The sequence below is a fragment of the Streptococcus sp. 27098_8_66 genome (genome assembly GCF_041431945.1).
Classification (GTDB): Bacteria; Bacillota; Bacilli; order Lactobacillales; family Streptococcaceae; genus Streptococcus; species Streptococcus dentalis.
In genome coordinates, this window is the sequence record NZ_JAPVYS010000004.1 from 115,344 (window position 1) to 173,014 (window position 57,671).

At 42.3% G+C, this 57,671-nt stretch carries 50 protein-coding genes and 1 pseudogene (1 of these 51 only partly in view); 33 read left to right on the plus strand and 18 right to left on the minus strand.

What is annotated here, in order from left to right; all coding sequences use genetic code 11:
• A protein-coding gene (locus O3642_RS04825) for a 6-phospho-beta-glucosidase (RefSeq protein ID WP_371605518.1) crosses the window boundary here: on the plus strand, positions 1-658 show its 3' end. 782 nt of this gene lie to the left of the window's left edge; 658 of the gene's 1,440 nt are visible here — the last part of the coding sequence; its start codon lies off the left edge, out of view; the stop codon is at positions 656-658.
• 114 nt (positions 659-772) lie between these two features.
• Here O3642_RS04825 and O3642_RS04830 read toward each other — a convergent pair whose 3' ends face one another.
• A complete protein-coding gene (locus O3642_RS04830) occupies positions 773-1,306 on the minus strand; it encodes a hypothetical protein (RefSeq protein WP_371605519.1) in 534 nt (177 codons plus the stop codon).
• Between the two features lie 203 nt (positions 1,307-1,509).
• Between O3642_RS04830 and O3642_RS04835 the strand changes: the two genes are divergently transcribed.
• Both O3642_RS04835 and O3642_RS04840 read left to right on the plus strand, forming a co-directional pair.
• Positions 1,510-2,199: a response regulator transcription factor gene (locus O3642_RS04835; RefSeq protein WP_371605520.1), complete on the plus strand. Its 690-nt coding sequence runs from the start codon at positions 1,510-1,512 to the stop codon at positions 2,197-2,199.
• On the plus strand, positions 2,199-3,086 hold the full coding sequence (locus tag O3642_RS04840) for a sensor histidine kinase (protein ID WP_371605521.1): 888 nt from the start codon (positions 2,199-2,201) through the stop codon (positions 3,084-3,086). The genes O3642_RS04835 and O3642_RS04840 overlap by 1 nt, the downstream gene beginning before the upstream one ends.
• A 20-nt stretch (positions 3,087-3,106) precedes the next feature.
• Here O3642_RS04840 and O3642_RS04845 read toward each other — a convergent pair whose 3' ends face one another.
• From O3642_RS04845 to pabB, 4 genes are all read right to left on the minus strand, one after another.
• The gene (locus O3642_RS04845; protein WP_371605522.1) at positions 3,107-3,859 is read right to left on the minus strand and encodes an ABC transporter permease; all 753 of its coding nucleotides are present in this window, start codon (positions 3,857-3,859) and stop codon (positions 3,107-3,109) included.
• Positions 3,860-3,919: 60 nt separating this feature from the next.
• On the minus strand, positions 3,920-4,828 hold the full coding sequence (locus tag O3642_RS04850; protein WP_371605523.1) for an ABC transporter ATP-binding protein: 909 nt from the start codon (positions 4,826-4,828) through the stop codon (positions 3,920-3,922).
• Between the two features lie 395 nt (positions 4,829-5,223).
• Positions 5,224-5,838, minus strand: a complete 615-nt coding sequence (locus O3642_RS04855) for an alpha/beta fold hydrolase (protein ID WP_371605524.1) — start codon at positions 5,836-5,838, stop codon at positions 5,224-5,226.
• Positions 5,838-7,565, minus strand: a complete 1,728-nt coding sequence (gene pabB / locus O3642_RS04860; protein ID WP_371605525.1) for an aminodeoxychorismate synthase component I — start codon at positions 7,563-7,565, stop codon at positions 5,838-5,840. Before pabB ends, O3642_RS04855 begins: the two co-directional genes overlap by 1 nt.
• A 118-nt stretch (positions 7,566-7,683) precedes the next feature.
• Between pabB and O3642_RS04865 the strand changes: the two genes are divergently transcribed.
• The 6 genes from O3642_RS04865 to O3642_RS04890 all read left to right on the plus strand — a co-directional run bounded on the left by O3642_RS04865 (position 7,684) and on the right by O3642_RS04890 (position 17,198).
• Complete coding sequence (locus O3642_RS04865) at positions 7,684-8,739, plus strand: acyltransferase family protein (protein ID WP_371605526.1); 1,056 nt, start codon at positions 7,684-7,686, stop codon at positions 8,737-8,739.
• A 302-nt stretch (positions 8,740-9,041) separates the two neighbouring features.
• A complete protein-coding gene (locus O3642_RS04870) occupies positions 9,042-13,874 on the plus strand; it encodes a Cna B-type domain-containing protein (protein ID WP_371605527.1) in 4,833 nt (1,610 codons plus the stop codon).
• A 331-nt stretch (positions 13,875-14,205) separates the two neighbouring features.
• A complete protein-coding gene (locus tag O3642_RS04875) occupies positions 14,206-14,808 on the plus strand; it encodes a hypothetical protein (RefSeq protein WP_021153833.1) in 603 nt (200 codons plus the stop codon).
• Positions 14,808-15,599: an energy-coupling factor transporter transmembrane component T gene (locus O3642_RS04880; RefSeq protein ID WP_171963570.1), complete on the plus strand. Its 792-nt coding sequence runs from the start codon at positions 14,808-14,810 to the stop codon at positions 15,597-15,599. The genes O3642_RS04875 and O3642_RS04880 overlap by 1 nt, the downstream gene beginning before the upstream one ends.
• Positions 15,575-16,411, plus strand: a complete 837-nt coding sequence (locus O3642_RS04885) for an ABC transporter ATP-binding protein (RefSeq protein WP_045759846.1) — start codon at positions 15,575-15,577, stop codon at positions 16,409-16,411. The genes O3642_RS04880 and O3642_RS04885 overlap by 25 nt, the downstream gene beginning before the upstream one ends.
• Entirely contained in the window at positions 16,398-17,198 is an 801-nt protein-coding gene (locus O3642_RS04890; RefSeq protein WP_014713856.1) for an energy-coupling factor ABC transporter ATP-binding protein, read from the plus strand. The genes O3642_RS04885 and O3642_RS04890 overlap by 14 nt, the downstream gene beginning before the upstream one ends.
• Before the next feature lie 224 nt (positions 17,199-17,422).
• Here O3642_RS04890 and O3642_RS04895 read toward each other — a convergent pair whose 3' ends face one another.
• Positions 17,423-17,584 carry a hypothetical protein gene (locus O3642_RS04895; protein ID WP_001062367.1) on the minus strand — a complete coding sequence of 54 codons (162 nt, stop codon included), beginning with the start codon at positions 17,582-17,584 and terminating at the stop codon, positions 17,423-17,425.
• Positions 17,585-17,808: 224 nt separating this feature from the next.
• On the opposite strand from O3642_RS04895, the gene O3642_RS04900 reads away from it, so the two are divergent.
• Positions 17,809-18,747: an AEC family transporter gene (locus tag O3642_RS04900; protein ID WP_371605528.1), complete on the plus strand. Its 939-nt coding sequence runs from the start codon at positions 17,809-17,811 to the stop codon at positions 18,745-18,747.
• Between the two features lie 48 nt (positions 18,748-18,795).
• Here O3642_RS04900 and O3642_RS04905 read toward each other — a convergent pair whose 3' ends face one another.
• Genes O3642_RS04905 through O3642_RS04915 form a run of 3 tightly spaced genes read right to left on the minus strand, consistent with a single transcriptional unit; the run spans position 18,796 to position 20,188 of the window.
• Entirely contained in the window at positions 18,796-19,128 is a 333-nt protein-coding gene (locus O3642_RS04905) for a glucuronide permease (RefSeq protein ID WP_371605529.1), read from the minus strand.
• A gap of 34 nt (positions 19,129-19,162) precedes the next feature.
• Positions 19,163-19,633 carry an HXXEE domain-containing protein gene (locus O3642_RS04910; RefSeq protein ID WP_371605530.1) on the minus strand — a complete coding sequence of 157 codons (471 nt, stop codon included), beginning with the start codon at positions 19,631-19,633 and terminating at the stop codon, positions 19,163-19,165.
• A 15-nt stretch (positions 19,634-19,648) separates the two neighbouring features.
• Positions 19,649-20,188 (minus strand): TetR/AcrR family transcriptional regulator, encoded by a 540-nt coding sequence (locus O3642_RS04915; RefSeq protein ID WP_371605531.1) that lies wholly within the window; start codon positions 20,186-20,188, stop codon positions 19,649-19,651.
• 132 nt (positions 20,189-20,320) lie between these two features.
• On the opposite strand from O3642_RS04915, the gene O3642_RS04920 reads away from it, so the two are divergent.
• From O3642_RS04920 to celB, 10 genes and pseudogenes are all read left to right on the plus strand, one after another.
• A complete protein-coding gene (locus O3642_RS04920) occupies positions 20,321-21,226 on the plus strand; it encodes a cation diffusion facilitator family transporter (RefSeq protein WP_371605532.1) in 906 nt (301 codons plus the stop codon).
• Between the two features lie 78 nt (positions 21,227-21,304).
• Positions 21,305-22,342 (plus strand): zinc-binding dehydrogenase, encoded by a 1,038-nt coding sequence (locus tag O3642_RS04925; RefSeq protein ID WP_371605533.1) that lies wholly within the window; start codon positions 21,305-21,307, stop codon positions 22,340-22,342.
• A gap of 354 nt (positions 22,343-22,696) precedes the next feature.
• Positions 22,697-22,918, plus strand: a pseudogene (locus tag O3642_RS04930) (PTS transporter subunit EIIB); the annotation flags it as partial.
• A 190-nt stretch (positions 22,919-23,108) separates the two neighbouring features.
• Positions 23,109-24,545 (plus strand): 6-phospho-beta-glucosidase, encoded by a 1,437-nt coding sequence (locus O3642_RS04935; protein ID WP_371605534.1) that lies wholly within the window; start codon positions 23,109-23,111, stop codon positions 24,543-24,545.
• 2 nt (positions 24,546-24,547) lie between these two features.
• Positions 24,548-24,787 carry a SemiSWEET transporter gene (locus O3642_RS04940; RefSeq protein ID WP_049474115.1) on the plus strand — a complete coding sequence of 80 codons (240 nt, stop codon included), beginning with the start codon at positions 24,548-24,550 and terminating at the stop codon, positions 24,785-24,787.
• A gap of 130 nt (positions 24,788-24,917) precedes the next feature.
• Positions 24,918-25,232 (plus strand): PTS cellobiose transporter subunit IIB, encoded by a 315-nt coding sequence (locus O3642_RS04945; RefSeq protein WP_049474114.1) that lies wholly within the window; start codon positions 24,918-24,920, stop codon positions 25,230-25,232.
• A gap of 151 nt (positions 25,233-25,383) precedes the next feature.
• The gene (locus O3642_RS04950) at positions 25,384-27,360 is read left to right on the plus strand and encodes a transcription antiterminator (RefSeq protein WP_371605535.1); all 1,977 of its coding nucleotides are present in this window, start codon (positions 25,384-25,386) and stop codon (positions 27,358-27,360) included.
• A gap of 9 nt (positions 27,361-27,369) precedes the next feature.
• Positions 27,370-27,684, plus strand: coding sequence for a PTS cellobiose transporter subunit IIA (locus tag O3642_RS04955; protein WP_049474113.1), 315 nt, complete (start codon positions 27,370-27,372; stop codon positions 27,682-27,684).
• Positions 27,685-27,712: 28 nt separating this feature from the next.
• A complete protein-coding gene (locus O3642_RS04960; RefSeq protein WP_049474112.1) occupies positions 27,713-28,219 on the plus strand; it encodes a hypothetical protein in 507 nt (168 codons plus the stop codon).
• Positions 28,220-28,304: 85 nt separating this feature from the next.
• A complete protein-coding gene (celB, locus tag O3642_RS04965) occupies positions 28,305-29,651 on the plus strand; it encodes a PTS cellobiose transporter subunit IIC (protein WP_049474111.1) in 1,347 nt (448 codons plus the stop codon).
• A gap of 290 nt (positions 29,652-29,941) precedes the next feature.
• On the opposite strand, the gene O3642_RS04970 is transcribed toward celB, so the two are convergent.
• The 3 genes from O3642_RS04970 to O3642_RS04980 form a co-directional block, all read right to left on the minus strand.
• A complete protein-coding gene (locus O3642_RS04970; protein WP_371605536.1) occupies positions 29,942-30,541 on the minus strand; it encodes a histidine phosphatase family protein in 600 nt (199 codons plus the stop codon).
• Positions 30,542-30,550: 9 nt separating this feature from the next.
• Entirely contained in the window at positions 30,551-31,390 is an 840-nt protein-coding gene (locus tag O3642_RS04975) for a Cof-type HAD-IIB family hydrolase (protein WP_049474109.1), read from the minus strand.
• 98 nt (positions 31,391-31,488) lie between these two features.
• Positions 31,489-32,370 carry an AraC family transcriptional regulator gene (locus O3642_RS04980; RefSeq protein ID WP_070662788.1) on the minus strand — a complete coding sequence of 294 codons (882 nt, stop codon included), beginning with the start codon at positions 32,368-32,370 and terminating at the stop codon, positions 31,489-31,491.
• 107 nt (positions 32,371-32,477) lie between these two features.
• On the opposite strand from O3642_RS04980, the gene O3642_RS04985 reads away from it, so the two are divergent.
• Positions 32,478-33,914, plus strand: a complete 1,437-nt coding sequence (locus O3642_RS04985) for a glycoside hydrolase family 1 protein (RefSeq protein ID WP_049474107.1) — start codon at positions 32,478-32,480, stop codon at positions 33,912-33,914.
• An 82-nt stretch (positions 33,915-33,996) separates the two neighbouring features.
• A complete protein-coding gene (locus O3642_RS04990) occupies positions 33,997-34,338 on the plus strand; it encodes an antibiotic biosynthesis monooxygenase family protein (protein ID WP_049474106.1) in 342 nt (113 codons plus the stop codon).
• A 69-nt stretch (positions 34,339-34,407) separates the two neighbouring features.
• On the opposite strand, the gene O3642_RS04995 is transcribed toward O3642_RS04990, so the two are convergent.
• The 4 genes from O3642_RS04995 to O3642_RS05010 form a co-directional block, all read right to left on the minus strand.
• On the minus strand, positions 34,408-37,122 hold the full coding sequence (locus O3642_RS04995) for a DEAD/DEAH box helicase family protein (RefSeq protein WP_371605537.1): 2,715 nt from the start codon (positions 37,120-37,122) through the stop codon (positions 34,408-34,410).
• Between the two features lie 155 nt (positions 37,123-37,277).
• On the minus strand, positions 37,278-38,702 hold the full coding sequence (locus tag O3642_RS05000) for a vWA domain-containing protein (protein WP_371605538.1): 1,425 nt from the start codon (positions 38,700-38,702) through the stop codon (positions 37,278-37,280).
• Between the two features lie 301 nt (positions 38,703-39,003).
• Positions 39,004-39,879 carry a LysR family transcriptional regulator gene (locus O3642_RS05005; RefSeq protein WP_023919063.1) on the minus strand — a complete coding sequence of 292 codons (876 nt, stop codon included), beginning with the start codon at positions 39,877-39,879 and terminating at the stop codon, positions 39,004-39,006.
• Positions 39,880-39,990: 111 nt separating this feature from the next.
• Complete coding sequence (locus tag O3642_RS05010) at positions 39,991-40,341, minus strand: helix-turn-helix domain-containing protein (protein ID WP_023919061.1); 351 nt, start codon at positions 40,339-40,341, stop codon at positions 39,991-39,993.
• A 393-nt stretch (positions 40,342-40,734) separates the two neighbouring features.
• Between O3642_RS05010 and O3642_RS05015 the strand changes: the two genes are divergently transcribed.
• On the plus strand, positions 40,735-42,360 hold the full coding sequence (locus tag O3642_RS05015; RefSeq protein ID WP_125826664.1) for a malolactic enzyme: 1,626 nt from the start codon (positions 40,735-40,737) through the stop codon (positions 42,358-42,360).
• An 83-nt stretch (positions 42,361-42,443) separates the two neighbouring features.
• Positions 42,444-43,391 carry an AEC family transporter gene (locus O3642_RS05020; protein WP_023919058.1) on the plus strand — a complete coding sequence of 316 codons (948 nt, stop codon included), beginning with the start codon at positions 42,444-42,446 and terminating at the stop codon, positions 43,389-43,391.
• A 90-nt stretch (positions 43,392-43,481) separates the two neighbouring features.
• On the opposite strand, the gene O3642_RS05025 is transcribed toward O3642_RS05020, so the two are convergent.
• Together O3642_RS05025 and O3642_RS05030 are read right to left on the minus strand one after the other, a co-directional pair.
• On the minus strand, positions 43,482-44,291 hold the full coding sequence (locus tag O3642_RS05025) for a Cof-type HAD-IIB family hydrolase (protein ID WP_129299419.1): 810 nt from the start codon (positions 44,289-44,291) through the stop codon (positions 43,482-43,484).
• A gap of 12 nt (positions 44,292-44,303) precedes the next feature.
• A complete protein-coding gene (locus O3642_RS05030; protein ID WP_070449325.1) occupies positions 44,304-45,047 on the minus strand; it encodes a DeoR/GlpR family DNA-binding transcription regulator in 744 nt (247 codons plus the stop codon).
• 177 nt (positions 45,048-45,224) lie between these two features.
• Between O3642_RS05030 and O3642_RS05035 the strand changes: the two genes are divergently transcribed.
• From O3642_RS05035 to metF, 9 genes are all read left to right on the plus strand, one after another.
• Positions 45,225-45,794, plus strand: a complete 570-nt coding sequence (locus O3642_RS05035) for a sugar O-acetyltransferase (RefSeq protein WP_049474101.1) — start codon at positions 45,225-45,227, stop codon at positions 45,792-45,794.
• Positions 45,791-46,555, plus strand: coding sequence for a nucleoside phosphorylase (locus tag O3642_RS05040; RefSeq protein ID WP_371605539.1), 765 nt, complete (start codon positions 45,791-45,793; stop codon positions 46,553-46,555). The genes O3642_RS05035 and O3642_RS05040 overlap by 4 nt, the downstream gene beginning before the upstream one ends.
• Before the next feature lie 31 nt (positions 46,556-46,586).
• Complete coding sequence (locus O3642_RS05045; RefSeq protein ID WP_070675299.1) at positions 46,587-47,969, plus strand: TrkH family potassium uptake protein; 1,383 nt, start codon at positions 46,587-46,589, stop codon at positions 47,967-47,969.
• Positions 47,970-47,978: 9 nt separating this feature from the next.
• Positions 47,979-48,644, plus strand: coding sequence for a TrkA family potassium uptake protein (locus tag O3642_RS05050; RefSeq protein ID WP_151190945.1), 666 nt, complete (start codon positions 47,979-47,981; stop codon positions 48,642-48,644).
• 122 nt (positions 48,645-48,766) lie between these two features.
• Positions 48,767-49,525 (plus strand): CPBP family intramembrane glutamic endopeptidase, encoded by a 759-nt coding sequence (locus tag O3642_RS05055; RefSeq protein WP_371605540.1) that lies wholly within the window; start codon positions 48,767-48,769, stop codon positions 49,523-49,525.
• Between the two features lie 147 nt (positions 49,526-49,672).
• Positions 49,673-51,904, plus strand: a complete 2,232-nt coding sequence (locus O3642_RS05060) for a TIM-barrel domain-containing protein (RefSeq protein ID WP_371605541.1) — start codon at positions 49,673-49,675, stop codon at positions 51,902-51,904.
• A 68-nt stretch (positions 51,905-51,972) separates the two neighbouring features.
• Positions 51,973-53,580 (plus strand): alpha-glucosidase, encoded by a 1,608-nt coding sequence (locus tag O3642_RS05065; protein WP_371605542.1) that lies wholly within the window; start codon positions 51,973-51,975, stop codon positions 53,578-53,580.
• Between the two features lie 742 nt (positions 53,581-54,322).
• A complete protein-coding gene (metE, locus tag O3642_RS05070; RefSeq protein WP_371605543.1) occupies positions 54,323-56,572 on the plus strand; it encodes a 5-methyltetrahydropteroyltriglutamate--homocysteine S-methyltransferase in 2,250 nt (749 codons plus the stop codon).
• Positions 56,573-56,685: 113 nt separating this feature from the next.
• A complete protein-coding gene (gene metF, locus O3642_RS05075) occupies positions 56,686-57,561 on the plus strand; it encodes a methylenetetrahydrofolate reductase [NAD(P)H] (RefSeq protein ID WP_049471851.1) in 876 nt (291 codons plus the stop codon).
• Positions 57,562-57,671 lie beyond the last annotated feature (110 nt).

A 57,671-nucleotide genomic window follows, 5' to 3' on the forward strand; every position in this document is an offset into this window, starting at 1 on the left:
AGATCGCAAGAACTATTTCTTCATCGATGTGCAGGCGCGTGGGGAATACCCTAACTATGCCAAGAAAGAGTGGGAGCGTCAGGGAATTACGGTCGAGATGACGGAGCAGGACCTGCAATTGTTGAAAGACCATACGGTGGACTTTATTTCCTTCTCCTACTATGCCAGTCGGGTCGCTTCAGGGGATCCAGCTGAAAGGGAGAAAACAGCGGGCAATATCTTTGCCTCTCTGAAGAATCCCTACCTAGAAAGCTCAGAATGGGGTTGGCAGATTGACCCTCTTGGTCTCCGCATTACGCTGAACACCATCTGGGATCGTTATCAAAAACCTCTCTTTATCGTAGAAAATGGACTAGGTGCCGTTGATACCCCAAATGAAGCCGGGGAGATTGAGGATGACTACCGGATTGATTACCTGGCTGCCCACATCAAGGCCATGCGGGAGGCCATCCATGAAGATGGTGTTGTCCTCTGGGGATATACAACTTGGGGTTGTATTGACCTGGTCTCTGCCGGGACAGGAGAAATGAAGAAGCGCTACGGCTTTATCTATGTCGATCGGGACAATGAAGGAAAAGGAACTTTAGCCCGCTCACGTAAGAAATCCTTCTATTGGTACAAAGAAGTCATTGCGACCAATGGAGCTTCTGTTGAATAAAAGTTTTCGGTCCTTGCTGGCCGACTCTCCCCTATAAACTAAAAAGCTTAGAATCCCAACCACAAGCTGGGGTCCTAAGCTTTTTGTATGTAGTTAAACCAAGTCATTATGGATTTACTGGTCGTAGTCTAAGACATTGTTCTCGATGACAAACTTAGATTCAGCGGAAATGTTGGCTGCTCCTAGTTGCAACTGTGAACTTCCGTCTGGCTTCATGATGTGCCACTGACCGTCCTTGTGGGCAAAGATAGCTTGAAATGTGACGTTATCACTCTTGTCTCGAATAGGTAGAACAAATGCTTGATCAGTATTCTCTAAGAGAATCTCTTCTTTTTTTTCAAAGTTATAGATATAAAATTGCCCAGTTCTTTGTCCCAAACCATGGAGTTCATCGACTTTTTGCCAATTCTCAAACTTATTCCGAACAAGGGATTCATTAAAAATCTTGTTGAAGGTTTCGTTGCGTTTCTTCGTTTCTTCCTCGTCTAGTGTTTTCTGAAACTCTGCAACCTTTTTAGTCGTTTGGATGGTTTGTTTGTTTTGCTCCCTGATTTGGTGGCGGTGGATGACTCGCAACATTCTTGCAGCAACGCCCAGGATGACAAGGATGGATACAAGACTGATTTTAGTTTTAGCATTATTTTTCATAGATGAGTCTCCCTATTGTGTCATTGGTCCTATTATACCCTTTGAAAGAAAGGATTGTCAACTTCATCTTGTGATGCTCTAACATGCAGATCTACCCGAGTACAATAGAATTTTATCAGATTTTCATTGACGAAGGTCCCTTTATTTGATAGGCTAGGGGAATAGAACTGATTTCGCAAGAAAAGGAAAAAGGAGCGAGGCAAGTGGCACGGATTTTATTAATCGAGGATAATAATGATATCCAAGAAATTTTATACAGTCTCTTAAGTGAAGATCATGAGGTCCTTCAGGCTTTTTCAGGTACAGAAGGGCTGCGGCTCTTCCAGCAAGAAGCCATTGATTTGGTCCTTCTGGATATCATGCTTCCAGGGAAGAATGGGGACCAGGTCCTTGAGGAGATCCGTATGCAGAGTCAGGTGCCAGTCATCATGATGACGGCTCTTGGAGACAAACACCTCATTAGCCAGTACCTCCTTGCAGGTGCCAATGATTATATTGTCAAGCCCTTTAATCTGGACGAAGTGGCAGCTCGGGTGACGGTGCAGTTGAGAAATCAAACGACGGTAGCACAGGAAGCTCAAGCGTCGCAAAAGCTCTCCTTTAAGAATTTGGTCTTAAATCCGGAAACCTTTGAACTGGAATCTGGCGAACAGACGCTTCGCTTGGGCAAAAAAGAATTTCAAATTTTTGAGACCTTGCTGGCGCATCCAAAGAAGATTTTTACCAAGGAAGAATTGTATGAGGCGGTCTGGGAAGAAGTCTATCTGCCTGGTGACAATACCCTCAATGCCCAACTGAGCAATCTCCGAAAGAAAATTGCCCAGCTTGATCCAGATGAGGACTATATTGAAACGGTCTGGGGCTTGGGTGTTCGCTTGAAAGGAGACAAGTAATGTGGGTTTTAGTTCTAATTCTTGTCGTCCTTGTCCTTTTCTTGGGTTTGGGCTATGCTCGCTTGCTTTCTGCCTTAAAGGATTTGCAGGAGCAGATTCAAAATAAACTTCAAAGCGGAAGTGGGGTACGGCTGACCTCTCAGCTCTCAAAAAAAGAATTGGTCGCCTTGACCAAGCAGGTCAGTGATCTCTTTGATCAGATCGAGCGGACCAATCGGATTGCCTTTCAAGAGAAAAAGACCTTGGATATGGCCATCAGTAATATTGCTCACGATATCCGGACACCTTTGACCATTGCTTCGGGCTATACCCAACAAATCATCAAAGGAGGGACGCAGGAAGAGGAAAAATTGAAGAAAATTGCTTCCAATCTTCAAGTCGTCTCAAAACGCCTAGAGTCTCTCTTGGAATACAGACGCTTGATGGAGGGAGCTATTCAACCTCGGATTTCAGACGTTAATCTCAGCCAAGTGCTGACCCAGCAGTTGTTCCAGTATTATGATAGCTTGTCTGAGGCGGGGATCGCACTAGAGGTAGAGCTAGAAGAGCATCTCCATTATGCTACGGATCCCGAGCTCTGGGAGCGCCTCTTGCAAAATATGCTCAGCAATGTCCTCAAGCATGGAAAGGAGCAGGCACGTTTAACCTTGACCTCGGACGCGGACACAATTCGGGTCGAGCTGCGCAATATCGTGCAACAACCGATTCAACACTTAGACCAACTGGCTAGTCGCTTCTACTCTGAGAATTTATCGGACACAGAAGAGTCATCTGGCTTGGGCCTTTACATCATTCAAAATTTTGTAGAGATCTTAGGGGGCGACTTGCAACTGGCAACGGAGGCAGACTGGTTTATTTTGACCATTACACTAAGAAAAAAGTCTTGAGCATTGCTCAAGCCTTTTTGTTATAAATCTTTGTGTTTAAAAGTAGCCAGTCCCAGGAAGCCAAAAACAAGGATGAATCCAAGGGCGATCGAGAGGGTGTTGGTTGTTGCTGTGGTGCTCTGAACTAAGGAATATTGGAATTCCAAGTTTAGATAGTGGAGAATGTCAATATCTTTAAAGAAAAGCGCAGGGAGACTTAAAAGGATATTTCCAATAAAGTAGCCAACGAAGGCCAAGGTGATGGATTGGCTAGCATAAAGAAGGAAGGAAATGATGCTGACCCAAGCCAAGGTGGAAAGGAATTGAATCAGCACGGTCAGTCCAAAATGAGCAAGGAAGTGCTCTGGCATGGTGCCAAGTCCATTGTAGAGGGTCGCGATCAAGAAGACGAGACCATAAGAAACAAGAAATTGAAAGAGAGCAATGGTCAGGACAACAGCGCTTTTGGCAAAGTAGTAACTGGTGCGCGAAACGCCATAGGCCAGACTATTCTTGTATAAGTTTTGTGTTAAGTCTGTTCCCAGGACCAAGGTGATGACAATAATGGTAAAGAGGATGGTCACACTGATGCTGGAAGAGTAGTTGGTCAAGGCTTTAAAGCCTGTCCAAACTTCGGTCGCTTGGGGTAATTTGGATTCCGTATTGACGCCGACGTGGCCAGTAGCTCCAAAGATGACTCCAGACAGGATGTTGAAAACGAGAATGGCTTCTGTAATCCAGAAACCTTTGGAGCGAAAAAGTCTGTAAAAATCAGCTTGAATAGTATGTAACATGATAAATCTCCTAAATGAAATATGTGGGATAAGTAATACAAGACGGTGGTTTGGTAGCTTCTAGTCTACCAAGTCCGTAAAGTATTTTTCCAGATCTTGGCGGGCATAGTAGATTTCATCCACGTCAATATCCGCTTGAACAAGGGCTTTGACAATGACTTTAATATCGTGAGTCTGTCCGAAGATATGGATTTCTCCATCCTTATCGATGACCTTGATACGGTGATGGAGTTGATCCTGGATCAGTTGACTCGCAAGGGCTAGCTGGCTGGTCTTGAGGATGATGTAGTCTTCTCCTTGTTCTTCAAATTCAGCCTTGCTAATTTCTTTGATCAGGCGTCCTTGGTCGACAATGCCAAAACGATTGGCAACCAGATAAAGCTCGGAAAGGATATGACTGGAAATGAGGATGGTCATACCGAGTTCATCGTTGAGGCGCTTGATCATCTGACGGAATTCCTTGATTCCGACGGGATCGAGACCATTGATGGGTTCGTCCAAAATGAGGAAGTCGGGCTTGGCAATGAGCGCAATCGCAATTCCCAACCGTTGTTTCATTCCGAGAGAAAAATCACGAAATTTCTTCTTGCCCGTATTATTCAGGCCAACATAGTTCAGGGTTTCTTTGATGACCTGGTCGGGGTTGGGGATATGGCGAGCCTTGCAATAGTAGACCAGGTTTTGATAGGCGGTCATATGCTTGTGAGCTACAGGACTCTCAATGACGGATCCGACTCGTTTCAGGGCTTGTGTCCACTGGGAACGATTTGTAGAAGAAAAGAGAGAGACGCTTCCGTCAGTTTCTTGAATTAGCTGGGTGATGACCTTGATGAGGGTGGTTTTCCCTGCGCCATTTTTACCGATCAGGCCATAGACGTCGCCTTTGCGAATGGTGAGATTCACATCATTTAAGGCATATTGATGACCAAATTTTTTACTCAAATAGGAAATTTCTAATACTTTTTCCATGGTTTTCTCCTTCGTCCAAATGACTATTTGTTTTCTTTACACTCTTAGTATACAGCTTGCTTTTCAAATAACTATCAAGCAATTCTCAAATATTTCTAAAAAATTGCGGTAAAGACTTCTTATAAAGTAAAAATGTTGAATAGGTGACTCTACAAAGAAATAAAAAGAATTTCTAATGTTGAAATTCAATCCAAAATATATTAAAACTTTCCGCTGTGAGAAAATTGCTAGAAACGATCATGTTTCTAGCACTCGGGAGTTTTGGAACCTTAGGTCCAAAACTAAGTCAAGGAACTTCTTTGAAGTTCGCTGACGTCCGTACTCACCTAAGGAAAGTTTTAAAAATGACTTTATATATATTAAGAGCAACTGTTCTAAAAGCTAGCCTCTTCATTTTAAAACCCAGCGACAAACTCCTTGATGGCTTGCGCGAGTTCATAGGGTTTCTCGGTATTGAGTAGATGGCCTCCGTCTGCGATTTCTTGATAGCGGCCTTTTGGCAGGAGCTTGGCCAATTTTTTAGAAGAAGATTGATTGGCCCAATCTTTGCTGCCACAAATAACCAAGCTAGGGAGAGGGCAAGCTTTAACGGTATCGGTTAAATTGAGCCCTTTTAATTCGGTCAAGATTTGAAGCATCTGTTGTTTATTGGCATCTTGTTTTTCAAAGACATGCTTAGGAAGCAGACGAAAAAGGAGAATCTGGAGCCGATAGAGGGGATTGGTGTTGAGTTTGTATTGAGTTCCCGCAAGGACCAAGCCCTTGAGTTGCGGGAAGTCTTGTCTGGAGAGATCAAGAGCGAGCACGCCACCTAGTGAGAGTCCTACCAGAATAAAGGGTTCGCTTTCTTGCTGGAGGCGCTCCATCAACCTTTCTTTGACTTCCTGATAGCTTTCTTTTGGATGGGAGAAAATATCAAAAGTTTTGGAATGCAAGGGTGAAAGAGCAAATTGGACTCCTTGCCAAGAGAGGACATCTTGCCCTAGTCCATGTAAAAAAATCAGTTTCATCAGGAATCCTTTCTTTGAAAATCGAGTTCGTAGAGACCACGAAGCGCATTGCAGGCATAAATACGATCAGCGTCTGTTAAATCGTTCAGAGTTAAGAGTTTTTCTTCCACCTGCTGGGTCTCAAGAAGATGGCGCCGATAAATGCCATCGAGTAAGGGGAGGTGAGCTGGTGGGGTATAGAGTTGTCCCTCTATCTCCAGCACCAGATTGCCAATCGTCGTCTCCAGTAAGGTTCCATCTGGCAGATGGAAAATTTGCTCGTGATCTGACTGGTTGAGATGGTCTCTCTGGCTCGTTTTAAAATAAGTAAATGGCGTCGCTAAATCAAGCTTCTGTTCTGTTAGTTGGGCCTGTAGATAGCTAGCTGGCAAGTCTGTCAGCTCTGTGATCACTAGGTGGAAGGCCCCGTTTTTCTGTAAGACGATCCGACAACGATAGTCAAGATTGAGATCCAAATGAGCAAGCTCTTCTTGAAGTTCTTTCAGGAGTTTTGCTTCGTCATAAGGATAGGCAAAGTAGCGACTAGCCTCTCTCAAACGGGTTAGGTGTTGCTCCAGGAAAGTCAACTCTCCTTGGTGGATGCGGCCAGTCGTCAGGAGCTCAAATCGAGGCTCTTGCCGGTAAAGGACAGCTGATTTTTGCTTGGTTTCCTGGTATTCACTTTCCCATTTACTGTCCCAAGTGATGCCTCCTCCCACGCCATAGATGGCTTGATCTCCCTGCATTTGAAGAGTCCGGATGGCTACATTAAAAATCCGTTTTCCTTTTGGAAGAAGGATGCCGATCGTTCCACAGTAGACACCTCGAGGAGCCTTCTCCGTCTTTTGAATGATTTCCATAGTGGAGATCTTCGGTGCTCCTGTAATCGAGCCACAAGGAAAGAGAGCTCGGAAGGTTTGGACCAGGTCGACCTCAGCTTGTAAGCGACTTTCAATAGTCGAGGTCATCTGCCAAACAGTGGAGTATTGCTCGACTTGGCAAAGACGGGTCACCTGCTCACTTCCAATCTCCGAAATCCGGTTCATGTCATTGCGGAGGAGGTCGACGATCATCATGTTTTCTGCTCGATTTTTCGGATCGGCTTCTAGCCAAGCAGCCTCCTGAAGATCCTTTTGGTTAGTGAGACCACGGCGCGTCGTTCCCTTCATAGGGCGCGTGGTCAGTAGTCGGTCGTCTTGCTCAAAAAAGAGCTCAGGACTGATAGAGAGGATGGAGACATCATCGTGCTGGATGAAGGCATTGTAATGGGCCTTTTGCTCTACCACCAAGCGATTATAGATGGCCAAAGGATCAGACTTTAGCTCTTGAGAAAGCTGGACAGTGTAGTTGACCTGGTAGGTATCTCCTTGGCGGATATGGTGATGGATGGTCTTGATGGCTTCTTGATAAGCAGGCGCCTCTACCTCTTCCTTCCAATTGGCTGGAAGATCCACAGCTTCATAGTCCTCTGGAAAAGGAAGGGTTTCGACCTCCTCGTGGATCGTAAAATAGATGAGATACTCTCCCATAAGAGGGGCTGGATGGACAGCAAACTTTTTCTCAAAAGCAGGAGCAGCCTCATAGCTGACATAGCCAACAGCATAAAAGCCTTGCTTCTGGTAGGCTTCGACTTCTCTAAGAAGAGCCTCTACCTGGTCGAGGTTTCTAGTTTTTAATTCCTTTATGGGCTTGGTGAAAAGGTGGCGCAAACCAAGCTCTTTAAAATCAATGATGGTTTGTTTATGCATGCTTTGAGTATATCAAAAATAGAGGAAAAAAGGTAGATAAGGATGTAAGATTCCTTGCTTGGCCTTTCCTTTCATGCTAAAATAACCATAGAAACTGCTTTGGGCAAGGAGTAGGACCATGCAAAAGAATCCCCTCTATAACACCTCTAGTATCAGCTTTTTTCAATACCTCTTTGCGATTGCAGTGATTTTGGTGCATAGTGGTCGCTTGACCTCCTATGAGCCACTGCATTTTGGTCTTAAGAGTATGCTCGGCCGGCTAGCGGTGCCATTTTTTATCGTCTGTGCCAGCTTTTTCCTCAAGCAATCCCTAGGGAATTCTCAGAAAATGAAGGCCTATCTGGTCAAAATCGTAAAAACCTATTTGTTTTGGAGTTTTGTTTACCTTCCTTATGCCTGGCTCTTTTTCTCTAGTCTCCATCTTCCTATCTATCTTTTTCCAGCAGGTTTTCTCATCGCACTGATCTATCTGGGAATGTGCTACCAACTCTGGTATATCCCGTCCTTTTTGCTGGGTTTGTTTTTGGTCAATCAATTGGTCAAACACCTAGGTATGGTTTGGACGGGGTTGATCACCTTTCTTCTTTACTGCTGGGGCTTGATCGAGACCTATTCGGCTTATCTGGACACCACAAGTCTTCTCAAAGGTTACCAGCTCTACAGCAATTTATTTTTTACAGCGCGAAATGGTCTCTTTTACACGCCCATTTTTATCTATATGGGTTACTATCTGTATGATCATTTTCATGCACAAACTTTTAGAATTCACCGTTGGCAAAAGCTAGCTCTTGCCTTTGGATTGCTCTGTCTAGAAGGGATCATCATTTTTCAACACCAAGGAATTGATAAGAACTTTTTCTTTCTTCTTCCTTTTGTGACCGTTTATTTTGTCAATGCCTGCCTGCGATCGTCCTTTTTGAAAAGCTATGATTTACAGTATTTAAAGCAACTGAGTATAGCTCTTTACTTTTCGCATCCGATCTTTATCGAGTGGGCTCGCTATGGCTTTAGCAGCCTCCCTCTCTCTTATCCAGACAGGGGCAAGCTGATTTTTGTGACTGCCTTGTTTGGCAGCCACCTCTTTGGACTAGCCATGCTGTGGGTACGAGAGAGAAGGGAAAAACAAAAGATTCCTTCAAATGGTGAAGAGTTAGATAAAATAACCAACCAATAGTAGGGTGTACAAAACTCAAGCAGATGTGTTTGAGTTTTTTTGTATGAAGAAAATCAAGGAAGAATAAGAATTGGCAGACTGCTCCTCCTTGTTTATAAATGTTTTATTTTCTTGCCCTTGGATAGAAGAAAGGGGAAATCAGTACCAGATAGTGATTTATAATATACACATCATTGCAAATAATGTCTATATTATTGAATAGTGATGATTTAATTTGAAAAGCAAAGGATATTTTAAAAAATAAATGATAAAATTAAAGGGAGGGCCTTTTGGAAGGCTAACAAAAGTAAAGGAGATAAGACATGAAAAAGCTTCGTTCATTATGGAAAGACTTTTTGAAAAAAGGTTTTGCCATTTTAACAATTTTCATGATGCTAGGCCAACTTGGTCAAGGGGCGATCACAGCCTTTGCCAATGAGCTAGCAGTCGGGGATAATGGGGCCTTGGATGTTGCCCTTATGTATGGGGATAAACAGAACCATCCAGATGGGATGTCCTATTACACAGGGGATACCATGTCTGGTTATATCCAGATCACCCCTAAGAATTTGACAACGGATATTAATGAAGTAACGGTGACCTTGAAGGTTCCTGGAAAGTACTTACGAGAAGTTAGTTTCCCTGACTTCAATAGTGCTTCAGAGCATGACAAACCAACGGTTACAAAAGTTGGAGATGATTATCAAGTCACACTTCACTTTAACAATTACCAAAAGTCAGAGGTCCTGACTTTACCATTTATTGGAAAATTTAAAATCGGTTATGCACCGACCAATTATTCATTGGATATTACGGGTACCTTGAATATCAATGGTCAAGAAGCAAAACTCAATGATATCATTTGGAAACCCAAGTACAATGACTATCGCTTAACCAAGTATATCAACCAAAACTTGAACGAAGCCATGTCCAAGGACTATGCGGAAGCCATGCCTGGTGTTGTCAAAGGGGCTGACGGAAAAAATTATATTGAAACCCCATCATCTGTTCCATTTGCATTTCAATTGGAGGGAATGCAAGGACAGTATGGGGGACAATATCGTCAATTAGAATCAGTAACGCTTACCGATAAGTTGCCAACCTATACAGATAAAAATGGCAATACCCGGACAGCAGTTTTAGATACAGCTAAGTCTGAAGGCTGGGTAGATAATGGAGATGGCACCGTTTCTAAGACGTTTACAGCAGATGCAAACGGTAATCCAGCAGCTTATCACCAAGAATTCATGGCAAAAATCAAGAATACAAGTTACCTTTACTTGAAGTTTCCTGATTTAGTTTTGGAAAAGGACCAGACTCTCAAAGACGTCCTTAGTAAGGATTTGACAAACTCAGGAAGTATTGTGGGAATTCCTGCTAACCGTGGAGAGGGAGAACCAGATATTACTGCGGAAGATTCTCTTATTTTCCGCTTGACCTCTCGTGACCTGGAAGGGGCTGGAAGTTTTGCCAAAAAAGCAGATGGTGATGTCTATGATTCAACTGAATACAAGGCAGCAAACTATAGATGGATCATCGCTTTTGATAATAAAACTCCTTCGACACAAAAGAATTTTGTTTTCTATGATGAGACAGTGGACTCTCGGTTAAAATTCACCAAGATTGATTACGCTCGTCTTATGCAAGGAAATTACGGTATTGGTGAGTATATTAGCAAATATGTGAAACGCATCATCCTTACTTTAGAAGATGGTAGTCAAAAAGAAGTTCAGCCAGAAACCGATAAAGACGGCAATGGTTTTATCGACTTAACCAAGTATGGAACCGTTGTCGGTTGGCGGATGGAAATGAAGGATGATTTTGTCCTAAAATCTGGTCAAGGAATTCGCCTCAATACCTATACAAGCTTCAAAGATCCAGAAAAGACTCGTTACGATGAAAATGATACGACCAAGAATGAATTCAAGAATACAGGTCGTGTCACTTATCAAACACAATCAAATGTTGCTAAAGACCAAACATCAGATTGGACCTTTAAGCTGATTCCTTTGAAGGAAAGCTTTGAGATTTCAAAAACGACGGATTACAATGATGTTCGTTATACTGATGGACAAAATATTCGTTTTGGTTTGATGGCAACCAAAGTAGTTTTAGATCCTGATAAGGATTATGGAGACCTGCGAATCATTGATCTTTATGATCCAAATACCCTTAAAGTCGACTATAAAGATTTTGAGAGAAACCTTGCCTCTAATGAAAAAGGGATGAAATTCTTAAAGAGCTACGATGTCATTGAAAACTACCACAATTCTGGACGGACAGCTCTCATCATGCATTTGGATCAAAAAGAGTTTATTAAAGCTTCTCTTCAAGATCTTAATCGCGTGCGTTTACCATTTATCGTGGCCGATCTGAAAGGGAAAGACGATGGTGGGACCTTCACCAATAAAGTTTATGTCGCTGGAAATGGGATCCACGATCTTGAAAATGCCAACCCTGATCGGGTCACGGAAGATGTGTATGATCTGAACGGAAATGGTTCAACAACGGATAAAATTCCATATGCTCAATCAAACTATACGATTGTTGCGGCTGAAGGAATCTATGCACGCAAATATATCGCTAAAAATGATGACCTGTCAGACGCTTCGATTGTGACACGTACCTTCAAACCAGGTGAGACCTTTAACTACAAACTCACTATTAAAAATAATACGGATAAGGCAGTAGAAGACGGAGTCGTCTATGATGTCCTACCAAAAGTAAAAGACGTTAACACACTAGACGGATCTGGTCGGATGACAGAATACACGGTCAGCCTTCGTGGACCAGTGACAGCTCCAGAAGGATGGACGGTCTATTATACAACTGATACAGGCGTTACGACAGATACCATGGCGCAAGCTGCTGACAAGGATATCTGGACGACAGCTGTGACTGATTACAGTCAAGTAACAGGAATCAAGTTAGTTGCAAATGCTGGTACTACGATTCCTGCGCGTGGAGAAGCCAGCTTTGGTGTCCCAGTCGTGAATCCAAGTGAATTGACCGATGAAGTCAAGGCCTTGATGCAAAAACGCACCAAAGATAATGAAGACAACGGCGGTCGTTCCGGTCTTGTTCAAGCTCATAACCAGTTTGGTTACAAGGCGAAAGGTCACGAAGGAAATCGTGAGTCTAATACCGTAACTGCACAAATCTTCTCGGCTGCTTTCCACGTCAAGAAGGTGGACAAGGATGATCCTAAGAAAGTTCTTGAAGGTGCTGAATTTACCTTAACTGATGCAAATGGCGCGGTTGTTGCGACGGAAATTTCTGATAAAAAAGGGGAACTTTCCTTTAACACCTTAACAGAAGGAACCTATACGCTCAAAGAAACCAAAGCACCTGAAAACTACAAGTTGGATGAAACAGAACATGCCGTGGTTGTTACCTATGATGCGGACAAACAAATCTACCACGTCACGGTGGATGGAAAATCAGTCGGATCAAAAGCAGTCCCAGTTGAGATCGCTAATGAAGCAGATATCAAGTATCTCGATCTTGAAGCTTCAAAAGTTTGGGATGACCAAGACAACCAAGAAGGGCTTCGCCCAGCAAGTGTGGAATTCCAACTCTATAAGAATGGCAAAGCTCAAGGAAAACCAGTCACGGTTTCAGCCGCAACAGACTGGAAAGCTCACTTTACGAATCTTCCAGATAAAGACAGTGACGGCAAGCTCAATACCTACACTGTTAAAGAAGTGAAAGTTCCGACTCATTATACGGTCGATACAGAAGAAGCCAGCTTCACAGATGGAAAAGCCACCATCACCAACAAGCGCACTCCTGAGACCACGACGGTAACAGTCAAGAAAGTCTGGGATGATGCTCAAAACCAAGATGGTCTTCGCCCATCTACCATCAAAGTTCACCTCTTGGCAAATGGAACAGAGGTGCAAGCACTTGACCTGACTGGTGAAGGAGATGAATGGACTCATACCTTCACAGACCTGCCAGTCTATAAAGATGGTCAAAAAGTTGTCTACACAGTGACAGAAGACAAAGTGGACAATTACACCACTAAGATTGATGGAACTACGATTACCAATACTTACAAACCAGGTAAGACAAGCCTTACTGTTACGAAAAACTGGAAGGATGCCAATAACCAAGATGGCCTTCGTCCAAAAACAATCAAGGTTCAATTGTATGCTGGTGATCAAAAGGTTGGTAAGGCGGTTGAATTGTCAGCAGATAACAAATGGACCCATACCTTCTCAAACTTAGACGAGAAGAAAGCTGGCCAAGTTATCAACTATACAGTAAAAGAAATCGATGTTCCAGAAGGCTACACACAAGCTGTCGAAGCAACTAACCCAGGTCAAGTAGTCGTGACCAACACGCACGAACCAGAAAAGACTAAAGTAGAAGTGAGCAAGAAGTGGGAAGATGGAGACAACCAAGACGGCCTTCGTCCAGCCAGCATTCAAGTTCAATTATACAAAGATGGCCTTGCGACGGATCAAGTGGTAGAACTCTCAGCAGCGAATGATTGGAAAGGTGCTTTTGAAAACCTTGATGCCAAGGCAGCTGGAAAAGCAATCACTTATACGGTGAAAGAAGTCGCTGTCCCAGATGGTTACAAGGTGACGGTAAATGATAAGGACAAGGCCAATGTTGTCTTGACCAATACGCATGAACCAGCTCTCACAGAGATGAAAGTCACTAAGAAGTGGGATGACGAGAATGACAAGGATGGAATTCGTCCGAAGAGTATTCGCGTTCAACTCTATGCCAATGATCAAAAAGTCGGTCAAGAAGTAGAATTGTCAGCTGAAAACAAGTGGACCCATACCTTTGCAGATTTAGATGAAAAAGCAAATGGAAACACCATCACTTATACAGTGAGAGAAGTCAGTGTTCCAAAGGGCTATGAAGCTCGTAACGACGAGGATGGTAAAGGAAATGTTGTGATTACTAACAAGCATGTTCCAAAAGAAACTCCAAAACAACCAACTCCTCCAAGTTCATCTGAACCAAAGAAACCGGGTCAACCTGAACCTAAAAAACCAAGCCAACCAGAGCCGAAGAAACCAGGCAAAATCTTAGGATTCTTACCAAATACAGGTACGACCATCTCTATTATTAGCTTAGTTTTAGCCTTTGTCTTGGCAAGCATTGCAGCTTATATTTTGAAGAAAAAGAAAAAATAAGCTAGTGCTTCCTTTATAAAATGAAACAAACACCAGAAATGGTGTTTGTTTTTTATAGTGGCCTCTTATAATTGTTTAGTGATCGTTCTCATGGGCGCTCGCTCTATTTTTCAATTCCCGAACGTTTTCAAGAAAACTTCAGAAAATTCTTGACTTCTGATGAAATAGGCGTATGATTAGTTGTGAACTGTTGAACAATCATTTTCAAGAAAATCCCTGATGTCGACTAAGGGATCTGTGAAAGGAGAAGCGGTTCAAATCGAAAATCTATAGAGCGTTGCGTCCGAAAGTCTAAACAGACACGGCTCTTTAAAAACAAAAGGAGAAGATTATGAAAACAGAACCGATTCATCGTACCAGTATGTGGAAATTTAAGTTAAGTGCTGCCACCATGACTTTGATTCCCGCTGCCGTGGGGATTAACTATGTTGCCAAAGCCTTGGCGGAGGGGTTAAAGTTGCCCGTTTGGCTGGGGTCTTTGGGAACCTTTCTTGCCAGCATGTTGGCTGGGCCGGTTGCCGGTGCCATCAGTGGTTTCATCAACAACGTGATCTATGGGCTGACCTTATCGCCAATTTCAACCGTGTATGCGATTACCAGCATCGGAATTGGGATTGCTGTCGGAGTTTTGCACGCCAATGGGTGGTTCTCGTCAGCGCGACGAGTATTTGTTTCTGCTATTATTATTGCCATCGTTTCAGCTGTCATTTCAACGCCACTCAACGTCATCTTTTGGGGTGGTCAGACCGGTATCGCTTGGGGTGACTCATTGTTTGCGGTAATGGTCGCCAATCATGCACCAGTGTGGCTGGCCTCATTTACCGATGAGTTTGTCTTGGATATTTTGGATAAAGTCTGCGTGGCCTACCTGGCATTCTTCATCTATCGTCAGCTGCCGAAGCGGATGGTGCACTTCTTTAGCGGTGATAAATGATGACTGATCAAACATTGATTTCTGGAGCGCCACGGGTCAAGCTCAAGTGGTACCAGGTGATCGATCCGATTACTAAGCTCTTGTTCATCTTGGACATGACGTTGTTGAGCTTTGCCAGTATGAATTTATTACTTCAGGCCGGATTAATTCTTGTCGCAACACTGCTATTGTTATTTTCCAAATTGAGTTCTACCATCTTTAAGGCGCTGGGATTCAGCTTGTTTCTGATTTGCACCATGCTGATCATCCAAGGATTATTTTACAGTCGGAATCAAACTGTGCTGTTTTCTGTGCTTGGGGTGTCGTTCTACAAAGAAGGCCTGATTTACGCCACCACTCTGGGTTGTCGAGTATTGGTGATTATTTTGACCAGTGGCTTTTTTATGGTGACCACGAGTATTTCAGAAAACGCGGCCTATTTGGAACTGTCCGGATTGTCTTATAAAACCGTCTACGTTCTGATGTCGGTGTGTTATATTTTGCCGGAAATGATGCGCAATATGCGGAAAATCCAGCAGGCACAAAAAGTTCGCGGAACCAATCCGCAAAAAACGTTGATTCAGAAATTAAAGTCAGTCCTGCCGGTTCTAATTCCATTGGTGATTAAGACCTTGGATCAATCGATGGCGCGGTCGATTTCTCTCCAACTGAGAGGTTTTGATAATCCCAACCGGACTGTCAGAACCTCCCAGCGCGTGTATCGCCTGTCGCGGACGCTGCACATTGGTCTGACTGGATTGGCAATTTTATTGATTGGGTGGAAGATATGGACGAAGATAAACGGATTGTAATTGAAAATTTGACCACCCGTTATCCGGGTACTGAGCAACCACAACTGCGTCAGATTAACGCGGAGGTTCATACCGGCCAGGTGGTTGGGATTATCGGGAATAGCCACTCCGGCAAATCGACTTTGTGCCGTGTGCTGGCAGGGGTCATTCCCAAAATGGTGTCTGCTGAGATTGAGGGCGACTGGCACATGTTTGGCCAGCGAGTGTCCGACAATTGGCCCGTTTATAATGCCATGAATGGAGTTGTACTGCAAAATCCAGCTGGCCAACTAAGCGGGTTGGCAGACACGGTTGCCGATGAAATCGCCTTTGACTTGATTAATCAGGGAATGGCTGAAGGACTGATTCAAAAACGGGTTGAAGAAGTTGCCACGCAAATGGGGCTGATTGAACAGCTGAATTTGCGTCCCGAAAGCCTTTCCGGTGGTCAGAGCCAGCGGTTGGCAATTGCCACGGCGATTGCGGCTAACCCGGCTGTTTTGATTATGGATGATCCGACCAGTCAGATGGATCCCCTTGGCCGCCGACAATTTTTCCAATGGCTGGCCCAAGTCAAAGAGACGACTGTCTTCATTGTCACCAGTGAAATTGACGATTTGTGCGAAGTCGCCGACGTTGTGTGGGTGCTGCACGAGGGTCAAATGGTAGCCCAGGGCAGGCCGGGTGAGGTGTTTAATCATTTGGAAGCTGACTGGCAGATTCCAGCCCCGACAATCCAGCAACTTGCTCAAAAAATGGATTGGCACTTGGCTGATGGCCGGTATCCGGTGAATGACGCTGAACTGAAGGAGGTTTGTTATGTCCACAATTGAACTGAACCACCTGACGTTCACTTATCCGGAACGGTCCTTTAGCTTGGATGTTGAAGACAAACACTTCGCCGATCCGATGGTGGCGATTGTCGGCCAAAATGGTGCCGGCAAATCAACGCTCTTCAAATTGTTGACGGGCTTGCTGACACCACAAACCGGTGTGATTAAGATCGATGGAGAAAATTTTAATGATCTTAAACCAGTCGAAAAGTTACTGAAGGTTGGGATTACTTTTCAGAATCCTGACGATCAGCTTTTCAACCCGACCGTTCAACGAGAGGTGGAGTGGAGTGTCGCGCAGGTCATGGATGACCACGACACGATTACGAGGCGGGCTTTAGCGGCTCTAAAAAGAGTTGGCTTGGATGATAAAACAGCTGAAAGTCCATATGACCTGTCATTGTCGGAACGCAAGCTGTTGAGCGTTGCCACAGTTTTGGCAGTGGATCCGGCGATTTATTTATTTGATGAGCCGATGATGTCGCTTGATTGGGAAAGCCGGCGCAAGTTGACCGCAATTTTCCATCAGTTGGCTGATTCGGGCCACCAAGTTGTGACCATCACCCATGACATGGATTGGGTCGCCGCCGAGTTTGAGTCGGTGTATGTTATGGAACACGGGAAGTTTGGCTTCGCCGGCAGTCCACGGGAATTGTTCAGCGATCACGAACTTGTCCAGCGAGTGGGATTACTACCACCGCGGATTATGGACATAGCGGAGTCGCTGGGTGATTCACAGACATATTTATCGGTTAATGATTATTGCCAGAAAAATCGAGATGTATAGAAAAAGTCACCTCTGCGGGTTTTCCAGGTTGAAGGATTAACTTCAGCTTCTGGCAAGAACTCACATGGGTGACTTTTGTGTTTAATAACGTTTCATGATCATCGGGTGCTTCCTCAGATCACTCGGTTTGGTTTTACTTTATTTCATGGTCATAATCATATACCATTTCTTTTGGATCTTTTGTTTGACTAATACAAAATAGGTCTTCATAGGTCTTCGCATTTTTAGCGCCCATTAGGATCATCAGTATAATTTTCTGAATTAGGAGACTGTCCCATCACTATTCGAACTTCGTCTCCCAACTTACGCTGTTCCCATTCATCCGTGAATCCTTTAAATCTCAATTCTGGAACTTTCTTTTTAACTGAATCATCTATTTTCGCCATAGTCCCCACCATTTTATTGGTTTTTCTTGATTTACCTTATCAACAGTCTAGTTGGTTGGTACCAATGGAGCAAGGCAGCTAAGAAGGGATATTAGTGGCAATTAATAAAATACATGAGGTTGGGCATATTGCTCCACCTCTTTTTATGATATACTAGAGTAGTTTTTGAGATTTGTAAAAAATGTGATTTTCTAGTTCAAATTTAAAAAAGAAAAGGGGAGAACATGGACATCTTTTTGAGGAGCATATCAGGGATCCTCGTCATCCTGGGCATGATTTTAGTGGGCTTTGTCATTGGTGAAAAAGGCTGGTTCGATGATAAGTCGCGTGGCCTACTCGCTAAATTGGTCACTCAAGTTGCTCTTCCCTGCTATATGCTCTACACCATCACGCAGCGCTTCACAGCAGCAGATCTACTTAAAATGTTGCCAGCCTTGCAGTTTCCTGCCCTGTCTATGGTTGTTTTGCTTGGCATCGCGACAGGAGTAGCCAGAATCTTTGCGGTGAGACAGGACCGTCGTGGCCTCTTTATTTCCATGTTTTTTAATTCCAATACGATTTTTGTGGGTCTTCCCATCAACCAGGCCCTCTTTGGGGATGACAGCATTCCCTATGTTTTGATCTATTACATGTGTAATACGACCTTTTTCTGGACCTTGGGAACCTATCTGATCCAGCGGGATGGTGAGGGAGAAGCTCAGTTTGATCTCAAAACCAGTCTGAAAAAAGTCTTTTCTCCGCCGCTGATGGGCTTTCTCTTGGGACTAGTCTTGGTGATGCTACAGATCAAGTTGCCAGCCTTTCTAGCCAGTGATTTACAGTACCTGGGCAATTTAACAACCCCTTTATCCATGATATTTATCGGTTTGTCAGTGTCTCATGTAGGTGTGAAGCAGTTGGTTCTGGGAAAAGATCAGCTATTGATTCTACTAGGTCGCTTCGTGGTTGCCCCTCTCTTGATGGCGACCATCGTCTACTGGGTGCCTCTTCCAAGCTTGATGAAGCAAGTCTTTATCATCCAGTCTGCCATGCCTGTGATGACCAATGCGCCAGTCGTTGCGAGACTCTACGGAGCTGATAGTGATTATGCAGCAGTCATGGTGACAGAAACAACCCTTGCAACCATGGTGGTGATCCCTATTCTCATGCTGTTGATGGCTTAACAAATAGCAAATACAAAAGCTCAAGTTTTTTTAAAACTTGAGCTTTTCTTATAACAAGGCTAACAAGATGGTGAGGACCAGAGCGATGCCCGTCCGAATCAGATGGTGGGCTGGGTGGAAGTTTCCTTTGTGTTTCCCATTCCAATAGGCCCCGTAGCAAATCAAACCACAGCCGATCAACCAAAGGACTAGAGAGACAATCGGTAAAAAGAAGTAGAGGGTGAGAGATAAGGTCGCAAGGCTACTTCCGATGAGGAGAAATGTATTTCCTAAAGTGTGATTTCCCTTTTTAAATTCTGAAAGGGAGGCCAATAAGTGAAGAAGAACAAAAGCAAGGGCAAAGAGGGCTGTAAAAAAGCCGAGAAGAATGGGGAAGAACATAGGGTTTCCTTTCTAAGATATGATTGCCTGAGTACTATTTTTTATGACTGATTTTATGAAGAATCATAAATGATACTACAAGATTTAAAATAATAACCAATAAGGTAAAAAGAGAGTAACCATAAAGTTTAATTGGAAATTCATTTTTGAGATTGCAAAGAGCAAACAAACTCGTTAAAATGCCCGTCAACAATCCAGGCACATATTTTCGAATAACGACTGTCTGAATCAGATGTCCTAAGACATGGTAGATATAAGCGATTATGATGCTTGCGTAAATGCTATAGTTTTTAAACTGGTAACTAAGATATAGCGATGTCATTAGGATCAGAAATTGTTCCAAGACAATAAAGTTGAAAGCAAAAGGAGTGTAATAAGTTAGGATTCGATTGTTTGGATACTGGATTGATATTTTTTTGACAAAGGATGGCATCCAAACGATTTCTTCCAGTTCGTGAAGCATGAAGAGTGATGGAAATAGAAAGTAAAATTGCACGCTGGTCATTGAAAGTACTCCCTTCTAGTTCGAGCCCACTTTTAGAATCTCCAAATAAAATTGGATCACTTCTTGTTCGGTGTAGGACTTGCCTTTTTTCAACCACCAGCTGAGGGTTTCGATGAAATGGCTGACGACCAGGTGTTTGAGATAGGAGTGAGGAATGTTAGGGTACGATTGGATGAGTTCGTCGGCTACCATTGGGTAGACATCGTGTTCTAGTTCTTTTCGCAGTTGCCGTATAAAATAATCGTTTTTAGAGAGCAAGAGACTGGTCACATGATCTTGATTTTTCTTGAAATGCTGAAAGATATGAGCTAGATAGTCTTGTGGTGAGAGGTGTCCAGCACGCTCAAAGAGATGGTGAAAGAGCTTTTGACAGAGTTCATCTAGCAAGAGTTCCTTACTCTCGTAATGACTGTAAAAGGTCGAGCGCCCCACATCAGCAAGGTCTATGATTTCCTGAACCGTGATGGCTTCGTAGTCTTTTTGGTTGAGTAAGTGTAAGAAAGCCTGATAGATAGCTTTTCGAGTTTTGGTGATGCGACGATCCTGTGCTGTCATATGGACACTTCGAACAAACTGTTCAGTAACGGACACCCTAAACGGTTTGCCCCTATCCTTTCTGTTGTGAATGTTAGATAATGATAATGAACATGATGTTCATGAATCTATTATAACAAAGGAAATAGGATTATGAAGACAAAACATGCGGTCTGGATCGCTTTTTTCTTGAATTTGAGTTATGCCATTGTTGAGTTTATTGCAGGAGGGATTTTTGGATCCAGTGCGGTCCTTGCGGATTCGGTCCATGACTTGGGGGATGCGATCGCTATTGGGATCTCTGCCTTTTTGGAGAGTATTTCCAACCGTGAAGAAGACAGCCACTATACCTTGGGCTACAAGCGCTTTAGCCTTTTAGGGGCCATGGTAACGGCTGTGATTCTCATGACAGGGTCCGTTCTAGTTATTTTGGAAAATATAACGAAACTGGTTCATCCACAACCTGTCAACGATGAGGGCATTCTCTGGCTTGGAATCATAGCCGTCAGCATCAATGTGCTAGCGAGTCTCGTCATTCGCAAAGGACAAACCAAGAACGAATCCATTCTCAGCCTGCATTTTCTGGAAGATACCTTGGGTTGGGTGGCTGTTATCCTAATGGCCATTGTTCTACGATTTACCGACTGGTATATTCTGGATCCGCTCTTATCTCTTGCCATTTCCATCTTTATTCTGTCAAAAGCAATTCCACGTTTTTGGAGCACGCTCAAGATTTTCCTCGATGCCGTTCCAGAAGGAGTGGATATCCAGCAAGTCAAGAGTGATTTGGAGCAGTTGGAGCATGTGGCTAGTATCAATCAGCTTAATCTCTGGACCATGGATGGGCTGGAAAAGAACGCCATTGTCCATGTTTGTTTAGAGCATGTCAACCACATGGAGGTTTGTAAAGAAGCGATTCGTACCTTGCTCAAAGATTGTGGTTTTCAAAACGTCACCATTGAGGTTGATGAAGACCTGGCAACCCACCGAGCCCATAAACGCAAGATCGAAGAACTGGAAGTTGATCAAGGTCATGGGCATGATTATCACCACCATTAATGACGAGTTGGTATGAGCAGAAGCTCGATAAAAAGTGTATACTATAGATAAGTAAGCAATAGAAAGTAGGTTAATCCTATGAAGAAAACAGTCTATACAAAAGCTGGGCAAGTGGGTCTAGTAGAAGTAGAACGTCCACGCATCGAAGCACCGGATGATGTCATTCTCCGCATCGTTCGTACCTGTGTCTGTGGATCCGATCTATGGAGCTACCGCAATCCTGATATTGAAGCAGGTCATCAAAATAGTGGTCACGAAGCTATTGGTATCGTCGAAGAAATCGGAGAAGCCATTACAACGGTTAAACCAGGAGACTTTGTTATCGCGCCTTTCACCCATGGTTGTGGGGAGTGTGATGCCTGTCGTGCTGGTTATGATGGGACTTGTGACCGCCATATCGGCACCAACTGGTCTGACGGGGTGCAAGCAGAGTACATCCGTTTCCACTTTGCCAATTGGGCCCTTGTCAAAATTCCAGGGCAACCATCTGATTATACAGAAGCCATGCTCAAATCCTTCTTGACGCTGGCTGATGTCATGCCGACGGGCTACCATGCGGCGCGTGTTGCCAATGTGCAAAAGGGTGATAAGGTTGTCGTTATCGGTGACGGTGCTGTGGGTCAATGTGCTGTGATTGCAGCTAAGATGCGTGGTGCATCGCAAATCGTCCTTATGAGTCGCCACGAAGACCGTCAACAAATGGCTTTGGAGTCAGGTGCGACAGCTGTTGTGGCTGAGCGTGGTGAAGAAGGGATTGCCAAGGTTCGTGAAATCCTTGGAGGCGGAGCGGATGCCGCTCTTGAATGTGTCGGTACAGCGGCAGCTGTCGACCAAGCCCTTGGGGTCCTTCATAATGGTGGTCGCTTAGGCTTCGTGGGTGTCCCTCACTACAATAACCGTGCCCTTGGTTCGACCTTTGCGCAAAATATTTCCGTGGCAGGTGGAGCAGCCTCTGTTACCACCTATGACAAACAGTTTTTGCTCAAGGCCGTCCTTGATGGCGATATCAATCCAGGACGCGTCTTCACCCATAGCTATAGCTTGGACGAGATTGATCAAGCCTACAAAGACATGGACGAACGCAAGACCATTAAGGCTATGATTGTGATAGAGTAACGAAAAAGTCTAGTAGAATCGTTTCTGCTAGACTTTTAACTTGGTGTACATAAAATTTTTTAAAATCTTAAAAAGGCTATAAAACATTGATTTATCAAGGATGTTCATGAATAAAATGAGTAGAAGACAAATAAAAAATTAAAATAGTTTATAAAAGCGCTTGCATTTTAGAAATAATGTACTATACTAAATCCATGGATTGTTACTGGTCATGCAGGTAAAACCTAAGCATATACAAGATAGAAATCGCCCTCTTTGTGCGTGTTTTCTGTTTGGTATCTGTTTAGTTTTTTTGTTACCCATTTTCCGGGAATGGGAACAGACTGATGGCCTAAAAATAAAGGAGGCTCCATTATGGCTAAGGATTATACAGAATTAGCTCAAGATATTCTTGATCACGTCGGTGGACGTGATAATGTTACTAGTGTTAAACACTGTGTCACTCGTTTACGCTTCTCTCTTAAGGACGAGAGTAAAGCAGATACAGACTATCTCATGGAAAGAGATGGTATTGTGACAATTGTTCAGGCAGGTGGCCAATATCAGGTTTTTATATTTAATGATTTGAAACATATAGTATATCAGTGACTTTATTTGTACATTTATAAATGTAACCAATGAGTACTAATCATTGATTATTAGTTTCTGATTTACGTAATAGTTGCTTAGAATAGTCTTTTTTTCCGTTATATTATGGAAAAAGAGTACATTTTCATTGTTTATTGTAAAGCTTATAATAAAAGTATCAAAGCCAGGAGGAAAAAAGATGACTACTTTTAAAAATGGATTTTTGTGGGGCGGTGCTGTTGCAGCTCATCAACTTGAAGGAGGATGGCAAGAAGGTGGCAAGGGAATCAGTGTTGCTGATGTGATGACAGCTGGTCGCCATGGAGTTGCTCGTGAAATTACCCCAGGTGTTTTGGAAGGCAAATATTATCCAAACCATGAGGGAATAGATTTTTACCATCGTTACAAAGGAGATATAGCACTTTTTGCTGAAATGGGATTTAAATGTTTCCGAACATCGATTGCCTGGACACGTATTTTCCCAAAAGGTGATGAATTAGAGCCTAATGAACAAGGTTTGCAATTTTATGATGATCTTTTTGATGAGTGCTTGAAACATGGAATAGAGCCTGTAATTACTTTATCTCATTTTGAGATGCCTTATCATTTAGTTACGGAATATGGTGGATGGAAAAATCGAAAATTGATTGATTTCTTTGTTCGTTTTGCGGAAGTTGTATTCAAGCGTTATAAGGATAAAGTTAAATATTGGATGACGTTTAATGAAATCAATAATCAAGCCAATTACCAGGAAGATTTTGCACCATTTACGAACTCAGGCATTGTATATGAGGAGGGTGATAACCGAGAAGCTATCATGTATCAAGCAGCACACTATGAGTTAGTAGCCTCTGCTAAAACAGTAAAACTCGGTCATGAAATCAATCCGGATTTTCAGATTGGTTGTATGATTGCCATGTGCCCGATATATCCTGCAACTTGTAATCCTAAAGATGTTTTAATGGCTATGAAAGCTATGCAGAAGCGTTATTATTTTGCTGATGTGCATGTTTTTGGTAAATATCCTGAACACATTCTCAAGTATTGGCAACGTAAAGGAATTTCAGTTGATTTTACAGATCAAGATAAAGAGGATTTACTTGAAGGAACAGTAGACTATATTGGATTTAGCTACTATATGTCTTTTGCTATCGATTCTCATCGTGAGAATAACCCTTATTTCGATTATCTTGAAACAGAAGATTTGGTTAAAAATAATTATGTTCAGGCATCTGAGTGGGGGTGGCAAATTGACCCAGAGGGCTTACGTTATGCATTAAACTGGTTTACTGATCACTATCATTTACCACTCTTCATTGTTGAAAATGGTTTTGGTGCCATAGACCAAGTTGAAGCAGATGGCATGGTTCATGATGATTATCGAATTGATTACTTAGGTGCCCATATTCGTGAAATGAAAAAAGCTGTAGTTGAAGATGGCGTTGATTTAATGGGCTATACACCTTGGGGCTGTATTGACCTGGTTTCAGCTGGTACCGGTGAGATGAGGAAACGTTACGGATTTATCTATGTGGATAAAGATGATGATGGACAGGGAAGTTATGAACGCTCACCGAAAAAGTCATTTAATTGGTATAAAGAAGTTATTGCATCTAACGGTGCAACGGTAGAATAAATATGATTGGTAGCATTGCAGCAATTTTAACAACATTTGCTTTTTTGCCGCAAGTTGTGCGTGTAGTAAAAACAAAAGATACCGAATCAATTGCCTTAGGGATGTATATTATGCAGGTTATTGGCATTGCTTTATGGCTTGCTCATGGGCTTCATATTGGTGACTTACCTTTGATTTTGGCTAATAGTATTTCGTTTTTGCTATCTGGTACTATTTTGCTATATAAATTGAAGTATAAATAGTTTTTTTCCGTATCGATTAGGAAAAAATAAGAATGGTTATTGTAAGCGCTTTGATCTATAATAGAATTATAGATAACAAACTACTCAATCAAATATATAGATGATTGGAATTGAAATAAGGAGAAATGTTATGGCAAAAGCTTTAATTATTTGTGCGGCAGGAATGTCTTCATCACTTATGGCGAAGAAAACAACGGAATTTCTTAAAGGTAAAGGTCAAGATATTGAGGTAGATGCTATTAGTGCTACCGAAGGAGGAAAAGCTATTGCAACGGGAGGCTTTGATTTATATCTAGTTAGCCCTCAAACTAAAATGTATTTTAAGCAATTTGAAGAAGCAGGTCTCAGAGTAGGGAAACCGGTAGTACAAATACCTCCTCAAGCATATATTCCAATTCCAATGGGAATTGAAAAAATGGCTAATTTAATTCTTGAAAATATCTAGTTTTAAAATAGATTCAATATCTCCACATTAATGCGAGACAATTAATAAGAATTTAAAATTGATTTCGTATTTGAGACTTGTGAGTATTGTAAATCATTTAGGTGCGGATATATCCTATAAAAGAAGGTGAAAACATGAATTTTAGGAGGGTATGATTGTGTCAAACTCTAAAGAAAAAAGCATCCTTCAATTCTTGATAAGGCATAAGGAGCGTTTTGTTACAAGTAAGGAACTTGCAGAGCACATATCCTGTTCAGATAGAACTGTTCGTAATATCCTCAAGTTAATTGATCAGACAATGAATATTCAGGGTGTTAAGCTGATTTCAAAGCAAGGACAAGGATTCCAATTATTTTTTGAGAATCAAGAGGCATATCAAGAATTTCGGTTAACTTATGAACTTAGTGAAGTTTATTCAACAACCTCCATTTCAAAAAGTGATGATCGTTTATCTTTTATATTAAACAAATTGCTCTTTGAACAAGTCCCGGTTCTTTTTGATGATTTAGCTGATGAACTTTATGTTAGTCGTTCAACTTTATCTCATGATTTTAAAAAAATACGAAGAATGTTATCGGAGTATGATTTATCGATTGAGAGTAGAGCTAATAAGGGAGTATATGTTTCAGGAGAAGAAAGAGATAAACGACGCTTCATTATAAACTATTTTTTGGGTAATCAATTTTTTAAAACAATACACTGTCATGTTCAATCTAACTTTTTTGATCAAACACTATCATTAGAAGAAATAGCTAGAATTATTTTAGAAGAGTGTCATGATGCAAAACTCAAGTTATCAGATTTTGTTTTACAAAATTTGGTTGTTCATGTAGCACTAGCTATTGTGCGCATCAAATCTGGATTTGAGATAAAAAATTTATCTTGCCAGATGTCTAATAATGACACGGAAAGAAAAGTTGCTAAGAAAATACTCGCAAGGATAAGTGAGGTTTCAAATCAAGAATTTCCAGTTCAAGAAGTAGATTATATTACTTTGCATTTATTGGCTAAAAGCCAACTATCTCAAAAAACTCAAATGAAAATTTCTAAAGAGGAAATGAAAAGGTCTTTAGTCCAGACTTTTCAGGCTTTAGGCTTAGATGACATTTATCATTTCTCTTCGGATTTTCAACTTTTTGAGGGATTAATAACACATCTAATGACTTTACAAATTCGTTTGGATAGTCGAATTACTCTCAATAATCCTTTGGTAGATGAGGTTAAAAAGAATTATAGTGACATATTCTTTATGACTAAAGAAATCCTTGAGAATATGGGAACATTCTCTCAGGTGTCTATATCAGATGATGAAATAGCATATGTGAGTCTTCACTTTTTAGCTGCTATAGAGCGTCGGAAAGAAAATGATAAATTTTCTGTTCTTGCTATCTGTGCATCGGGATTCGGCGCTGCTCAAATGCTTAGAAATCGTTTGGAAGCAGAATTTGGTAATCGACTTGAAGTTGTTGACGTAATAGGATATTACGAGTTGAATCAAGAAAAAATCCAAGGCATTGACTTTATTGTATCCGCTGTAGATTTATCAAATCTCTATTTTCAGGTTCCGGTTTTTACGGTTAGCGTCTTCCTTAAAAATGATGAAATTGCTCAAATTCGAGAGGCGATGGATCAGATGCAGGTTTCGAATCATATGAAAAGCTCGCAGATTAACAGGGACGCTTCAGATGTAAAACAGTATTTTAGTAAAGATAATTTTCTAATATGGTTCAATCAAGATAAGAAAAGTTTACTTTCAAAAATGGCTGATGTTTTATCTGGAGGTGAATCGTATAATTTTAAAGATTCTTTACTACACGGTATTCAACAACGTGAGGAGTTAAGTTCGGTAGTTTTCTCTGAAAAGATTGCAGTTCCACATCCGATCCAGGCTTTAGGAACAAATGTAAAGATAGCGGTTGCTATTTGTAAAGATCCCTTGCTTTGGGATGATCAAAACTCAAATGTTCAACTCGTTTTTCTCTTATCGCCATCAATATATGGTAATGAAGGATTGACGGATGTGACTAAAAGAATTGTTTCGCTAACAGAGAAGGAGGACTTGCAAAATCAATTAATAGCTTGCGATAATTTTGAAGATTTTATGAAAATATTTGAGAACGTAACATAGGAGGTTCGTATGAATCAAGAAGAACTACAGGTCGCGGCATTTGAAATTATTCTTCATTCGGGAAATGCAAGATCAGAAATACATGAAGCATTTGCTAAGATGAGGGAAGGTAGTTTCGATGAAGCAGAGAATCAATTAAATAAATCAAATGAAATAATTCTGGAGGCTCATCATGCACAAACCAAACTACTAAATGAATATGCAAGTGGCGTAGAAATTAAAATTGAAATTATCATGGTACATGCTCAAGATCATTTAATGACAACGATGACTTTGTTAGAAGTAGCGAAGGAAATGTTAGTTCTTTATAGGAAAGTTGGCTAAATTTGTATATTTACACAAGGAGGTAAAAATGGATAAAAAAGAACGACAAGAAATTGAACGACAACGTCGGGAGACTGCTTTGAAAAATACTTTTTTCAATCGATTTCTTCTTTTACGTTATTCAATCGCACTCTTCTTTTTTGGCAATATTTATTGGCTTTTAATCCAATTTATTAGACCCTCTCTTGTCGTGATTTTCCCTATTATACTCGTCGTATTTTCTATTTTAGCTACTGTTGAGCAGTTTCGATTGTATGGGAAACGGAGTGTGCGATTGGGAATAACACAAATGTTTGTTCGTTTACAAGCAGTTATTTCAACGGGATTACTTGTTCTAACTTGGACAAGTTGGTTCACCTATCTTTTTCCAATTTTCGAAAATAATCAAGTCGCACGTGTGTTTGTCTTTATAGTTCTTTTATTGGGTCTGGTTATCAGCTTATTAGATATTAGAAGAATTCAAGATATATATCAACAAAAAGATAAGGCTTATCAACGATTTATTCAATTGGAAAAGAGCTCACTTAACTTATAAACTTTTGGTTAGAGTCGATATACTTCGAATTATTCTTTTTTTGAAAAAGTAAATAATTATTATGTTTAATTAAGGAGGTCTGTTTATGGATCAGCAAAGCGGATTGTTTGGTTTCCTTGAAAATCACGTCATGGGACCAATGGGTAAACTTGCTCAGTTTAAAGTTGTGCGTGCTATTACCGCAGCCGGTATGGCAGCCGTACCTTTTACTATTGTTGGGTCAATGTTTTTGGTATTTAGTATTTTGCCACAAGCTTTCTCATTCTGGCCAATTGTAGCAGATATTTTCTCTGCTTCATTTGATAAATTTACGTCACTATATATGGTTGCAAACTATGCAACTATGGGCTCATTATCACTTTACTTTGTACTTTCATTAGCATATGAGTTGACTAAAATCTATGCAGAAGAAGAAGAGTTAAATATGAATCCTCTTAATGGTGCTCTTCTTGCATTAATGGCATTTATCATGACAGTTCCACAGATTATTTTTGATGGAGGTATGATGAAGGCTGTGACAAGTCTCAAAGAAGGAGCTGTAGTTGCTGATGGTTGGGCAATGGGAAATGGAGTTACTCGTTTTGGTACTACAGGTATTTTCACAGCGATTATTATGGCTATTGTCACAGTTCTTATTTATCGTATGTGTGTTAAACGGAATTGGGTCATTAAAATGCCCGAAGCTGTTCCAGAAGGTGTTTCTCGTGGATTTACCGCATTGATTCCAGGCTTTGTAGTTGCGTTCGTTGTTATTTTCATTAATGGCTTACTTGTGGCTATGGGAACAGATATTTTTAAAGTTATTGCTATTCCATTTGGGTTTGTTGCGAATCTGACCAACTCATGGATTGGACTGATGATTATTTATCTATTAACTCAACTTCTTTGGATTGTAGGTATTCACGGTGCAAATATTATCTTTGCTTTTGTAACTCCAATCGCACTTGCTAACATGGCGGAAAATGCTGCTGGAGGTCACTTTGCTGTAGCTGGAGAGTTTTCTAACATGTTTGTTATTGCAGGAGGATCTGGAGCAACTCTTGGTCTATGTGCATATATCGCATTTGTAGCTAAGTCAGAACAACTTAAAGCGATTGGACGTGCTTCAATTGTGCCGGCATTGTTCAATATTAATGAACCTTTGATTTTTGGTTTACCAATTATCTATAATCCAGCCTTGGCCATTCCGTTTATCTTAGCGCCAATGGTTACTGCAAGTATTTACTATTTTGCTAACGCTCTGCAATTAATTAATCCGGTAATCGCTCAAGTTCCTTGGCCAACTCCAGTAGGGATAGGTGCTTTCTTAGGAACGACGGATGTTCGAGCAGTTTTTGTTGCACTACTTTGTGCAGTTGCAGCGTTCTTAGTTTATTTCCCATTCATCCGAGTTTATGATCAAAAATTGGTGAAAGAAGAACAAGAAGCATAATAAATTAAGAATTTCCAAATTATTAACGTACTCCAAGAAATTCATATAAGATAAAATTGAATTAGTAGAGAAAAATTTTCATTTTAAAAATTTTTCTCTACTTTTTTCAAAGACAAGTAAAATAGACTGTTATCTATTTTAACTATCTTTGAAGTCTATATCTGTTTTTTGGAATCATTGCAAAGTTTGTTATAATAAGATTTATAGGTGCATTAATTAATTTTTACAGAACTAAACTATTCCCTATTTAAAAAAATCATAAACCTTGTGTGTTTATGATTTTTTCTTGTCTAGGTTTCATCGCCTGTCCAGCCACTGAAATCGTGATGGATGACGTCTTCTAAATAAAAAATATGATCTGTATAGGTGAACTTGAGGATGCAGCAATTGGTCATGCGACCAGTGATCGGCGTCTGCTGATATTTCTCCCAGACTCTTGCAAAATTGCGGATAGAGCCCCCATGGGAGACCATAAGAATTGTATCTCCACTTGTTTTTTCCATCAGCTCTTGAATAGTCTGGTTGATGCGTTCTTGAACTTCTTGTTGAGATTCTCCCCCGTAGTGAACGAAGAAGTCTTCATAAGGTAGAGCTGGATTGAGGTCCTCACTTTCTCCTTCAAACACTCCAAAATTCCATTCCTTGAGGCCTTTGATTCGTTGATAAGAGACTTGTCCATTGGTTGCAATTTCCAAAGTATCACAGGCACGTTCAGAAGTTGAGCTATAGGCTTGATCAAAATGAATGCCATTTTCTTTTAAATAATTGCCAGCAATCTGAGCTTGGTAGATTCCAAGGTCTGTCAGTGGAGAATCACACCAACCTTGGATCAGATGGCGTTTGTTAAAGAGTGTCTGCCCATGACGCATGAGATAAAGAGTTTTTGACATACGATCCTCCTACAGTAAACCTAGTTTTTCAAAAGCTTTATAAAGACCGTCTTCTCGGACATCATCCGTGATCAAATCCGCCATGGCAAGGATTTCTGGTCCACCATTTCCCATCGCCACACCAATCTGACAGGCTTCTAGCATAGGAATATCGACTTTAGCATCACCAAAAGCGATGGTATCTTCACGATTGGCCCCAAGATGCTGGAGAATAACATCAACTGCATAGGCTTTATGAATATCTTTTACACCTAAATCTCCAAAGAGAGCCTCTTCCCCACGTCCTCCCCAAGTTCCGGCTTTTAGCTCCGGGAAGGCTTCCTTAGAATCCAAATGATCCTGGTAGGAGTGGAGAATGAAGCTGATTTTGTTCAAGTCATCGCGGTAGAGCTCTCCACCATAAACCAAGCCATGCAAGGCATCCTCTGCCTCCATGTGTAAGACTTGTTCTTCGCTAGCTCCCTTGCCTAAAGCGTAGGCGCGTAGAGTTGGTCTCGCGGCTTCCCGAAAATTCCGACTGGCAAAAAGGCCGTTATTGCTTTCAAGATAGAATTCTAAGCCTCGTGATTCAAGCCAATCAACAGCTCGCTTGGCTGTCTCATAGGGGATTAGTTGATGTTGGAGGATCTGACCCTTATGTTCAACATAAGAACCATTTCCTCCAATCATGCCATCAAAACCGATATTCCAAATGTCGTCAGGCATTTCTGCCTTACTCCGTCCCGTGCAAACATAGACGAGATGTCCATTTTCACGTGCTTTTCGAATGGCCTGTCTAGCTGAATTGGGTATGTGATTATCATAGTCAACAATGGTTCCATCAACATCTAGGAAAATAATCTTGCTCATCAGTTCCTTCCTTTCCTATTTTTCACGATTCTACATTTTAATTGGCAAGTAATCTACTGATATCCTGTTATATAATGATACTTTCCTATTATACCCCATTATCCTTTTCGTTCTTCTCGATAGACCCGAGGAGTCACGTGATAAGCCTTTTTAAACTGGCGATTGAAATTGGACAGATTGGTGAAACCGACTTCCGATGCAATTTCTAGGATGGAGAGACTGGAGTGTTGGAGGAGTTCGGTCGCCTTTCGTAAACGGTAGGAGATCAGGTAATCGATGCAACTAACGCCCAGATTTTTCTTGAAGAAATTCATGAAGTAAGTGGGACTATAGTTACAAATGGATGCTAGGTGATCAATGGTGAGCTCCTCGTTGTAATGCGCATTGATGTAATCAATGATGGTCCGTATTTTTTCCTCTCTTCGATAGGCATCGCGGGTTTGGTCTTTGGAGTGGACATAGCCGTGTTGAAAGAGAAGGTGAAGGAGGGATAAGAGTTTACTTTTCAGTTCTAATTCAAAGAAGCCCTTACGGTAGTAGCCAATTTCTATCGCCTCAACCAGAAGTTTCCGAATCTCGGAATAACCAGCTTGATGAGGTTTGATGACACGATCAAAGTCTAACTGTCCGTTGTAGAGTGGCTGAAGATAATTAATTGAAGCGTAGTCTAAAGTTGAATAGCCAAGCAAATCGAGATGGAAATTGATGGCATCCATAAAGTGATAGTTCCTATCAATTGGGTGGATTGAATGGAGGCAATTGGGACGGATGAGGATAATATCGCCTTTTTCACTATTAAAATAATCATAATCAATATGGAATTGCGCTTGGCCATCATGGACATAGATGAGTTCCATATCGGTATGCCAATGAAAGAGAATATCAGGATGACCGTCTTCCATAATGGTCCGAGTAATGGAGTAGGGGGTGAGATCGTTCTTATAGGGGATATTTTTGTGGAGTTGTCCTAAATTAAGCATGATTTTCCTTTTTGTGAGAATAGTATCAGTAATAGATAGTTTAGTGTAAGACAGTTGATTCTGGATTCATTATAATATAAGAAAGAACAAAAGAAAAGAGAAAGAATATGGCTAAATTTCCTACAGATTTTTTATGGGGTGGCGCAACTGCTGCCAATCAATATGAAGGTGCTTATAATGTTGATGGAAAAGGACTTTCTGTTCAGGATGTGACACCAAAAGGTGGAGTTCCGGCTAAACCTGGAGACCATAATCCGCTGATTACAGAAGAACCTACTCCTGACAACTTAAAACTTGAGGGAATTGATTTCTACCATCGCTACAAGGAAGATATCGCTCTATTTGCAGAAATGGGTTTTAAGGTCTATCGCACGTCTATCGCTTGGTCTCGTATCTTCCCTAACGGGGATGAGCTGGAACCAAACGAAGCAGGCTTACAGTTCTATGATGACTTATTTGATGAATTAGCTAAGTATGGCATTGAACCATTGGTGACACTTTCTCACTATGAGACACCATTGCACTTAGCTCGTCAGTATAATGGCTGGGTGAACCGTGATTTAATTGCTTTCTACGAGCGCTATGTTCGTACAGTCTTCAATCGTTACAAGGACAAAGTGAAGTATTGGTTGACCTTTAACGAAATCAACTCGGTTCTGCATGCGCCTTTCATGAGTGGTGGGATTGCTACACCAGCTGAAGAGTTGTCAAAACAAGATCTTTATCAAGCAGTTCACCATGAATTGGTAGCTTCAGCTTTAGCAACAAAAGTAGGTCATGAAATTAACCCAGATTTCAAGATTGGTTGTATGGTATTAGCAATGCCAGCTTATCCAATGACACCAAATCCTAAAGATGTCCTAGCAACTCGTGAGTTTTCAAACCAAAATTATCTTTTCTCCGATATTCATGCGCGTGGGAAATACCCAGCCTATATCAATCGTTATTTCCGTGAAAACAATATTTCCATTGAATTTGCTGACGGTGATGCCGAATTACTAGCAGAAAATACGGTTGACTTCATTTCCTTCTCATACTATATGAGTGTGGTGCAAGCACACGATCCTGAAAACTATGAGTCAGGTATGGGAAATCTTCTTGGTGGAGTAAGCAATCCTTATCTTGCTAGCTCTGAGTGGGGATGGCAAATTGACCCAGTTGGCCTACGCTTAGTATTGAACGATTTCTATGACCGTTATCAATTGCCACTCTTTATCGTAGAAAATGGACTTGGAGCTAAAGATGTCTTGGTAGAAGGTCCAAATGGTCCAACGGTGGAAGATGACTACCGGATTGATTATTTAAAACAGCACTTGCAACAGGTGGGAGAAGCGCTTGAGGATGGTGTAGAACTTTTGGGATACACGACTTGGGGTTGTATCGACCTGGTGTCTGCGTCGACTGCAGAGATGAGCAAGCGCTACGGATTTATCTATGTAGACCGTAATGATGATGGCACAGGAACTTTGGCTCGATATAAAAAGAAATCCTTTGATTGGTATAAGGAAGTCATTGCAAGTAACGGTGAGTTACTATATCATTAATTTGCTCCTTATAAGACGACAAGTCTGAGACATTCTCAGACTTGTTTTAAAATAATAGTAAAAGAGAAATTGGAGAAATAAAATGGTTTTAACAGTCAATATTTATTACAAGGGAAAAGATGGGGCTGCTATTGCCTTTGCCAAAAAGATGTTAGAAACTGGTATTGTAGCTGAGATCCGAGATAAAGAAGGAAGTCTCAGATATGGCTACTTCCTCCCCTTAGAGGATCCGGAAACAGTCTTACTGATTGACCAATGGGCCAATCAAGAAGCCCTTGATCTTCATCACCAATCTCCTACCATGCAGAAAATCTTAGACTTACGCCAGAAATATAACCTTGTCATGGAAGTAGAGCGATTTATCGAAGATGAATCAGGAATTCCAGAAGGTGACGAGCAGTTTATTGCTAGGGGAGAACTTTAAAAATATCTAATCAAAAAAAGCATCCAAACCCTTTAAGTAAGATAGGGAGTTGGATGTTTTTTATTCTTTTTATTTCAAATTCGACATCACTTGTTTCTTGGTGAAGGTGCGCTCTTGTTTGTTAGCCAAGGCCTTGATGCGCGCATCTAAAAGAACAGCACGACCTTCCGTACTTCGAGTATAAACCAGGTCATACTTACCTATACTCTTTCGAATCTGCTCGACAAAGGCTTGGGCATCTTCTTTCCGTTTGTCAAAGAGGCTTGGCACGGCGAAATATTCTGTCTGATCGGATACCTTTTCTTGTGCTTTCAAGATATAGCGTTGATTTTCAATCGGTGCGAAAAATTCGATCATGGTTTGCGAGAAGAGTTCTTTCTCTCGCATGGTTCCGCCCTTCATATAGATCAGCGTGTTGATGGCATCCTTCCTATCTCTGACCACTTGGATACGGGTCTCTTGGGTTTGAATCTGTCCAGAAGCTAATAAGGCTTGACGGACAGCTTCTCCAAATACTTCCATGCGTTTATAAGGACTCTTATAGAGGTAGTAACGGAGCCAAGCAAGGAGTGCGAGAACAGCTAAGACGAATAGAAGAATAAGAGAAACAGTGTTCCTTCCTCCTCTATGTGAGTAGTAAATAAGGTTGGCGAAAGCATCGGTCAAAGCAGCAGCCGTCAGCCAGCGAGCTAGCTTTCTGGCATCAAAAAATAGGGCCAGAGGCAGGAAGTGTTTATCCACTTGGACCTCGTTTGCAATCTCCATATTCTCCAGAATCGGAAGGGCTTTTTGCCAGCCGTCTCGGAGTTCTTGACGATGGGTGGAGCGCTCTAAGGTTTCTTCATTGAGTTTTTGCAACTGTTTTTTGGTATAGCGGATATTGTCAAAGGCTAGACGCTCAATACCGGATTCGATGAAGGGCTCCTTGTAATGGAGACCTAAAAATTGCTTCATCCGTCTTTCTAAGAGCTCCAGATCAGGACTGTATTCTTTCAACTGATCAGTGATGGCTTCGATTTCTTCCTTTTCAAGATCGGACTTTTCATACCATTTCTTTAGGGAAAGGTTGATAGAGACTAGATGCCAGATATTACTGGTCTTGTCTGGATCCTCAGGCCACACTCGGATGGCACGACCTCGCATTTGGTTGCTGAGCATAAAGCTGCCGACAAAGCTCGCTAGGATCAGGGAATTGACACAAGGAGCATCCCAGCCTTCTCCTAGAAGAGACTTGGTTCCAATAACAACCTGGATGAGGCCCTCTTGAAAGAGCTGGGTCACAGCTGTCACCAAATCATGTTGAGAACCGACCAAACGAACCTTGAGAAAGTCATCAGGAGATAATTGGCCGACATTTTGGTAAGTCAGTCGATCTGCTCCTAGAAGCTCTTCTAGTCTTGGCTTAGCAACTGTTGGGATGATGACGATACTACCTGTTAAGACAGCGATGGCAGGAGGAGTCGTTAGCTCTAAGCTTTCCCTGCGAATGGATTCAAAATACGAGAGAACTCCCAACTGAGTGAATTGGGCATCCTTATCCCCGAGATGGACTTCAAAGTCTTGACGAATGTAGTCTGTTAATACCAGTTGTCGCAGTTGGCTTCCAAGAGCCTGGTATTCCGCCTTGAAAATCTCTCGAACCGCATTGAGTTTTCCGAGGGATTGGTTGAGTAGGAGATCTTGTTTTTTGTTGTGGACCAGTTTGACTTGTTTTCGATCGATTAAACTAGCTGCTTTTAATTCATGGAGGACTTGCTTTTCGTATTCCTCAGGTAGATTGTACCAGTTGGGAACTTGAAAGAGCAGGCCTTGCAGGAGAATTTCTAGCCAATCCATGGTGAAAGCAGGAAGTTTCTTGGCTCCTAAAAGGTCCTGGAAACGTTTGGGAAAGGCGATTCCCTTGCTCCGAAGAAAGATCAGGGTAGCAGAGAGATATTGGGGATCATTGAGCAATTCATCATCGCTGATCTGACCCGATAAGGCCTGGCAGGTTTGGAGGTGTTGGCAAAAGAGGGGATCGGAAGTCAGTTGCTGCAAGAGAGCATTCTTTTGTTGGCTAAAAGCATCCAACTGCTCTTGCTCTTCCTTGGTTGGAAAGGCAAAGTAGACATAGTCTTGGTGAGGACAAAGGGTGTCTTCCTTGACCAATTCGGGAACCGTAATTTCCTCATCAATCTCACCACACATGCGGATATAGCGATCCCAAAGGGCAGGATCCCCTTCATAGGGAGGGGTGGCGGTAAGGGAGATCATCTTTAAGTCAGGGAAGGCTTGACGAAAGGCTTCCAAACTCTTCCACCATTCATTGCGTAAGTGGTGACACTCATCTAAACAAAGGGTTCCGAGTGAGATGGCTTTGAAAGTAGTGAAGATATCAAAGCCTTTGAAATCAAATGTTTCAATCTCTGCCTGGTCATCGGTATCCTCAGCTTGCGATTGACCGACGACTTGGTTCATGGCGCTGTGTAGGGCCTGATAGGTAGCTACTGTAATCAGCTTAGGATGTTTTAAGTCTTGTGAAATCAGTTGTTCCGCTTGACTTTCATCACTCAAGAATGCCTGGATAATCCGATCCACCCATTGTTGACGAATGGTGACCGTTGGAGCCAAGATCAGGGTTGGTTGACCAAAGCGTCTGATAAATTCGATTCCCAGGGTTGTTTTTCCCGATCCAGGAGCTGCTACCAAATGCAGGTGGCCATCCGCCATAAAAGCGTCACTCTTATCGAGAACGCGTTTTTGATAGTGTCTCCATTGGCCTGTAAAGGCTAGTTCTTGTAACATTGGTTTCCTCCCTTGTACTGTCCCCATTATATCATAGCGGAGGACAAGAATCTTTTGGTAGAAGCTGAAGATTTCTACTTTCAAATGGAAATGGCAAACAGGAATCATTCGTACCGAGCTAAAAAGGCCTAATCATTTGATTAGGCTTTTTCATGTTAGTCTTTTTTTGTTTTACGAGAGAGTCCAAAGGCAGCACCCATGCTAAGAAGACCAAGACCTAGAGTCGTCAAAGCAATGGAGTTTTTGCTTCCTGTATTTGGAAGACTTGCTTCTTTTTGAGGAAGAGCTGCAGGTGCGATATAGACTGCTGTTTTGGCAGGCTCGTTTTTAGCTGGTGTGAATACTGTCGGTTTCGCAGGAGTTACAACAGCTGGTTTTTGAGGAGTAGGAGTCGGTGTTGCAGGCGTTTGGATGCTAGGAGTTTGTGGTTTTGCTTTTGCCACACGGTGGGTTTTTGAAATCAACTCATACTTGTCTGTTTGTACCTTAAAGACACGACCTTTTTGGACGGTTTCAACGACTTTATTGGCAAATTGAACGTTCAACAAGTCAGCAAAGTTTTTGTCAATATCTAGGTAGAGACCATTTGTCCCATTGACCAATGGAGCAAAGTCTTTTTTAATATATGTATATGTTTTACCAACTACGGTCAAAGAGATACCGGCATCTTGAAGGGCCTTCAGTGTTGCTTCTTTGGTTGGTGTATCTTTTGTAAGATCAATGTCTTCGTCTGTGATCAAGAAAGCAAAGCGATGATTGTTTGCTCCAGTCCCCCAGTTATAATCCGCTGAAGTAGCGATATGGTGCAATGGAACAGTAGCATTTTCATAACCACCGTAGGTTTTGATTGCTTTTAAAGCAGAAATAAAGCTTTCTGGATCTGTTGTGAATTTTGATCCATTAAAATCATGGTAGTTGGTATGCTTTGAGTCTTCATAATCAACCAATCCCAAGCGTGCTTGGATATTTTTTGCAGATAAATTACGGACGAATGTCTCAACATTTTTCATCGTATCATTGATGTGGGAATCCATTGAGAATGATTTATCAATGACAAAGACGATGTCGGATGTTCCTTGGACTTCTTTTTTATTGACCACATCTGCTTCTTTTGTCACTTCGACTACAGTTGTTTTGTTGACTGTTTCTGTAGTTGTCTCAGTGTAGTCAGCTGTTTCTTTTGTGGATGTAGCTGTCTTGGTAGATGACACTGGTTTTGAAGTGCCAACAGGTGTGTCTTGATCTGCTAAGCTAGTCGTTTTGATGGTTGCTGTTGAGGTAGTGGTTGTATCTGCACCGTCTGTTTTAGCAGATGGGCCAGTTTTTTTAACGTCCACAGCGATAACATCCCCAGTTTTTGCTTTATCAACAGGAACAACTGGTGTATTGGCTTTGGCGTTGATTTCTTCGGTTGCAGCCGTGATAGGCGATTTTGCTGCTGTAGTAGCTGCAGGAGTAGCTTGGGTTGTTGCAGGTGCAACGTCATCAGCAGAAGCAATAGTCGTTCCTGTGAAGACAGTTCCTAAAACAACAGAAGCTAAAGTTAAAGTTTGTTTACGTGAAATAGTATATTTTTTCAAAATACGTCCCCTTTTTAATAAACTTTTTTCTATCATACGGGTTTTTGAAAAACTTGTCAACGGTATAATAATCAAGGGTTTTACCGGCTTTTATATCCCTAATTATTGATAAAAAGCTGAGTAAGAAAAACATACACAAAATAATTTAAATATACAAATTGAGCAAAAGAAAATAGGATTCCCACAAATTTGCAGGAATCCTTATTTTATCGGCATTTCTACTATATTTTTTAGTCGTAAAAAATACTAGCTAGTCACTTTATTTATGTTTCTAAATCAGGACAAAGAATGGAGGTTGTGATTAGCTTAGTAATTTTTCAAAGAATTGGATGACCTCCGGTTTGAGATTACTTTCCCTCGGTTCAACTAATGAAACGTAAAAGCTGATCCGTTCGTCTTCATCCATCGGAATGGCAATCAATTCCTCTTCATCATCTGTTAGTGCAAGATCTGCTAGTAAACTGATCCCCACTTGTTTACGAAGAAGTTGTTTTAGGAGCTGAATATCATCCGTCTGAAAGAAGGGCGTAGCCTCATGGTGATAGCGCTCATTCAACAGTTCAAAGGCTTTTAAATGAACAAAGTGCTCATCTGGAATGATAAAATCTTCATCGATGACGTCTGAAAATTGTAATACTTTTTTTGAGGCTAGTGGATGGTTGTGATGAAGGATATAGAAGAGATCTCGTTTGGCCATTTCTCTTACCTGGAAGCGATGATCTTTAATCGGTTCTAAACTCCCTAAAAAACTAGCATCTAGTTCTCCTTTGGAAAGTAATTCCAAAAGTTCGACAGACCCTTCTTGAACAGGATGGATACTTTGAAGAGCTGCAACATTACTGATAAAGGCGGGTTGTTTTCGGACAAGATAGTCAATGATGATTGGTGGGAAACCAATCGTATTGAATTGAGAGAGACTCCGGAGGATCTCTTTTTTAGCTCCTTGAATCTCAGGTAGGACCTTTTGAATATGTCGTAGCAAGATTTCTCCTTGGGGCGTTAATTTGAAAGTACGGTGAGAAGGATCGTGCGCGATTAATGGGCAGTGAAATTCCTTTTCTAGTCGTTTAATCGCATAGGAAACGGATGGTTGACTGATCCCGTGTTTTTGGGCAACCCCAGTAAAGGATTGCTGTTGACTAAGATCAAAAAAATAATAAAAGTCCTTAAGATTCATTGGGCTCCCTCTTCTAAATAGACAGACATGGATAAGCAAAAATTATCCGTGATAGCTAATTTGACTATATGATTTTTTGTTTGTTACAATCTGAGGTGAGTCAGAGGACAATTAAAGGCTATCTAAAAGATCTTCAAAAATCGTTAGGATCTTTTCCCTTTTTCCAACTGGAAGTTGTTTAATTTTCATGTTTACTCTCTTAAGTGAAAGGCTGTCAGTAGGATCTGAAGACGCTTCGAGTGAATCAAAATTGAAGAATTCTTCAGGCGTTAACTCAAGAGCAGAAATGACTTTTTCAAGACTGTGAATGGTCAGATTCACGTTTTGATTTTCCAATTGATTGATGTATTTTAATCCAAGATCTGCCCGTTCCGATAGCTCCTCTTGACTCATGTTTTGTTTTTTTCGCAAATATTTGACCTTTTGCGCTATATACCGTTGTAAATAATGTTTTGTTTTCATGTAACCAGAATACAAGTTTTAAATGACAAAAATAACACCTTAAACAAAACAAAGTATTTTATAACAAACATATTTTAGATTTATTATCTATGGTTTTTATAGGTATTGATCATCATAAGTGGAAAAAAGAGTACCTGAAAACAGTGGATCTTTTGATGAGAATAACCTTCTAAAAGGTGGAAAGGAACAGGCTTTTTTAAGAGATGACCGTGACTATCTAGGAAGTGATGGATAAACCTATTATTTTGTTATCTATTGAAATCGCATCATTTTCGGTTGTATCGCCTGAACTTTCATTGCCTGATTCATTCATATTGTATCATATACATAACAAAGTGTCATTTAAAGAAAATAAGTGTTATAATAGAATAAAATAAATAAGGAGGTCACATGATGACTGCACATGATATTTTAAACAACCCTTTCCTTAACAAGGGAACTGCCTTTACCTTAGAGGAACGTCAGAAACTAGGTCTCATTGGCCTCCTGCCACCTTACGTTCAAACCATTGAAGAACAAGCAGCGCAAACTTATGCGCAAATGCAAACAAAGGTTAATGATTTGGAAAAACGTTTGTTCCTAATGGAAATTTTTAATACAAATCGTACTCTATTTTACTACCTATTTGCTCAACATTTGGAAGAGTTTAATCCCATTGTTTATGATCCAACTATTGCCGATACCATCGAAGGCTATAGCGATCTTTTTGTAGACCCACAATATGCGGCCTATCTTGACATCAATCACCCTGAAAATATCGAAGCGACTTTGAAAAATGCAGCGGGTGATCGTGAAATTCGTCTTATTGTTGTGACAGATGCAGAAGGTATTCTCGGTATTGGTGACTGGGGTACAAATGGTGTCGATATTTCTGTTGGGAAACTGATGGTCTATACTGGAGCTGCAGGAATTGATCCTTCAATGGTACTTCCTTTGGTCATTGACGCAGGTACCAATCGTGAAGAACTTCGTAACAATCCTAATTACTTGGGAAATCGCCACGAACGTGTGCGTGGTGATCGTTACTATGATTTTATCGATCAATTTGTCCAAACTGCAGAACGTCTTTTCCCTAAACTCTACCTTCACTGGGAAGATTTCGGTCGCTTAAATGCTGCCAACATCCTTGAAAAATATCGAAAACAAATCCCAACCTTTAACGATGATATCCAAGGAACTGGTATTGTAACCCTTGGTGGGATCTTTGGGGCATTGGATATTACAGGTGAAAAATTAACGGATCAAGTTTATCTCTGCTATGGTGGTGGGACTGCTGGTGCAGGGATTGCTTCTCGTGTCCTTCGTGAAATGGTTAGTGAAGGTCTGCCTGAAGAAGAAGCTTATAAACGCTTCTTTATGGTCGACAAACAAGGTCTCCTTTTTGATGATATGGATGACTTAACGCCGCAACAAAAACCATTTGCTAAGAAACGTTCTGATTTTGCCAATGCAGATCAGTTGACGGACCTTCTTGAAGTAGTGAAGACGGTTAAACCAACCATTCTTGTGGGAACTTCAACTCAGCCAAATACTTTCACAAAAGAAATTGTAGAAGCTATGTGTGAAAACACTGAACATCCTATCATTTTCCCATTGTCAAACCCAACCAAACTAGCTGAAGCAAGTGCCAAAGATTTGATCGAATGGTCAGACGGAAAAGCATTTGTTGCAACAGGAATTCCAGCTGGTACAGTTTCCTATAAAGGTGTGGACTACGTGATTGGTCAAGCGAATAACGCACTGATTTATCCAGGTCTTGGACTTGGTATGCTGGCTTCTGAAGCGAGTCTGTTGACGGATGAAATGATTGGAGCTGCCGCACATTCATTGAGTGGTATTGTCAATCCAGGCGAACCAGGAGCACCAGTCTTACCTCCATTCAAGTATGTAGCTGATGTGTCTATCAAAGTAGCAGAAGCAGTTGCTAAAAAAGCGCAAGAACAAGGTCTTGCGCGTGCTCAAGAAACAGATATGGCTAAAGCAGTTCGTAATTTAAAATGGTACCCAGAATATAAATAAGTAAATGGGAATGGGGTGTACGAGTGCGACTGGATGCCTCGTACACCTTTTCTTGTATATCCTGTTAGATAGAAAGGGAGACTATGGAAATCTTTTTAACGTCAATTCAGAGTATTGTGCCCATTATCGTCATCATCATTCTTGGTTATTTCTTGCAAGTCCGTGGTTGGTTTCAAGAGAGCTTCGGAAATGACTTATCTAAACTGATTATGAACGTGGCCATGCCTGTTGCAATTTTTACCTCTGTTCTTAAATATTTAACTTTAGATAAATTGATTAGCTTGTCTGGCGGTTTGCTCTATACGTTTATCGCCTTCATTCTTGGTTACCTAGCGGCCTTTATCGCAGTGAAAGTTTTTAAAGTGCGCCCAGGACGCCGAGGAACCATGATTAATACCTTTGTTAATGCCAATACCATATTTATTGGTTTGCCTTTAAATATCGCTTTGTTTGGAAATCAAGCCCTTCCTTACTTCTTGGTTTATTATATTACAAATACAGTATCTACTTGGACATTAGGTGTCTATCTGATGACTTCTGATAGTAAAGAAGGGGCTTCAAAACAGGCTCAAAAATTTAATTGGAAGAAGCTTTTCCCAGCTCCTTTATTAGGTTTTCTCGTAGCCCTCGTCTTTTTGGTGTTACGTATTCCTGTTCCAAGTTTTGCGGAAAGTACCTTGACTTATATTGGTAGTTTAACAACGCCCTTATCTCTTGTCTATATCGGTATCGTCCTAGCTAAGGCAGGACTTAAGACAATTCGCTTTGATAAAGATACCATTATCACACTGGTTGGTCGTTTTATTCTTGCACCGGTCATCATGCTCTTGGTTCTGAAGTTCTTCTCTCCAAATATGGTGGCACCAGAATTTAGAACCTTTATGATTCAATCAGCAACACCAGCCTTGGCAGTTCTTCCTATCCTTGCCAATCAAGGTAAAGGCGATGTTGAGTTTTCAACGAATGTGGTCACTCTCAGCACAGTCTTATTTGTGATTGTGGTTCCAATTCTGCAGACATTGTTGGGATAGCATTTATATGAAAATGATGTAGTTTTAGTGCTATACATTCGTCAAAAAGGACGTCGGGTATTATACTCGACGTCCTTTTTAAACGGATGACTAGATCAACACATAGGTTTCAACCGCTTGCCCAGCCCCGTTTTCATTGTTGGTCTTTGTCACGACAGTCGCTTCCTCTTTCACTTCTTGAGGAGCGTTGCCCATAGCGACACCGATGCCTGCTTTTTTGAGCATAGGAAGGTCATTGAAGTTGTCCCCCATGGTGAGGACTTCTTCTAAGCTCAAGTGGTAGTGGTTGGCGAGTTCAACCAGAGCATCCTCTTTAGAGACGTGCTTAGCAGTAACTTCTAGGTAGTTGGCTTTGGAGAGATAAAAGGCGGTAGAAGGGAAGTCATCGGCAGAAATAGCACGATAGAGGGCTTGGATCTCTTCTGCATCTCCAATTAAGAGCAATTTGTGGAGGGGCTTTGTCATATCCAGCAAAGGATCCAATAGGGGAAGAATAAGAGGTTTTTCCCCTGTAATCCGGGCTTCCTCTCGGCTCCATTGGTCGAGATGATCGGTCATCCAGTCTTTTCCGCTATAGAGGTTGATCGAAACTTGAGGGAAGTGTTGGTTGGCCCAGTCGATAAACTGACGAGCTTCATTCTTGTCTAAGGGATGCTCAAACAGAACCTGCTCGCCTTTTTGAATCAAGGCCCCGTTGTAGCAGGCCATGGGGCAGTCTTCTATACCGAGTTCTTTGGCAATGGGTGCCATTCCTTTGGGGGAGCGAGCAGAGGCTAGCACGAAAGGGATCTCTTCACGCTTTAAATCTGGGATCAATGCTGCCAACTCTGGGTCAATCTGATGGTGGTCATTTAAGATGGTGCCATCGATATCGCTGATGATGAGACGAATGTGAGTCATAAAGATTACCTCCTAATAGAGAATAGTGGTTTCGTTGCCGACTTGTTTAAGGATGTCAGGGCTTGGTTTTTGATCAGTAATCCAATAGTCAAATTGTTGGAGACGAGCGAGATAGTAGTTGGCATGTTGGTGGAACTTGGTACTTTCTGCCACCAGCACCTTGGTACGAGCTCGTTCAAAAACGAGAGACTTGACGGCAACGTCTTCAGCATCCTCAAAGGTGACTTCGCCATTGGCTAAGCTACTCGCTCCAAAAAAAGCGAGATCAAAGCGAAGATTGTCCAGTATTTGTGCTTGATTCGCGTCATAGTAGAAGCGGTTTTTAGGGTAGAATTTTCCTCCTAAAAGATGAAAGTCAACCTGGGAATGGCTACTGAGCTGGATGGTATTGTCAAGGGAATGCGAATAGACTGTGACTTCCTTATTAAGCAAGCCAGCAAGCAGGGTCATCGAGGTAGAAACGTCGAGAAAGATCACTTGGCCATCTTGGATCAATTGCAGGGCCTTTTGAGCCATAGCAGTCTTTTCCTTGTTGGCTTTCTGACTACGGTCTAGGTAAGAAGGGCCGGGTTCTTTGTTTAAGGGGAGGAGTCCACCATGGGTCCTGCGGACCAGCTGGCGCTGACTAAGGAGAGCGAAGTCTCGACGGATGGTATCTTTTGAGACCTTGAAATAGTCGACCATTTCTTTAGCCGATAGCTGTTTTCGCTCTTCTAAGAGTTCTAATATTTTTTCGAGTCGTTGTTCCTGATACATGAGCTCGCTCCTTGTTTCTGTTCTTGCCTATATTCTACATCATTTATTAAGTTAATGCAAGTGTTTTTAATTATTTTTAAGCATTTATGATCTTTTTCCTTGTAAAGCCTTATTCTGACGTTTGTTTTAAAGGGGAAATTCTGCTATAATATGTCAAAATAACGTGGAGGTTTCCTTATGGCCAGTGAATATGAAAAAATGATTGCGGGTGACTATTATAGACCTGCGGACCCTGAATTACGGGCTTTGGCAAAAGCCTCTCGGGAGAAACAAGAGGCCTTTAACCAAGAGGTGGATCCTAAAAAGGGGGCATCCATCATCAAAGAGTGGTTTGGATCAACCGGTGAAAACCTCTATCTCAATCGCCAGGTTCTTGTGGATTATGGGGGCAACATCCATATAGGAGAAAATTTCTATGCCAATTACAATTTGACCATGTTGGATATTTGTCCCATTACGATCGGAAAGAATGCCATGATTGGTCCCAATTGCCAATTTTTGACCCCCTTACACCCGCTGGATCCAGATGAGCGCAACTCGGGTCTTGAGTACGGAGCTCCGATTACGATAGGGGACAATTTCTGGGCAGGAGGAGGGGTCACCATCCTTCCTGGTGTCACGCTGGGTGATAATGTGGTCGCTGGCGCTGGGGCAGTCGTGACCAAGTCTTTTGGTGACAATGTGGTCCTTGCAGGAAACCCAGCCCGTGTCATCAAAGAAATACCCATTAAAAAGGAGAAGGGATGATCCAAAAACATGAAATTCCTATTTTAGAGTTTGATGACAACCCGCAGGCAGTCATTATGCCGACCCATGAGGGACTTGATCTGCACCTACCTGAAAAATGTGTGTATGCTTTCTTGGAGGATGAGATTGATCGCTTTGCCAAAACTGTTGGAGCTGAGCAAGTGGCTACCTTTGTTTCAGCTACCAAGGCTTATCCAGTCTATGTTCTGGAGCACCAAGGGGAGAAAGTCTGCTTGGCACAAGCGCCAGTTGGATCTGCACCTGCTGCCCAATTCATGGATTGGTTGATTGGCTATGGGGTGAGGAAAATCATTTCCTCAGGAAGCTGTGGCGTCTTGGTGGACATAGAAGAAAATGCCTTTTTGATCCCGACCAAGGCCTTGCGAGATGAGGGAGCCAGTTACCATTATGTAGCGCCTTCTCGTTATATCGAAGTGGACAGTCGTGCACTGACCGCCATTGAAACTGTCTTGAAAGGAAAAGATATTCCTTATCAAGAGGTCATGACCTGGTCGACGGACGGTTTTTATAGAGAAACACCTGACAAGGTGGCCTATCGCATTGAAGAAGGGTGTCGTGTTGTGGAGATGGAGTGTGCCTCACTTGCAGCAGTCGCCCAGCTTCGTGATGCAGTTTGGGGCTTGCTCCTATTTACCGCAGATTCTCTTGCAGACCTAGAAAATTATGACCAGCGTGACTGGGGCTCAGAAGCTTTTGAGAAGGCCTTAGAATTATGCCTAGAGATGGTTCACCACTTATAAGCCTTTTCTCTTTTTATGATATAATGAAGCTATGTTAGACAAACTATTTTTTAAACAATGGCGGGCCAAATTGACTCGCCTGTCTCCGGCAAGGCGGATCTTTCTCAGTTTTGCTTTGGTTATCCTGTTGGGATCGCTCTTACTGAGTTTGCCCTTTGTCCAGCAAGTAAGCTCAACAGCAGGATACATCGACCACCTTTTTACCGCGGTCTCCATGGTCTGTGTGACAGGACTCTTTACCCAGTCGGTTGCTTCAACCTATAATGGCTGGGGGCAATTGATTTGTATGCTCTTGATTCAGATTGGGGGCCTGGGGATTTTGACCTTTATCGGTCTCTTCTTTATGGAGAGCCGTCAAAAGCTCAGTTACAAAGACCGGCAGACCATTCGAGACAGCTTTAGCTTTAGCAATAACCAGAGCTTGGCCCGTTTTGTCCGCTCCATCTTTATTACCACCTTTACCATCGAAGGACTGGGAGCCTTGCTCCTCATGATTCGCTTTATTCCTCGCTTTGGCTGGGGCCATGGGATTTTCAACTCCATCTTTGTTGCTGTCTCGGCCTTTTGTAATGCAGGTTTTGATAATTTTGGGAGCGATAGTATGATGAGTTTCCAGACCGATTGGTTGGTCAATCTGACCTTGTCTGCTCTGATCATTACTGGGGGCTTGGGCTTTATGGTCTGGTTTGACCTAGCCACCAAGGCCCGCAACCAATCGGAACGCCGGACTCTTCGCTTTCATACCAAGGTGGTTCTCTGGTTAACAGCTGCTATCCTTCTGTTTGGGACAGTAACCAGCCTCTTGACCGAGTTTGATAATCCTGCAACGATTGGCTCCCTGCCCTTGGGAGAGAAAATTTTAGTCAGCTTCTTCCAAACGGTCAGCATGCGGACAGCTGGTTTTGCCTCCTTAGACTATACAGCAGTCCGGCCAGTGACGCTCTTCATCTACCTCTTGCAGATGTTCCTAGGTGGAGCACCGGGTGGTACCGCAGGAGGGATGAAGATCACCACCTTCCTGGTCCTCTTGCTTCTGGCTCGGAAGGAATTGTTGGGGCTACCGCATACTAACTTGGGAAAACGAACGATTTCACCAGACATTGTTCAACGTTCCTTTGGGACGGCGGTGATTTTCCAGTTGACCTTCTTACTGGGTCTGTTAGGAATCTGTTTGGTGACCCCGGATGGCCAACGCTTTATTTATCTGGTCTTTGAGGTGGTGTCGGCTCTAGCGACAGTCGGAGTGACGGCTAATGTCACCTCAACCTTAAATGGAGCGGGACTAGGCATTATCATGGTGCTCATGTTTATCGGACGGATCGGTCCCTTGACCCTTATGGTCAGCTTGAACAATTACAAGGCCAAGAAGGCAGACACCTTGCAGTATGCCAAGGCAGACATCATTATCGGATAGGAGAAACTCATGGCGAATCGGACCATTGGAATTTTAGGATTAGGAATCTTTGGACAGAGCGTTTTAAAAACCTTGCAGGACCAGGATGTGGATATCATTGCAATTGACGATCACGCAGATGTGATCAACCAGTATGAATCCATGATTACAACTGGAATTGTCGGAGACATTACAGAAATGGACCTCTTGGATGCGGCAGATATTGGGAACTGCGACACAGTCGTTATCGCAACAGGTGAAAATCTGGAGTCCAGTGTGCTGGCGGTCATGCACTGTAAGGCCCTTGGTGTTGAGCGAGTCATTGCCAAGGTCAAGAATGAAGTGACCAAGGAAGTCCTTGGGAAGATTGGGGCTGATTTGGTCATCCTACCAGAGGTAGAAGCAGGCATGTCTCTAGCTAAGATGATCCTCTTCCAACACGGGATTGAAGTTTTCCAGTTGGATGAAGCAGTGGTGGTAGCCGAGTTCACGGTTCCAGCCAGCTGGGTAGGTAAAAGCCTTCAAGACTTGGCGGTCAGAGAGGAGTACCATCTCAATATTATCGGCTATCGAGATGCGGAAGACCAATCGCTTCATATTCAGATTGGTCCCGACTTTGTATGGCCGGCTGAGGTACGCGTGATGGCAGTGACAGACAACCAGTATCTGGATAGAATCCAAGATTTGTTAGACTAATGGTGTAATGGAAACGGCCGAAAGGTCGTTTTTTTCTCCTCTAGGTTAACTCTTCTTTAAGCAATGATTGCTAAAGTAAGAGAAACAAAAATACTTCCATTGTGGGAATAGAAGGATGAAAGATGACATTTTTAAACAGAATACGACCCAAACAGCCCTTAAAAGAGCTCAAATGGTTTGATATTGGTATTGTGACGGCCATTCTCTTTGGGCAATTCATTATCCGCTCGACCCAGCTGTTTTTAGCCAGTTTTCAGCCAGTCGCGCAGACTGCAGTAGCCACAAGCAGTAGCAATACCGCAAGTGAAGGAGCTGCTTATTCCAGCAATATGACCTTGCAGTTGATCTTGCTGGCTCTAGCTCTTCTTTACTTGCTGCTCCGTCGCTTTGATTTTAAACAATTGCCGATCCGCTTCAAGTGGTCCACCTTGATCTGGGTGCCTTTGCTCTTTGTAGCGATGGGACTTTTTGGGGATGTAATCTCAACGGTTTCGGGTGAATACAATTATCTAAGTCCGAGTCTTTGGCCTTTTATCGATCCTATGCAGATCCTCCACAAGTTCATGGCTTTGAGTCCCATGGCGATTGCTTATGGCTTACTCAATGGATTTTATGAAGAATTTTTCTTTTTGGGCTTAATGACTTCGGTGAGTGAGAAGAGCAAGTGGAAGGCGTTGGCCTTTTCAACCCTGATCCGTTTTTCTTTCCACACCTATCAAGGGCTTCTCTGGGCCTTTGTGATTGGCGTCATTTATGGACTCTTTTATTACGTCATGTACAAGAAGGTCGTCAAGAATCTCTTGCCATTTTTCCTCATGCATGCCTTGGCAGATATGTTTGGCTCGAGTCTCATGTATCTCTTGATCAATTGGGGAAGTTGATCTTATAAAATTTTAGGAAAGGCTCTGTCACGTGTTGACAGGCCTTTTTTTGAGTGCTATAGTAAAAACGTAAGCGCTTACCTAGCGAAACGAAGCAGATGAAAAGAGGGCGAGTCAGATGCCCCATAAAAAGAGGAGGACAGACAAATGGCAGGACCAGTGATAGGTGGAGAAAACTATCGGATCTCCGTATTAACGGAATCTTTGGTGCGCTTGGAATACTCAGAGGATGGTATTTTTGAGGATGGTCAGACGCAAGTTGTGCAAAATCGTGATTTTGGACCTGTAGCCTGTGAGGTCGTAGAGACAGAAGAGGTCCTCGATCTGCATACGGAGCATCTCCACCTTCATTTTGAAAAGGGACCTTTTACACCGGATCGGCTTTTTATCGAGCTCAAGGGTCAGTATGCAGTCTATGGTAGCCGGTGGCACTATGGAGATCAGCCTGAGACCTTGAAAGGGACCAGTCGGACGCTTGACGAGGTCGATGGAGCTATGGAGTTGGAAGATGGGATCTTGAGCAAGGCCGGTTATGCTCTTTTGGACGATTCCAGTTCCTACTTGTATGATGTCGAAAGCGGATTTAGAGCACGGCCATGTCCAGAAGTGGATCTTTATTTCTTCGGTTATGGGCGCGATTATCTAGGGGCCTTGAAAGATTTTTACCATCTGACGGGACAACCCCCCCTCTTGCCACGTTATGCTCTGGGAAACTGGTGGAGTCGGTATTGGCCTTATACCAGTCAGGAGTACACAGATTTAATGGATCGTTTCAAAGCTGAAGGGGTACCTTTGGCTGTCAGTGTGATCGATATGGACTGGCACAAGACAGCAATTCCTGCTCGCTTTGGAAGTGGTTGGACGGGCTATAGTTGGAACCGGGACTTGATTCCTGATCCAGCTGCCTTCTTACATGGTCTTCATGAGCGTGGTTTAAAGGTGACCTTAAATGTCCATCCAGCAGATGGCATTCGCGCCTTCGAAGATGCTTACCCTATGGTCGCAAAACGCTTGGGATTAGATGTGGAAAAAGAAGAAGCGGCTAGCTTTGACTTTTACAGTCCAGCCTTTCGCGAAGCTTATTTCGAAGATGTCCACCATCCCTTGGAAAATCAAGGAGTCGACTTTTGGTGGATTGATTGGCAACAGGGAAGTCATGGCAAGATGGATCCCCTTTGGTTGTTAAATCACTATCATTATCTAGACAATTGCCGAAAAGGCCAAGCTGGTCTCATCTTATCGCGTTATGGGGGTCCTGGTAGCCACCGGTATCCGATCGGTTTTTCAGGGGATACCATTGTGACTTGGGAATCCCTAGCCTTTCAACCCTATTTTACCAGCACAGCTTCAAATATCGGTTATACGTGGTGGAGTCACGATATTGGTGGCCATATGCGGGGTTACTATGATGAAGATTTGGCTCTTCGTTGGTTGCAATTTGGGGTCTTTAGTCCGATCAATCGTCTCCATAGTTCTTGTAATGCTTTTAACAGCAAGGAACCGTGGTTTTACTCGCCTGAGACCTGTCGCTGGATGAAGCAGTATTTGCGTCTGCGTCACAGCTTACTGCCTTATCTTTACACCATGAATGTGGCGACGCATGAAGAAGGACTGCCTTTGATTCAGCCTCTCTATTACCATTACCCAAACGAAGAAGAGGCTTATGAGGCTAAAAATCAATATTTCTTTGGTAGTGAACTCATGGTGGCCCCAATTACAGAGGCTCTGGATCCTGTCTATCATAGTGCTTCTGTGAGTGTTTGGTTCCCAGACGGAGTTTGGTATGATTTCTTCCACGATTGGAGATACGAAGGAAAAGGCAAGCTTACAGTCTTTAGAGCTAGCAAGGATATTCCGGTCTTTGCGCGTGCAGGAGCCATCATCCCTATGGATGCACAAGCACAGACAGGGGTAGAGCTCCCAGAAATGCTGGACTGGCATCTTTTCCCAGGTGACAATCGTTCCTTCGTACTCGTTGAAGGAGAAGGAGATAACAAGGTTGAAACCCGCCTAACTGTCAATTGGGATGAAAGAAAGATTAGGCTGGATTTAACAGGTGATCGAACGCTGCTTCCTGAAAAGAGACAGCACCGGTTCTTCCTCCATACCTTTGAGACAGCCCCTATCTTAGTGGACAATCACAGTCAGGAGATTGCGATGGGTGAGCTGCAATCGCGTCCTACCGCAAAAGAAGATCGGATGTTTGAGCTCTTGAAATCTGCCAACCTGGCCTACGATAGAAAGAATGAATTATTTGCGGCTTGTTCAACAGCCAAGGATTGGAAACAGTTGATGAAGATCATTACGCCTTTAGAGGAAGGTTTGCGTCAACGTCTCTTTGAAGTGATTTATTCCAGTGAAGAGAATGAAGACTTGTAAATTCTTGCAATTTTACCCCTATTTTTGTATGATGAAAGTGATTTCACAATCATAAAGGAGAAGAAAAAATGGAACAAAAATGGTGGCATAATGCCGTAATTTACCAAGTTTATCCAAAGAGTTTCAAGGATAGTAATGGCGATGGCATCGGGGATCTCAAGGGGATCACGAGCAAGCTAGACTACTTGGAAAAATTAGGGATTACAGCGATCTGGCTCTCACCAGTCTACAAGAGTCCCATGGATGATAACGGCTATGACATCTCGGATTACGAGGATATTGCCTCCATCTTTGGTAGCATGGAAGATATGGAAGAATTGATCGCAGAAGGCCATAAACGCAAGATCAAAATCATTATGGACTTGGTAGTCAACCATACCTCTGATGAGCATGCTTGGTTTATCGAAGCACGTGAAAATCCAGACAGTCCAAAGCGGGATTTCTATATTTGGCGGGATGAGCCCAATGGCATTATTTCTGCTTTTAGTGGCTCTGCTTGGGAATTTGATGAAGCCTCAGGCCAATACTACCTGCATAACTTCAGTAAGAAGCAACCAGACCTCAACTGGGAAAACGAGGAGCTTCGTCATCAGATCTATGACATGATGAACTTCTGGATTGACAAGGGAATTGGTGGCTTCCGTATGGATGTGATCGATATGATCGGTAAGATCCCAGATCAGGAAATCATCAGCAATGGTCCCATGCTCCATCCTTACTTGAAGGAAATGAATCAAGCGACCTTTGGCGATAAGGATCTGCTCACAGTGGGAGAAACTTGGGGAGCAACTCCAGAGATTGCCAAGCAATACTCCAATCCAAAAAATCAAGAATTGTCCATGGTTTTCCAATTTGAACACATCGGCCTTCAATACCAACCGGGTCAACCAAAGTGGCACTACGCTAAGGAATTGGATGTGCCTAAATTGAAGGAAATTTTCACCAAGTGGCAGACGGAATTAGGAGAAGAGGAAGGCTGGAATTCCCTCTTTTGGAACAACCACGATTTGCCACGGATTGTGTCAACTTGGGGGGATGATGGCGACTATCGTGTCAAATCTGCCAAGGCTTTAGCGATTCTGCTTCACTTGATGAAGGGAACTCCTTATATTTATCAAGGGGAAGAAATCGGGATGACCAATTTTCCATTTAAGAGCCTTGAGGACGTAGAAGATATTGAGTCGATCAACTATGCTCATGAAGCCTTAGAAAAAGGGGTTCCGCTCGAAGTGATCATGGATCAAATCCGCCATATTGGTCGGGACAATGCCCGGACACCGATGCAGTGGAATGATGAAGCAGAAGCTGGCTTTACGACAGGTCGTCCATGGCTTGCGGTCAACCCAAACTACAAAGAGATCAATGTAGAGGCTGCCCTAGCAGATCCAGACTCTATTTTCTATACCTACCAAGCCCTCATTGCTTTGAGAAAAGAGTACCCTTGGCTTGTGACCGCTGATTATGAATTGGTGGACGCAACAGACAAGGTTTTTGCCTACAAGCGGGTAGAAGGAGAGCAAGCCTATCTGGTGGTTGTCAATCTCTCCAGTCAAGAGCAAGAGTTACCGCTCGTCAATGGGGTTGAAGAGGTTCTCATTGCCAATACCAAGGTAGAACAAGTCCTCGAATCAGGCAAGTTGGCCCCTTGGGATGCCTTCTGTGTCAAACTAGCCTGATAAAAGTAAGAAAAATAGAGGAAATTACTTCCTCGTAGAAGCAGGTCTTTCTCAGTTGAGAAGGCCTGTCAGATTGGGAACGACGTCATCTAAAAAACTTTCCTTAGGTGAGTTACGGACGTCAGCGAACTTCTACGAAGTTCCAAGACTAAATCAAGATACAAAGGGCGACTGCGGATAAAGGCAAAATAGGAAGTTTGACGAAGAATCTTTAGATTCTAGGAGAACTTATCTTTTTGACACAATCCGCAGCCCGTGTTCAATTCGTATTGAGCCCCTTCGCTCTTTAATTTCTGGGCTCAGGCTAAAACAGTTTCCCAAACTGTTTTACTCTCAAAACTCCCGAGTGCTAGAAACAATAGTGTTTCTAGCACTTTTCTCACAGCGGAAAGTTTCACTAGATGATAGAATCATTCTAAGGAATACATTTTTATAGAATTTCTTAGATTTGTAAACAGAAGCAATTTGTTTATGCTTGCACAGGTCTTTCTCAGCAGAGAAGGCCTGCTTTATTTTTAGGGGCTGTTCTTCTAGCAGAATCCGCTCAAAAATGGTTCGGGGACGCTTGAGCTATAGGAAATATTTATAAGGAGTCCTAGTTTTTACTTTTAATTTCTGGTCTCAAGGCCCATCAAATCCATGTTATAGTTTTTGACTATAACAAAATTCGTGTAAAAGCAATTATACAAGACGCCTATCTTCTGATATGATAGTGTCAATTAGAATTTTTGGAGGACACAACATGTCAACTACAATTATCGGTTTCCCACGTTTGGGTGAATTCCGTGAATTAAAATTTACAACTGAAAAATACTTTAGAAAAGAAATCTCAGCAGACGAGCTCTTGGCAGCTGCTAAAGACTTGCGTGCTAAACACTGGAATATTGTTAAAGAACAAGGCATCTCAGAGATTCCTTCAAACGACTTCTCACACTACGACAATTTCCTTGATGCAGCCTTCCTTTTCAACGTCGTGCCTGCATCTGTTCAAAACTTGGATTTGACAGACCTTGAACAATACTTCGCTTTGGCGCGTGGTTACCAAGGTGAAAAAGGGGATGTGCGTGCCCTTCCAATGAAAAAATGGTTCAACACCAACTACCATTACATCGTTCCTAAATTTGAAAAAACAACAGAAGTGAAATTGGCTGGTCACAAGATTTTTGATGAGTACCAAGAAGCCAAAGAATTGGGGATCAACACTCGTCCAGTAGTGGTTGGACCATTCACTTTCCTTCAATTATCTGACTTTGAAGATGGTGTGAAAGCTGAGGACTTCGTAGACAGCTTGGTTGCTGCTTACCAAGAAGTCTTTGCCAAATTGGCTGAGCTTGGTGCGACTCGTACTCAACTCGATGAGCCAGCTCTTGTCAAAGATTTGTCAGCTGAAGAAAAAGCTCTCTTCTTGAACCTCTACAACAAACTCTTGGCTGACAAGAAAGGCCTTGAAGTCTTGATCCAAACCTACTTTGGTGATGTTCGTGATGTCTACAATGACCTTGTGAACTTGCCAGTAGATGGTATTGGTCTTGACTTTGTTGAAGGCAAGAAAACACTTGAATTGGTGAAAGGTGGCTTCCCAGCTGATAAGACCCTTTATGCAGGTATTGTGAATGGGAAAAACATCTGGCGCAACAACTATGAAAAGAGCTTGGAAATCTTGGATCAAGTTCCAGCTGAAAAGGTTGTCTTGACGACTTCTTGCTCCCTTCTTCATGTGCCATTTACAACGGCTAACGAAGATTTTGAACCAGCTATTTTGAACCACTTCGCCTTTGCGGTTGAAAAATTGGGTGAATTGCGTGACTTGGATGCCATCCGCAATGGTCAAGGGGCGGAAGCTCTTGCTGCCAACAAAGAACTCTTTGCAACAGAACGCGTTGGAGCAAATGCTGAACTTCATGCTCGCATCGCAGCTTTGACAGAAGCAGACTACACTCGTTTGCCAGCCTTTGCAGAACGGGAAGAAATCCAAAAAGAAGCCTTCAAGCTTCCAGCACTTCCAACAACTACCATTGGTTCATTCCCTCAAACCAAGGAAGTTCGTGCTAAACGTTTGGCCTTCCGTAAGGGTGAATTGACACAAGAAGAATACGATGCCTTCCTTGCTGAAACGATCGACGAATGGATCAAATGGCAAGAAGAAGTTGGATTTGACGTACTTGTACACGGTGAATTTGAGCGGAACGACATGGTTGAGTACTTCGGTCAAAACTTGTCTGGTTACCTCTTCTCTAAAAACGGTTGGGTACAATCATACGGTATGCGTGGGGTGAAACCACCAATCATCTGGGGTGATGTGACTCGTCTTAACCCAATCACTGTGAAATGGTCTAGCTACGCACAAAGTCGTACGGACAAACCTGTTAAAGGGATGTTGACTGGACCTGTTACCATCCTTAACTGGTCATTCCCACGTGAAGATATCTCTATCAAGGATTCTACTCTTCAAATCGCTCTTGCCATCAAGGATGAAGTTCTTGACCTTGAAGCTGCAGGCGTGAAGATCATCCAAATCGACGAGGCTGCTCTTCGTGAAAAATTGCCACTCCGTCGTAGCGACTGGTACGAAGACTACCTTGACTGGGCGATTCCAGCCTTCCGTTTGGTACACTCAACTGTTGCACCAGACACACAAATCCACACTCACATGTGTTACTCAGAATTTACAGATATCATCCCAGCTATCGACAACTTGGATGCAGACGTCATCTCATTTGAAGCTAGCCGTTCAAACCTTGAAATCTTGGATGAGTTGAAAGCCAAAAACTTCCAAACAGAAGTTGGACCTGGGGTTTACGATATCCACTCACCACGTGTCCCACAAGACGGTGAAATCGATCACACTATTGAAGCAATCTTGGCAAAAGTACCAAGTGGCAAAGTTTGGATCAACCCTGACTGTGGTTTGAAGACTCGTGGAATTAAAGAAACAAAAGAAAGCTTGATCAAACTCGTTAATGCTGCTAAAGAAGCGCGTGAACACTTGTAAGAAATGTTTCGAGGACCTTCTATCATCGTGTAGAGGGTTTTCGAATCGTTCCCTTATCCTAGAAATAGTGGCTCAGAGTTCTTGATCAAAGAAACAAAAGAAAAGGATAGAATATGTCACAACACACACCGTCTCTGTCATTTGAAGTTTTTCCTCCAAATCCTGAAGTAGGCAATGCCAAACTCTTACGTGCTTTGGCAAATATGCAGGAGCTAGCTCCTCACTTTATTAGTGTGACCGCTAGCAATAATAAATACAATATCAAAGAGACGACGGTTGCTTTAGCCAATTACATTCAAAATGAATTGTCTATTCCGACGATTGCTCACTTGCCAGCCGTCTATTTGAGCAAGGAAAAAGTGGCCGATACTCTTCATGAGTTAGATGAAGTAGGAGTTCATCGGATTTTGGCTCTGCGTGGGGATATTATCCCTGGTGTGGAACCTTTAAAAGACTTTCGTTATGCAACGGATCTGATTGAATTTATTAAAACAGAAGCTCCCCATTTTGAGGTGATTGGTGCTTGCTATCCTGAGGGACATCCGGATTCTCCAAACCAAATTTCAGATATTCAAAATCTTAAAAAGAAGGTAGATGCAGGGTGCTCTAGTTTGGTCACTCAACTTTTCTTTGACAATGAGCGTTTCTATGATTTTCAAGATAAGTGTACTTTAGCTGGGATCAATGTTCCTATTCATGCAGGAGTGATGCCGATTCTCAATCGCAATCAGGCCCTTCGTCTCCTTAAGACTTGTGAAAATGTTCATATCCCACGGAAGTTTAAAGCGATTTTAGACAAGTATGAGCATGATCCAAAGTCTCTTCGCGCAGCTGGCTTGGCTTATGCAGTCGATCAAATTGTTGATTTGGTTACTCAAGATGTGGCAGGTGTCCATCTTTACACCATGAACAATGAAGATGTCGCTTACCACGTCTACCAAGCAACAAAGGCGTTATTTGCTCATCAACCGAATTTTGAAGGGAATTAATCAACACTTTTGGTAGGAAGTGTAGAGATTGAGAAAGAATCGTTCTCAGTCTCTTTTTATTTGGATAAATTACTTGCTAAAAGCCAACTTTTTTTATAGTATTAATATGA

Coding starts and splice junctions, on each gene's coding strand:
- O3642_RS05015 (WP_125826664.1), top strand. CDS start 40,735: ATGACTGCACATGATATTTTAAACAACCCTTTCCTTAACAAGGGAACT.
- O3642_RS04875 (WP_021153833.1), top strand. CDS start 14,206: ATGAAAACAGAACCGATTCATCGTACCAGTATGTGGAAATTTAAGTTA.
- O3642_RS04985 (WP_049474107.1), top strand. CDS start 32,478: ATGGCTAAATTTCCTACAGATTTTTTATGGGGTGGCGCAACTGCTGCC.
- O3642_RS05005 (WP_023919063.1), bottom strand. CDS start 39,879: ATGAATCTTAAGGACTTTTATTATTTTTTTGATCTTAGTCAACAGCAA.
- O3642_RS04925 (WP_371605533.1), top strand. CDS start 21,305: ATGAAGAAAACAGTCTATACAAAAGCTGGGCAAGTGGGTCTAGTAGAA.
- O3642_RS04940 (WP_049474115.1), top strand. CDS start 24,548: ATGATTGGTAGCATTGCAGCAATTTTAACAACATTTGCTTTTTTGCCG.
- O3642_RS04845 (WP_371605522.1), bottom strand. CDS start 3,859: ATGTTACATACTATTCAAGCTGATTTTTACAGACTTTTTCGCTCCAAA.
- O3642_RS04900 (WP_371605528.1), top strand. CDS start 17,809: ATGGACATCTTTTTGAGGAGCATATCAGGGATCCTCGTCATCCTGGGC.
- O3642_RS04840 (WP_371605521.1), top strand. CDS start 2,199: ATGTGGGTTTTAGTTCTAATTCTTGTCGTCCTTGTCCTTTTCTTGGGT.
- O3642_RS04945 (WP_049474114.1), top strand. CDS start 24,918: ATGGCAAAAGCTTTAATTATTTGTGCGGCAGGAATGTCTTCATCACTT.
- metF (WP_049471851.1), top strand. CDS start 56,686: ATGTCACAACACACACCGTCTCTGTCATTTGAAGTTTTTCCTCCAAAT.
- O3642_RS05010 (WP_023919061.1), bottom strand. CDS start 40,341: ATGAAAACAAAACATTATTTACAACGGTATATAGCGCAAAAGGTCAAA.
- O3642_RS04870 (WP_371605527.1), top strand. CDS start 9,042: ATGAAAAAGCTTCGTTCATTATGGAAAGACTTTTTGAAAAAAGGTTTT.
- O3642_RS05020 (WP_023919058.1), top strand. CDS start 42,444: ATGGAAATCTTTTTAACGTCAATTCAGAGTATTGTGCCCATTATCGTC.
- O3642_RS04975 (WP_049474109.1), bottom strand. CDS start 31,390: ATGAGCAAGATTATTTTCCTAGATGTTGATGGAACCATTGTTGACTAT.
- O3642_RS05025 (WP_129299419.1), bottom strand. CDS start 44,291: ATGACTCACATTCGTCTCATCATCAGCGATATCGATGGCACCATCTTA.
- O3642_RS05040 (WP_371605539.1), top strand. CDS start 45,791: ATGATCCAAAAACATGAAATTCCTATTTTAGAGTTTGATGACAACCCG.
- O3642_RS05045 (WP_070675299.1), top strand. CDS start 46,587: ATGTTAGACAAACTATTTTTTAAACAATGGCGGGCCAAATTGACTCGC.
- O3642_RS04950 (WP_371605535.1), top strand. CDS start 25,384: ATGATTGTGTCAAACTCTAAAGAAAAAAGCATCCTTCAATTCTTGATA.
- O3642_RS05030 (WP_070449325.1), bottom strand. CDS start 45,047: ATGTATCAGGAACAACGACTCGAAAAAATATTAGAACTCTTAGAAGAG.
- O3642_RS04885 (WP_045759846.1), top strand. CDS start 15,575: ATGGACGAAGATAAACGGATTGTAATTGAAAATTTGACCACCCGTTAT.
- O3642_RS04995 (WP_371605537.1), bottom strand. CDS start 37,122: ATGTTACAAGAACTAGCCTTTACAGGCCAATGGAGACACTATCAAAAA.
- O3642_RS04855 (WP_371605524.1), bottom strand. CDS start 5,838: ATGAAACTGATTTTTTTACATGGACTAGGGCAAGATGTCCTCTCTTGG.
- O3642_RS05055 (WP_371605540.1), top strand. CDS start 48,767: ATGACATTTTTAAACAGAATACGACCCAAACAGCCCTTAAAAGAGCTC.
- O3642_RS04890 (WP_014713856.1), top strand. CDS start 16,398: ATGTCCACAATTGAACTGAACCACCTGACGTTCACTTATCCGGAACGG.
- O3642_RS04970 (WP_371605536.1), bottom strand. CDS start 30,541: ATGTCAAAAACTCTTTATCTCATGCGTCATGGGCAGACACTCTTTAAC.
- O3642_RS04920 (WP_371605532.1), top strand. CDS start 20,321: ATGAAGACAAAACATGCGGTCTGGATCGCTTTTTTCTTGAATTTGAGT.
- O3642_RS04865 (WP_371605526.1), top strand. CDS start 7,684: ATGCAAAAGAATCCCCTCTATAACACCTCTAGTATCAGCTTTTTTCAA.
- pabB (WP_371605525.1), bottom strand. CDS start 7,565: ATGCATAAACAAACCATCATTGATTTTAAAGAGCTTGGTTTGCGCCAC.
- O3642_RS05050 (WP_151190945.1), top strand. CDS start 47,979: ATGGCGAATCGGACCATTGGAATTTTAGGATTAGGAATCTTTGGACAG.
- O3642_RS05035 (WP_049474101.1), top strand. CDS start 45,225: ATGGCCAGTGAATATGAAAAAATGATTGCGGGTGACTATTATAGACCT.
- O3642_RS05060 (WP_371605541.1), top strand. CDS start 49,673: ATGGCAGGACCAGTGATAGGTGGAGAAAACTATCGGATCTCCGTATTA.
- O3642_RS04960 (WP_049474112.1), top strand. CDS start 27,713: ATGGATAAAAAAGAACGACAAGAAATTGAACGACAACGTCGGGAGACT.
- O3642_RS04980 (WP_070662788.1), bottom strand. CDS start 32,370: ATGCTTAATTTAGGACAACTCCACAAAAATATCCCCTATAAGAACGAT.
- celB (WP_049474111.1), top strand. CDS start 28,305: ATGGATCAGCAAAGCGGATTGTTTGGTTTCCTTGAAAATCACGTCATG.
- O3642_RS04830 (WP_371605519.1), bottom strand. CDS start 1,306: ATGAAAAATAATGCTAAAACTAAAATCAGTCTTGTATCCATCCTTGTC.
- O3642_RS04935 (WP_371605534.1), top strand. CDS start 23,109: ATGACTACTTTTAAAAATGGATTTTTGTGGGGCGGTGCTGTTGCAGCT.
- O3642_RS04990 (WP_049474106.1), top strand. CDS start 33,997: ATGGTTTTAACAGTCAATATTTATTACAAGGGAAAAGATGGGGCTGCT.
- O3642_RS04850 (WP_371605523.1), bottom strand. CDS start 4,828: ATGGAAAAAGTATTAGAAATTTCCTATTTGAGTAAAAAATTTGGTCAT.
- O3642_RS04905 (WP_371605529.1), bottom strand. CDS start 19,128: ATGTTCTTCCCCATTCTTCTCGGCTTTTTTACAGCCCTCTTTGCCCTT.
- O3642_RS04895 (WP_001062367.1), bottom strand. CDS start 17,584: ATGGCGAAAATAGATGATTCAGTTAAAAAGAAAGTTCCAGAATTGAGA.
- metE (WP_371605543.1), top strand. CDS start 54,323: ATGTCAACTACAATTATCGGTTTCCCACGTTTGGGTGAATTCCGTGAA.
- O3642_RS04915 (WP_371605531.1), bottom strand. CDS start 20,188: ATGACAGCACAGGATCGTCGCATCACCAAAACTCGAAAAGCTATCTAT.
- O3642_RS04955 (WP_049474113.1), top strand. CDS start 27,370: ATGAATCAAGAAGAACTACAGGTCGCGGCATTTGAAATTATTCTTCAT.
- O3642_RS05065 (WP_371605542.1), top strand. CDS start 51,973: ATGGAACAAAAATGGTGGCATAATGCCGTAATTTACCAAGTTTATCCA.
- O3642_RS04910 (WP_371605530.1), bottom strand. CDS start 19,633: ATGACCAGCGTGCAATTTTACTTTCTATTTCCATCACTCTTCATGCTT.
- O3642_RS04880 (WP_171963570.1), top strand. CDS start 14,808: ATGACTGATCAAACATTGATTTCTGGAGCGCCACGGGTCAAGCTCAAG.